Annotated in this window: 48 protein-coding genes, 3 tRNA genes and 2 pseudogenes (1 of these 53 running past the window's edge); 25 read left to right on the top strand and 28 right to left on the bottom strand. The window is 70.9% G+C overall.

Translation table 11 applies throughout. The features are described 5' to 3' along the window. The 7 genes and pseudogenes from rplJ to VHU88_07820 all read right to left on the bottom strand — a co-directional run. A pseudogene (gene rplJ / locus VHU88_07850) lies at positions 1-240 on the bottom strand (50S ribosomal protein L10) (it extends 261 nt beyond the left edge of the window). A gap of 243 nt (positions 241-483) precedes the next feature. Beyond that, positions 484-1353 carry an LppX_LprAFG lipoprotein gene (locus VHU88_07845; GenBank protein HEX3611583.1) on the bottom strand — a complete coding sequence of 290 codons (870 nt, stop codon included), beginning with the start codon at positions 1351-1353 and terminating at the stop codon, positions 484-486. A 62-nt stretch (positions 1354-1415) separates the two neighbouring features. Next, a complete protein-coding gene (rplA, locus tag VHU88_07840; protein ID HEX3611582.1) occupies positions 1416-2141 on the bottom strand; it encodes a 50S ribosomal protein L1 in 726 nt (241 codons plus the stop codon). Positions 2142-2217: 76 nt separating this feature from the next. Continuing rightward, a complete protein-coding gene (gene rplK / locus VHU88_07835; protein ID HEX3611581.1) occupies positions 2218-2652 on the bottom strand; it encodes a 50S ribosomal protein L11 in 435 nt (144 codons plus the stop codon). Positions 2653-2665: 13 nt separating this feature from the next. Next, positions 2666-3226 (bottom strand): transcription termination/antitermination protein NusG, encoded by a 561-nt coding sequence (gene nusG, locus VHU88_07830; GenBank protein HEX3611580.1) that lies wholly within the window; start codon positions 3224-3226, stop codon positions 2666-2668. Positions 3227-3499: 273 nt separating this feature from the next. Continuing rightward, the gene (secE, locus tag VHU88_07825) at positions 3500-3772 is read right to left on the bottom strand and encodes a preprotein translocase subunit SecE (protein HEX3611579.1); all 273 of its coding nucleotides are present in this window, start codon (positions 3770-3772) and stop codon (positions 3500-3502) included. A 19-nt stretch (positions 3773-3791) separates the two neighbouring features. Further along, positions 3792-3864, bottom strand: a tRNA-Trp gene (locus VHU88_07820). A gap of 110 nt (positions 3865-3974) precedes the next feature. Here VHU88_07820 and VHU88_07815 point away from each other — a divergent pair. Further along, positions 3975-5198, top strand: a pseudogene (locus tag VHU88_07815) (pyridoxal phosphate-dependent aminotransferase). An 8-nt stretch (positions 5199-5206) separates the two neighbouring features. After that, positions 5207-6220 carry an adenosine deaminase gene (locus VHU88_07810; protein ID HEX3611578.1) on the top strand — a complete coding sequence of 338 codons (1014 nt, stop codon included), beginning with the start codon at positions 5207-5209 and terminating at the stop codon, positions 6218-6220. 89 nt (positions 6221-6309) lie between these two features. On the opposite strand, the gene VHU88_07805 is transcribed toward VHU88_07810, so the two are convergent. From VHU88_07805 to VHU88_07780, 6 genes are all read right to left on the bottom strand, one after another. Continuing rightward, positions 6310-7347, bottom strand: coding sequence for a UDP-N-acetylmuramate dehydrogenase (locus VHU88_07805; protein ID HEX3611577.1), 1038 nt, complete (start codon positions 7345-7347; stop codon positions 6310-6312). Between the two features lie 110 nt (positions 7348-7457). After that, on the bottom strand, positions 7458-7895 hold the full coding sequence (locus VHU88_07800; protein HEX3611576.1) for a MaoC family dehydratase: 438 nt from the start codon (positions 7893-7895) through the stop codon (positions 7458-7460). Between the two features lie 20 nt (positions 7896-7915). Next, positions 7916-8371, bottom strand: a complete 456-nt coding sequence (locus tag VHU88_07795) for a MaoC family dehydratase N-terminal domain-containing protein (GenBank protein HEX3611575.1) — start codon at positions 8369-8371, stop codon at positions 7916-7918. A gap of 14 nt (positions 8372-8385) precedes the next feature. Next, a complete protein-coding gene (rpmG, locus tag VHU88_07790; GenBank protein HEX3611574.1) occupies positions 8386-8535 on the bottom strand; it encodes a 50S ribosomal protein L33 in 150 nt (49 codons plus the stop codon). 397 nt (positions 8536-8932) lie between these two features. Next, positions 8933-9005 (bottom strand) — tRNA-Met (locus VHU88_07785). Between the two features lie 44 nt (positions 9006-9049). Then, positions 9050-9122, bottom strand: a tRNA-Thr gene (locus VHU88_07780). Between the two features lie 474 nt (positions 9123-9596). Here VHU88_07780 and VHU88_07775 point away from each other — a divergent pair. The 11 genes from VHU88_07775 to VHU88_07725 all read left to right on the top strand — a co-directional run bounded on the left by VHU88_07775 (position 9597) and on the right by VHU88_07725 (position 30277). Continuing rightward, entirely contained in the window at positions 9597-17072 is a 7476-nt protein-coding gene (locus VHU88_07775; GenBank protein HEX3611573.1) for an SDR family NAD(P)-dependent oxidoreductase, read from the top strand. Between the two features lie 22 nt (positions 17073-17094). Beyond that, entirely contained in the window at positions 17095-21603 is a 4509-nt protein-coding gene (locus VHU88_07770; protein ID HEX3611572.1) for a beta-ketoacyl synthase N-terminal-like domain-containing protein, read from the top strand. 32 nt (positions 21604-21635) lie between these two features. Next, entirely contained in the window at positions 21636-21932 is a 297-nt protein-coding gene (locus VHU88_07765; protein HEX3611571.1) for a phosphopantetheine-binding protein, read from the top strand. Positions 21933-21962: 30 nt separating this feature from the next. Next, on the top strand, positions 21963-22775 hold the full coding sequence (locus VHU88_07760) for an alpha/beta hydrolase (protein HEX3611570.1): 813 nt from the start codon (positions 21963-21965) through the stop codon (positions 22773-22775). Between the two features lie 90 nt (positions 22776-22865). Further along, positions 22866-24038: a glycosyltransferase gene (locus VHU88_07755; protein ID HEX3611569.1), complete on the top strand. Its 1173-nt coding sequence runs from the start codon at positions 22866-22868 to the stop codon at positions 24036-24038. After that, positions 24035-25111: a class I SAM-dependent methyltransferase gene (locus VHU88_07750; protein ID HEX3611568.1), complete on the top strand. Its 1077-nt coding sequence runs from the start codon at positions 24035-24037 to the stop codon at positions 25109-25111. Before VHU88_07755 ends, VHU88_07750 begins: the two co-directional genes overlap by 4 nt. Continuing rightward, positions 25108-26184 (top strand): class I SAM-dependent methyltransferase, encoded by a 1077-nt coding sequence (locus VHU88_07745; protein ID HEX3611567.1) that lies wholly within the window; start codon positions 25108-25110, stop codon positions 26182-26184. The genes VHU88_07750 and VHU88_07745 overlap by 4 nt, the downstream gene beginning before the upstream one ends. Then, positions 26181-27266: a class I SAM-dependent methyltransferase gene (locus VHU88_07740; GenBank protein ID HEX3611566.1), complete on the top strand. Its 1086-nt coding sequence runs from the start codon at positions 26181-26183 to the stop codon at positions 27264-27266. Before VHU88_07745 ends, VHU88_07740 begins: the two co-directional genes overlap by 4 nt. Beyond that, positions 27263-28372 carry a class I SAM-dependent methyltransferase gene (locus VHU88_07735; GenBank protein HEX3611565.1) on the top strand — a complete coding sequence of 370 codons (1110 nt, stop codon included), beginning with the start codon at positions 27263-27265 and terminating at the stop codon, positions 28370-28372. The genes VHU88_07740 and VHU88_07735 overlap by 4 nt, the downstream gene beginning before the upstream one ends. An 82-nt stretch (positions 28373-28454) precedes the next feature. Then, positions 28455-28739, top strand: a complete 285-nt coding sequence (locus VHU88_07730; GenBank protein HEX3611564.1) for a hypothetical protein — start codon at positions 28455-28457, stop codon at positions 28737-28739. A 224-nt stretch (positions 28740-28963) separates the two neighbouring features. Next, positions 28964-30277 (top strand): hypothetical protein, encoded by a 1314-nt coding sequence (locus VHU88_07725; GenBank protein ID HEX3611563.1) that lies wholly within the window; start codon positions 28964-28966, stop codon positions 30275-30277. A gap of 12 nt (positions 30278-30289) precedes the next feature. Here VHU88_07725 and VHU88_07720 read toward each other — a convergent pair whose 3' ends face one another. Beyond that, positions 30290-31399 carry a glycosyltransferase family 2 protein gene (locus VHU88_07720; protein HEX3611562.1) on the bottom strand — a complete coding sequence of 370 codons (1110 nt, stop codon included), beginning with the start codon at positions 31397-31399 and terminating at the stop codon, positions 30290-30292. Between the two features lie 82 nt (positions 31400-31481). Between VHU88_07720 and VHU88_07715 the strand changes: the two genes are divergently transcribed. After that, entirely contained in the window at positions 31482-32465 is a 984-nt protein-coding gene (locus tag VHU88_07715; GenBank protein HEX3611561.1) for an alpha/beta hydrolase, read from the top strand. Further along, on the top strand, positions 32462-33511 hold the full coding sequence (locus tag VHU88_07710) for a class I SAM-dependent methyltransferase (protein ID HEX3611560.1): 1050 nt from the start codon (positions 32462-32464) through the stop codon (positions 33509-33511). The genes VHU88_07715 and VHU88_07710 overlap by 4 nt, the downstream gene beginning before the upstream one ends. On the opposite strand, the gene hisS is transcribed toward VHU88_07710, so the two are convergent. From hisS to VHU88_07695, 3 genes are read right to left on the bottom strand one after another with little or no spacing between them, the layout of a single operon-like run. Then, complete coding sequence (gene hisS / locus VHU88_07705; GenBank protein ID HEX3611559.1) at positions 33508-34887, bottom strand: histidine--tRNA ligase; 1380 nt, start codon at positions 34885-34887, stop codon at positions 33508-33510. The two genes, VHU88_07710 and hisS, sit on opposite strands and share 4 nt — an antisense overlap. Before the next feature lie 48 nt (positions 34888-34935). Continuing rightward, positions 34936-35433, bottom strand: coding sequence for a GNAT family N-acetyltransferase (locus tag VHU88_07700; GenBank protein HEX3611558.1), 498 nt, complete (start codon positions 35431-35433; stop codon positions 34936-34938). Beyond that, on the bottom strand, positions 35430-36311 hold the full coding sequence (locus VHU88_07695; GenBank protein HEX3611557.1) for a class I SAM-dependent methyltransferase: 882 nt from the start codon (positions 36309-36311) through the stop codon (positions 35430-35432). The genes VHU88_07700 and VHU88_07695 overlap by 4 nt, the downstream gene beginning before the upstream one ends. Before the next feature lie 167 nt (positions 36312-36478). Here VHU88_07695 and VHU88_07690 point away from each other — a divergent pair, with 167 nt between their 5' ends. Then, entirely contained in the window at positions 36479-37249 is a 771-nt protein-coding gene (locus tag VHU88_07690; GenBank protein HEX3611556.1) for an SDR family NAD(P)-dependent oxidoreductase, read from the top strand. Positions 37250-37398: 149 nt separating this feature from the next. After that, complete coding sequence (locus VHU88_07685; protein ID HEX3611555.1) at positions 37399-38322, top strand: SGNH/GDSL hydrolase family protein; 924 nt, start codon at positions 37399-37401, stop codon at positions 38320-38322. An 11-nt stretch (positions 38323-38333) separates the two neighbouring features. On the opposite strand, the gene VHU88_07680 is transcribed toward VHU88_07685, so the two are convergent. Together VHU88_07680 and VHU88_07675 are read right to left on the bottom strand one after the other, a co-directional pair. Then, positions 38334-39116, bottom strand: coding sequence for a YcnI family protein (locus VHU88_07680; GenBank protein ID HEX3611554.1), 783 nt, complete (start codon positions 39114-39116; stop codon positions 38334-38336). A 67-nt stretch (positions 39117-39183) separates the two neighbouring features. Further along, a complete protein-coding gene (locus VHU88_07675) occupies positions 39184-39855 on the bottom strand; it encodes a response regulator transcription factor (GenBank protein HEX3611553.1) in 672 nt (223 codons plus the stop codon). 466 nt (positions 39856-40321) lie between these two features. Between VHU88_07675 and VHU88_07670 the strand changes: the two genes are divergently transcribed. After that, entirely contained in the window at positions 40322-41629 is a 1308-nt protein-coding gene (locus VHU88_07670; protein HEX3611552.1) for an AI-2E family transporter, read from the top strand. A gap of 7 nt (positions 41630-41636) precedes the next feature. On the opposite strand, the gene VHU88_07665 is transcribed toward VHU88_07670, so the two are convergent. Together VHU88_07665 and VHU88_07660 are read right to left on the bottom strand one after the other, a co-directional pair. Next, a complete protein-coding gene (locus VHU88_07665; protein HEX3611551.1) occupies positions 41637-43256 on the bottom strand; it encodes a HAMP domain-containing sensor histidine kinase in 1620 nt (539 codons plus the stop codon). Beyond that, positions 43253-43960, bottom strand: a complete 708-nt coding sequence (locus tag VHU88_07660; protein HEX3611550.1) for a response regulator transcription factor — start codon at positions 43958-43960, stop codon at positions 43253-43255. The genes VHU88_07665 and VHU88_07660 overlap by 4 nt, the downstream gene beginning before the upstream one ends. A gap of 245 nt (positions 43961-44205) precedes the next feature. Between VHU88_07660 and VHU88_07655 the strand changes: the two genes are divergently transcribed. After that, a complete protein-coding gene (locus VHU88_07655) occupies positions 44206-45225 on the top strand; it encodes a hypothetical protein (GenBank protein HEX3611549.1) in 1020 nt (339 codons plus the stop codon). A gap of 61 nt (positions 45226-45286) precedes the next feature. On the opposite strand, the gene def is transcribed toward VHU88_07655, so the two are convergent. Then, positions 45287-45841, bottom strand: coding sequence for a peptide deformylase (gene def / locus VHU88_07650; GenBank protein HEX3611548.1), 555 nt, complete (start codon positions 45839-45841; stop codon positions 45287-45289). Between the two features lie 119 nt (positions 45842-45960). On the opposite strand from def, the gene VHU88_07645 reads away from it, so the two are divergent. Beyond that, the gene (locus VHU88_07645; GenBank protein HEX3611547.1) at positions 45961-47148 is read left to right on the top strand and encodes a cysteine--tRNA ligase; all 1188 of its coding nucleotides are present in this window, start codon (positions 45961-45963) and stop codon (positions 47146-47148) included. Between the two features lie 13 nt (positions 47149-47161). On the opposite strand, the gene VHU88_07640 is transcribed toward VHU88_07645, so the two are convergent. Both VHU88_07640 and VHU88_07635 read right to left on the bottom strand, forming a co-directional pair. Beyond that, complete coding sequence (locus tag VHU88_07640) at positions 47162-47761, bottom strand: helix-turn-helix domain-containing protein (protein HEX3611546.1); 600 nt, start codon at positions 47759-47761, stop codon at positions 47162-47164. A gap of 229 nt (positions 47762-47990) precedes the next feature. Then, positions 47991-48722 (bottom strand): transcriptional regulator, encoded by a 732-nt coding sequence (locus tag VHU88_07635; protein ID HEX3611545.1) that lies wholly within the window; start codon positions 48720-48722, stop codon positions 47991-47993. Between the two features lie 184 nt (positions 48723-48906). Here VHU88_07635 and VHU88_07630 point away from each other — a divergent pair, with 184 nt between their 5' ends. The 3 genes from VHU88_07630 to VHU88_07620 are packed head-to-tail and all read left to right on the top strand — an operon-like array spanning position 48907 to position 52762. Beyond that, complete coding sequence (locus VHU88_07630; protein ID HEX3611544.1) at positions 48907-49908, top strand: branched-chain amino acid ABC transporter permease; 1002 nt, start codon at positions 48907-48909, stop codon at positions 49906-49908. After that, positions 49905-50618, top strand: a complete 714-nt coding sequence (locus tag VHU88_07625; GenBank protein ID HEX3611543.1) for an ABC transporter ATP-binding protein — start codon at positions 49905-49907, stop codon at positions 50616-50618. Before VHU88_07630 ends, VHU88_07625 begins: the two co-directional genes overlap by 4 nt. Beyond that, positions 50615-52762 (top strand): ATP-binding cassette domain-containing protein, encoded by a 2148-nt coding sequence (locus VHU88_07620; protein HEX3611542.1) that lies wholly within the window; start codon positions 50615-50617, stop codon positions 52760-52762. Before VHU88_07625 ends, VHU88_07620 begins: the two co-directional genes overlap by 4 nt. A 12-nt stretch (positions 52763-52774) precedes the next feature. Here VHU88_07620 and VHU88_07615 read toward each other — a convergent pair whose 3' ends face one another. Continuing rightward, positions 52775-53599, bottom strand: coding sequence for a trypsin-like peptidase domain-containing protein (locus VHU88_07615; GenBank protein HEX3611541.1), 825 nt, complete (start codon positions 53597-53599; stop codon positions 52775-52777). A 232-nt stretch (positions 53600-53831) separates the two neighbouring features. Between VHU88_07615 and VHU88_07610 the strand changes: the two genes are divergently transcribed. Together VHU88_07610 and VHU88_07605 are read left to right on the top strand one after the other, a co-directional pair. Then, the gene (locus tag VHU88_07610) at positions 53832-54053 is read left to right on the top strand and encodes a hypothetical protein (protein ID HEX3611540.1); all 222 of its coding nucleotides are present in this window, start codon (positions 53832-53834) and stop codon (positions 54051-54053) included. Positions 54054-54324: 271 nt separating this feature from the next. After that, positions 54325-55236, top strand: coding sequence for a hypothetical protein (locus tag VHU88_07605; GenBank protein HEX3611539.1), 912 nt, complete (start codon positions 54325-54327; stop codon positions 55234-55236). Positions 55237-55332: 96 nt separating this feature from the next. On the opposite strand, the gene VHU88_07600 is transcribed toward VHU88_07605, so the two are convergent. From VHU88_07600 to VHU88_07590, 3 genes are all read right to left on the bottom strand, one after another. Beyond that, entirely contained in the window at positions 55333-56340 is a 1008-nt protein-coding gene (locus VHU88_07600; protein ID HEX3611538.1) for an NAD(P)H-dependent glycerol-3-phosphate dehydrogenase, read from the bottom strand. Positions 56341-56371: 31 nt separating this feature from the next. After that, complete coding sequence (locus VHU88_07595; GenBank protein ID HEX3611537.1) at positions 56372-57046, bottom strand: response regulator transcription factor; 675 nt, start codon at positions 57044-57046, stop codon at positions 56372-56374. A 162-nt stretch (positions 57047-57208) separates the two neighbouring features. Next, on the bottom strand, positions 57209-57671 hold a 463-nt coding region (locus tag VHU88_07590), incomplete at its 5' end, for an ABC transporter substrate-binding protein (GenBank protein HEX3611536.1).

Below are 57671 nucleotides of genomic sequence, written 5' to 3'. Positions count from 1 at the left end.
GGCGATGGCCGAGGGGCCGGCGAGCATGGAGTCGAACGCGTCGACACCTGCCTGCTTGGCCGCGATCTTGGTGAGGGTGTTCTTGACGACGTAGTACTCGGCGTTGCCCTGGATCGAGCGACGCAGCGCCTTGAGCTGCGCGACCGTCAGGCCGCGGTACTCGGTCAGCACGGCGGCATTCGACTCACGGAACGCGTCGGTCAGTGTTGCGACCGCCGCTGCCTTGTCGGGCCGGGCCATCGAGCCTCCTTCCGGTGTGGAGCTTTCGCACCGCAGGAGGCTTTCGAAAACACGAGCGCCCCGGCGCAGGCCGGGGCGTCTGGGAGACGCGCGAGACGGGCGAACCCGTAACGCTCAGGCGAGGTGCGCCTGACCACCACCTGCGCGGGCCGCCCGCGGATGCGGGGCCTTCAGTCGCCCTGGTCGGGAGACAGCCTGCGGTCTTTGGCTGAGCCGAAGGGTACTGACCGCAGGTGGCGCAGGTCAAAACGCTGCCGTCGCCGGGGCGCCGGGGGCGTGCGGAATCAGGTTCGAACCGATCGATCCGGACAGGTCGGCGACGTCGCCCGGGGCCGGCGCCACCACCGAGACCGCCTTGCCGTAGTCGCTGAACGTCATCGTCACGGTCGCCGCGCCCACCGGGGTGGGCGTGGTCGCGGAGAACTTGCGGGCCCGGTAGTCCGAGTCGACCCACACGTCGAGATGGGTGACCCGTCCGCCGGAGTTCGCGTACAGCTTGGCGAGTGAGGCCTTGGTCGCGGCGTCGTAGCCGGAGTGCTTCTCGATGTCGGCCACCGTCACGTCGCCGGCGTAGTGCGTGGTCGGCACGCCGTCGATCGTCTCAGCACCCACCTGGTGGACGTTCGGCGCGGACAGCAGCGCCTGCAACTGCTGACCCGGGTCGGTCGCCGAGGACTGCTGGAAAATGCTGCCGAGGTCCAGGCCGGACGAGGTCCCGGCCTTGCTCAGGGACAGCTTGAACCACTTGCCGCCGGTCAAGCTGCTCAGCATCGGCAGCTTCAGGTAGACGGTGTCGCCGACGAGGCGCTCCTCCATGCCCTTCATCTGCCCGAGGCCGGCAACAGACGCCGAGTCGAAGACCATGTCCATCGCGGTCGGCGTGGTGCTGTACGAGCCATGACCGCTCATCGCCATGCCCGAGGGGCCGCTGACCGTCAGCGTGTACGACGCGGAGCGCGTGGTCCGCGCCGACTCGGCCACCTTGGTCACCGCGGCAAGCGGGGACAGGTTCGCCGCGGACACGGTGGGCGGCGCCGCGCTGGTGACCGAGCCGCAGACCGAGACCAGGGCGAGGCCGCCCAGTCCCGCGACGATCGTGACCGTGCGGTGCATGCGCCACCTCCGACGATCCGCCCGGCCCAGGACGGAGCGGCGCGGTGCGACGTTCCCGGCGATCAGACGACCGGCTCCTCGGCCGTCTCCTCGGTGAGCTGCCGGATCCGGTTCGGGTCGACGGGGACGGCCGGGCCCATCGTGGTGGAGAAGCTGGCCTTGCGCAGGTACCGGCCCTTGGCGGCCGACGGCTTGAGCCGCATCACCTCGTCGAGCGCGGCCGCGTAGTTCTCGACCAGCGCGATGTCGGAGAACGACACCTTGCCGATGATGAAGTGCAGGTTCGAGTGCTTGTCGACGCGGAACTCGATCTTTCCGCCCTTGATCTCGGTGACGGCCTTGCCGACGTCGTTGGTGACGGTGCCGGTCTTCGGGTTCGGCATCAGGCCACGCGGGCCGAGAACCCGACCGAGCCGGCCGACCTTGCCCATCAGGTCCGGGGTGGCGACCACGGCGTCGAAGTCCAGCCAGCCGCCCTGGATGCGCTCGATCATGTCGTCCGAGCCCACGTAGTCGGCGCCGGCCGCAGTGGCCTCCGCGGCGCGGTCACCGGTGGCCAGCACGAGCACCCGGGCGGTCTTGCCGGTGCCGTGCGGCAGGTTCACGGTGCCGCGGACCATCTGGTCGGCCTTGCGGGGGTCGACGCCGAGCCGGAAGGCGACCTCGACGGTGGCGTCGAACTTGGTCTTCGACGTCGTCTTGGCGACCCGCACCGCATCCAGCGGGGCGTAGAGCTTGGCGGCGTCGATCTCGCTCGCGACGGAGCGGTAGTTCTTGCTGCGCTTCATCTGCTGATCTCCGGTTTCGAGAGCGTGGTCAACGGGCGCGCGGCCCTCCCACACATGCTGGGTGGTGTTGGGTACGTCAGCTGTCGACGGTGATGCCCATCGACCGGGCGGTGCCGGCGATGATCTTCTCGGCGGCGTCGATGTCGTTCGCGTTCAGGTCGACCATCTTGACCTGGGCGATCTCCCTGACCTGCGCCCGGGTCAGCTTGGCGACCTTGGTCTTGTGCGGCTCGCCGCTGCCCTTTTCGACGCCGGCCTTCTTGAGGATCAAGCGGGCCGCGGGCGGGGTCTTGGTGACGAAAGTGAACGTGCGGTCCTCGTAGATGGAGATCTCGACCGGCACGATGTCGCCACGCTGCGACTCGGTCGCGGCGTTGTAGGCCTTGCAGAACTCCATGATGTTCACGCCGTGCTGACCCAGTGCGGGGCCGACCGGCGGAGCCGGGGTCGCCACGCCTGCCTTGATCTGCAGCTTGACGATCGCCGTGAGCTTCTTCTGCTTCGGAGGCATGCGCTGATTCCTGTCAGTTCTTCTGGATCTGGTTGAACGAGAGCTCGACGGAGGTCTCGCGGCCGAAGATCTCGACCAGGCACTTGACCTTCTGCGCCTCTGCGTTGATCTCGTGGATGGTGGCCTGCAGCGTGGCGAAGGGGCCGTCGATCACGGTCACCGAGTCGCCGATGGCGAAGTCTAGGACCTTGATCTCGGCCGGGGCCGCGCCCTTACCGCCGTCCTTGCGGGCCGGTTCGGGGGCCAGGATCTTCATGACCTCGTCGAGGGTCAGCGGCGAGGGTTCGTGTGTATGCCCCACGAAGCCGGTGACGCCCGGGGTGTGCCGGACGGCCGACCAGGACTCGTCGGTCAGATCCATCCGCACCAGGACGTAGCCGGGGAACTTGTTGCGGCGAACGTTCTTGCGCTGGCCGTTCTTGAACTCGACGGTGTCTTCCATCGGCACCTCGACCTGGAAGATGTAATCCTCCATGTTCAGCGACGCGGTGCGGTTCTCCAGGTTGGCCTTCACGCGGTTCTCGTAACCGGCGTAGGAGTGCACGACGTACCAGTTGCCCGGCGCGCGCTGCAGCGCGGTACGGAACTCCTCGACCGGGTCCTCCGGATCAGCCTCCGGTTCAACCGGTTCGGTCAGCTCGTCGACCGCATCGGGTGCCCCCGCGCTCTGGTCGGCCGGCTCCGTGCTCTCGGGCTCCGGCCCGGGCTCGGACACCTCGGCCGCCTGCGCCTCGACGTCGCCGGCGACGTCGCCGTACAGGGGTTCCTCGGACACGGTGATGCAGCCTTCCTTCCAAGAACTTGCGATTGCCGGGCGGGCCGGATCAGGCCCTCGGGTCGAGCCGGCCTACCCGAAGATCTTCAGGACCGCCTTGCTGAATCCCCAGTCGCACAGGGACACGAAGCCGATCATGAACGCGACGAAGATCAGAACTATCCAGGTGTAACTGACCAGCTCCTTGCGGGTGGGCCAGATGACCTTCCGCAGCTCCGCGACCACCTGGCGGTAGTACAGGCCGATCCGGGCGAACAACCCGGTCAGGCGTCCCAGGCCGCCGGAGCGACCACCGCCCGCGGCGCCGCCACGCTCGGGTGTCGCCACGGAGTGCGTGTCGGTCACTGTCCTCACCTACGTGTTGCAGGGCCGGAGGGACTTGAACCCCCAACCGCCGGTTTTGGAGACCGGAACTCTACCAATTGAGCTACGACCCTTGGCTGCGCACCGCCCACGGACGCGAGCGTCGCACAGCGAGTCTAAGGCATCGGGCCACCGCCCATTACCTACGCGACCGCCGGCCGTGTCGGATGACAAACTCGGATCCATGACCGCGAACCCGAACTCCCCCGCCCGCGTATCGGCCCGGATCGGCGGAATCGCCGAGTCGGCGACCCTGGCGGTCGACGCCAAGGCGAAGGCGTTGCAGGCGGCCGGCCGGCCGGTGATCGGCTTCGGCGCGGGCGAGCCCGACTTCCCGACCCCGGACTACATCGTCGAGGCGGCCGTCGCGGCGTGTCGCGAGCCCCGCAACCACCGGTACACCCCGGCCGCGGGCCTGCCGGAGCTGCGCGAGGCCGTCGCCGCCAAGACCGCGCGCGACTCCGGCCTCGCAGTCACCGCCTCCCAGGTGCTGATCACCAACGGCGGCAAGCAGGCGGTGTACGCGGCGTTCGCGACCCTGCTCGACCCGGGCGACGAGGCGCTGCTGCCGACCCCGTACTGGACGACGTACCCGGAGGCGATCCGGCTCTCCGGCGGCGTGCCGGTCTAGGTCCTCGCCGACGAGACGCAGGGCTACCTGGTCACGGTCGAGCAGTTGGAGGCAGCGCGGACCCCCCGGACGAAGGTGCTGCTGTTCTGCTCGCCGTCCAACCCGACCGGCGCGGTGTACAGCCCGGAGCAGGTCCGCGAGATCGGCCGGTGGGCGTACGAGAACGGCCTGTGGGTGATCACCGACGAGATCTACGAGCACCTGGTCTACGGCGGTGCGGAGTTCTCCTCGATGCCGGTCCAGGTCCCGGAGCTGGCCGACCGCTGCATCGTCGTCAACGGCGTGGCGAAGACGTACGCGATGACCGGTTGGCGGGTGGGCTGGCTGATCGGCCCGGCCGACGTGGTCAAGGGCGCGACGAACTGGCAGTCCCACGCGACCTCGAACGTGGCCAACGTGTCGCAGCGCGCCGCCCTGGCCGCCGTCTCCGGCGACCTCTCGGCGGTGGCGACGATGCGATCGGCGTTCGACCGGCGCCGCCGGACGATGGTGCGGATGCTGTCGGAGATTCCGGGCGTGAGCTGCCCGGAGCCGTTCGGGGCCTTCTACGCCTACCCGTCGGTTGCCGGGGTGCTGGGCAAGGAGATCCGCGGGACCCGGCCGAAGACGTCGGCCGAGCTCGCCGGGCTGATCCTGGCCGAGGCCGAGGTGGCGGTCGTGCCTGGCGAGGCGTTCGGGCCCTCTGGCTATCTGCGGCTGTCCTACGCGGTGGGCGACGACGACCTGGTCGAGGGCGTCTCGCGGATCGCGAAGCTGTTGGGTGAGGCGACCCCTTAATACAGACGATGCCCCGGGACCTCGCCGCGCTGCCCAAGGCCCACCTGCACCTGCACTTCACCGGTTCGATGCGGCACTCGACGCTGCACGACTTGGCGCGCGCGAACCGGGTCCGGCTGCCGGAGACGCTGCGCGACAGTCGACCGCTGGATCTCGAGGCCACCGACGAGCGGGGCTGGTTCCGGTTCCAGCGGCTGTACGACACCGCGCGCGGAGTGGTGCAGACCGAGTCCGACGTGCGCCGACTGCTGCTCGAGGCCGCGCAGGACGACGCTGCCGAGGGGTCTGGCTGGCTGGAGCTGCAGGTCGACCCGTCGACCTACGCCCGGTACCTGGGTGGGCTGACCCCGACCGTCGAGCTGATCCTGGACGCGGCGGCCGACGCCGCGGGCGCCACCGGGATCGGCGTCGGGATCGTGATCGCCGCCAACCGCACCCGGCACCCGATGGACGCGCGGACCCTGGCCCGCCTGGCCGCCCGCTACGCCGACGCCGGGGTCGTGGGATTCGGGTTGTCGAACGACGAGCGGCGTGGCCGGGCCCGGGACTTCGAGCGGGCCTTCGACATCGCCCGAAACGCCGGGCTGGCCGCGGTGCCGCACGGCGGTGAGCTGGGCGGGCCGGCCGAGGTGCGGGACTGCCTGCGCAGCCTGCGGGCGCATCGGATCGGGCACGGCGTCCGGTCGGTGGAGGACCCGGCGCTGGTCGAGGAACTGGCCAACGCGCGGGTGGCCCTGGAGGTGTGCCCGTCGTCGAACGTGGCGATGGGGGTGGCCGCCGACGAGCGGGCCGTCCCCTTGACGAAGCTGCGCGAGGCCGGGGTGCCGATCGCCCTGGGCGCCGACGACCCGCTGCTGTTCGGGGCCCGGCTGGTGGAGCAGTACCGGATCGCCCGCGAGGCCCACGGCTGTACCGACTCCGACCTGGCCGGGCTGGCCCGCGACTCCGTCGAGGCCTCCCTTGCCCCGGAGGACGTCAAGGCCCGCCTGCGCGCCGGCATCACCGCCTGGCTGGCGTCCTGACTCCCGCACTTACTCCCCCCACTTCTGCTGCCTGTCCCACCTATCAGGGCGGCCCGATACGTGGGACAGGCAGCAGAAGTGGGGGGTGGTTAGAGCGTGAGGCCGACCAGGACCGGCTCGGGTTCCAGCCGGATGCCGAACTTCGCCTCGACCCCGGCGCGGATCTCGCGGGCCAACTCGACCAGGTCGGTCGCGGTGGCCGAGCCTCGGTTGGTCAGCGCGAGCGTGTGCTTGGTCGACAGCCGCGCCGGGCCACTGCCGTGGCCTTTGGCGAACCCGGCGTTCTCGATCAGCCAGGCCGCGGAGGTCTTGATCGTGCCGCCCGGGGCGTCGTAGCGGGGGGCCTTCTCGGGGAGTTCGGCCGCCGCTGCGACAGACAGGACCGGGTTGGTGAAGAACGAGCCGGCGCTCCAGGTGTCGTGGTCGGCCGCGTCGAGCACCATCCCCTTGGACCGACGCAACCCCAGCACGGCCTCGCGGACGGCGGCAGCCGGGGCCGACTCCCCGACCGTCACATCCAGTGCCCGGGCGAGTTCGGCGTAGGCGACCGGGCAGCCCAGCCGCGCACGCCGCAACCGGAACTCGACGGCCGTGACCACGAAGCGTCCGGTCCGCTTGAACAGGCTGTCGCGGTAGGAGAAGCCACAGTGCTCGGCACCCAATGAATAAGAACTGCCCAGCAGCCGGTCCCAGACGTGGACGGCGGCCACAACCGAGGCAACCTCCTGGCCGTAGGCCCCGACGTTCTGGATCGGCGTGGCCCCGGCCGAGCCCGGGATCCCGGACAGCGCCTCGATCCCGATCAAGCCCTCGGCGACGGCCCACGCCACGAACTCGTCCCACGGCTCGCCCGCGCCAACCCGGACCCGAACCGCGTCCTCGTCGCCGGCGGCGGTGATCCCGCGCAGGCCGACCCGCAGCACCGTGCCGCCGAAACCGGCGTCGGAGATCAGCAGGTTCGAGCCGCCGGCCAGCACCAGGACCGGTTCCCCCTCCCGATCGCAGGAGCGCACCTCGTCGATCAATCGCTCGGCGTCGCCCACCTCGAGCAGCCGCGCGGCGGGACCGCCGACTCGGAATGTCGTGAACTGCGCCAGCGGCTCGCCCACGCGCACCGGCGCCGCCACGGCGCTGTTTGTTCGCTTGCGCTCTTCGCTCGTTCCTCGCTCATCGCAGTCGCTCACGGTGCTGTTTGTTCGCTTGCGCTCTTCGCTCGTTCCTCGCTCATCGCAGTCGCTCACGGCAAGCGAACGGTAGCGATGGCTTTGCCGAGCACCGTCTGCCCGTCGTGCACGGCCTTGATCGTCACCTTGACCCGGCCGTCGTCGAGCTTCTCGGTGACACTCGCGGTGACCTCGACGGACGCACCGGCCTCGTCGTCCGGGACCGCCACCGGGCGGGTGAAGCGCACGCCGTAGTCGACGATCGATCCGGGGTCGCCGGTCCAGTCGGTGACGACGCGGGCGACCGTGCCCATCGTGAGCATCCCGTGGGCGACGACGTTCGGCAGGCCGACCGACCTCGCGACCCGCTCGTTCCAGTGGATGACGTTGAAGTCGCCGGACGCCCCGGCGTAGCGCACCAGATCGGCGCGCTGGAAAAAGAACGTGCGGGCCGGGAGCTCGGTGCCCTTCTCGACGGTGTCCCAGGTGGGACGAGCAGTCGCAGTGCTCATCGGTTCGCTCGCAAGATCGCTCACGCGCTGTCCCCTGGCGCCCGGCCGACCACCATGCACGTGGCGGTGACCACGTGCTCGCCCTCCTCCGTCGCCGACGAGCAGGCCAAGGTCAACATGTCGCTACCGGCCATGGTCCGCGCGGCGACGATCTCGACGGAAGTCAGCAGACGGTCGCCTGGACGCAGCGGCCGCGAGTACTCGAAGCGCTGCTCCCCGTGCACGACTCGGGTGTAGTCGACGCCGACCGCAGGATCGGAAGCCGCGGCCAGCGCGGCCTCGAGGCTGAACACGATCGGGAAAGTCGGCGGGGCGATCACGTCCGGGTAGCCGAGCGCCTTGGCGGCCTCGGGGTCGCGATACGCCGGGTGGTCGTCGCCGATCGCGTCGGCGAACTCCCTGATCTTCTCCCGCGACACCTCGTAGACCCGTCCGGGCGGATAGCTCCGGCCGATCAGCGACCCGTCGAGGGCCATGTTCCCCCCGTGGACTATCGGGTCTCGCGGTGCACCGTGTGCTTGCGCTCCCGCGGGCAGTACTTCTTCATCTCTAACCGGTCGGGGTCGTTCCGCCGGTTCTTCTTGGTGATGTAGTTGCGCTCCTTGCAGTCGGTGCAGGCAAGGGTGATCTTCGGACGGATGTCCTGCGATTTGCTGGCCACTGCCTTGCCTTCCTGGAACAACGACTACGACTGCTGGACAACCACTACGGCTGAGCCGGGAGAGCCTAGCCGACGGGCCCTGGCCGCGTCGAACTGCACGCGGCGCCTTCGGCGCGCGCCTGCTTGTGATCCTCGCGGCGCCTTCGGCGCGCGCCTGCTTGTGATCCTCGCGGCGCCTGGCGGCGCCGCTCGTCAACAAGCCGCAGTCGCCTCGGGAGTGGACGCCGCTCGTACCTCGCGGCTGTGGCTCGTCGCCCTGCGCTTCCGGCGCCCGAGAGGGCTCGCAAGCTCGCTCTCTCAGCTCCGTCCGCTCCGTGCGACGAGCCGTCCACTCCGCCGAATGGGCGGCGGCCGCTCCACTCGGCTCAATTGCTTGTAGCGGTGACCGGACTTGAACCGGTGACACAGCGATTATGAGCCGCTTGCTCTACCAACTGAGCTACACCGCCGCTACCGGTCGAGGTCCCGGGGACCGCGGACGCACCGGCTTCAGAGCCCCTTTACGGAATCGAACCGTAGACCTTCTCCTTACCATGGAGACGCTCTGCCGACTGAGCTAAAGGGGCGAGGCAGGGAGAGGTTACACGCTCCGGGATGGTGGCGTGCGCGGGGTTTCCCCCAGCTGAGTCCGGTGCACGGACTCGGCGATGAATCGTCCACGAGACTTCCATCTCGTGCCAAACCGCACCGATCTCGCCGTCAAGATCCTTAACGTAACCTGAGAGCTGCGCCTGTCGGGAAGGTCACACCGGCATGGGTGAACCCCGCGACGGGAAGCAGCGCAGGTGAAACGTTGGCGCCTGTCGCGACGATTCACCCCCAAGTGAGTTGATTAGTCCGCCCGTCGACAAGCCGCCCGGAGCGCGGTGCACGCCCCTCAAGCCCCACCGATCCGTCCAGCAGTGGCACGAAACCGGACCGGTGCACGACCCGCCGTCGGGCACCAGATGTCATATGCCACGCAGTCGGGCGACCTGTGGTCACCGAATTCGGACGGAATCGCCCCGCCAAGCGAACCGGTACGGAGGACAGCGCAGCGCATGGGCAAACAGCACGAGCACCAGCGGGTTCTGGCGATCACTCCGTTCGCCGAACCATGCGCGCGGCTGGCCGCGGCCGCGGCCCGGGCCGGCGCCCGCAGCGTGCTCGACCTGGGCAGCGACGCCGCGCTCGCGACCGCCGCGCTGGACGAACTGGTGGGCTGGTGGGCCGGGCCGTTCGGCGTCCGGGTCGGTGCGCGTTGCCCGTTGACCCCGCAGGAGCTTCCCGAGTCGGTACGCACTGTCCTGCTGGCCGGCGACGCGAACTGGTCGGTCGAGCAGGCCGCGACCGGGGGCCGTGCGGTGCTGGCCGAGGTCAGCTCCGCCGACGCGGCGCGAGCGGCCGTGGCCGCCGGTGCGGGCGGGCTGGTGCTGCGCGGTGTCGAGTCCGGCGGCCTGGTCGGTTCGGTGAGCACGTTCGTCCTGCTGCAGGAGGTCGTCGCGGCCGACCTGCGCGACGGCGAGGGCCACCCGCTGCCGGTCTGGGCCGCCGGTGGCATCGGGCCGCACACCGCCGCCGCTGCCGTCGCAGGCGGGGCGGTCGGCGTCGTGCTGGACAGCCAACTCGGACTGGTCGAGGAGGCCGAGTTGCCCGCCGAGGTGGCGGCCGTGCTGCGGCGCACCGACGGCACCGAGACCGCGGTCATCGGTGGGCACCGGATCCACGTCCGCCCGGATCTGCCGCGCCCGGTCGCCCACGAGATCGCGAACCTGATCGGCGGGCAGGATCTGACCGCGTTGCCACTCGGCGAGGACGGGGCACTCGCTCGGCCGCTGGCCGAACGACACCGCACCGCCGGGGGCGTGATCGCAGCCGTGGCCGAGGGCATCACCGGCGGCGTCCGCACCGGCGTGGCCAATCTCGCGCACGGCAAGCAGCGGATCGCGCAGGGGCCGATGACCCGGGTCAGCGACCAGGCCGCCTTCGCCGCAGCGGTCGCCGCCGAGGGCGGGTTGCCGTTCATCGCGTTGGCGCTGATGGGTGGCGAGGACGCCCGGGCGCTGCTGGTCGAGACCGCCGAACTCCTCGGGGACAAACCGTGGGGCGTCGGCATCCTCGGCTTCGTCCCGGACGACCTGCGCGAGGCGCAGCTCGGGGCGGTCCTCGAGATCAAGCCGCCCTACGCGCTGATTGCCGGCGGCCGTCCGGCGCAGGCCCGGCCGCTGGAGGCCGCGGGCATCGCCACGTTCCTGCATGCCCCGTCGCCCGCGCTGCTCGACCGCTTCCTGGCCGAGGGCGCCCGCCGGTTCGTGTTCGAGGGCTCCGAGTGCGGCGGCCACGTCGGCCCCCGGGCCTCGTTCCCGCTGTGGGAGCAGCAGATCCAGCGCCTGGTCGACTTCGGCGCCAAGCACGACTGTGCCGCCCAGATCGACGTGCTGTTCGCCGGCGGCATCCACGACGAGCGTTCGGCAGCCATGGTCGCCGCCGCCGCGGCCCCGGTCGTGGCGGCCGGCGGCGCGGCCGGTGTGCTGATGGGCACCGCATACCTGTTCACCCGCGAGGCGGTCACCAGCGGCGCGATCGTCCCGGCGTTCCAGCGCGCCGCGATTGCCTGCGACCGGACGGTGCTGCTCGAGACCGCACCGGGTCACACGACCCGCTGCGCCGACGGCGCGTTCGTCACCACGTTCAACTCCCGGCGCGAGAGCCGCCTGGCCGCCGGGGTCGCGACCGAGCAGGTCTGGGCCGAGCTGGAGCAGCTGAACATCGGCCGGCTACGGATCGCCAGCAAGGGCATCCGCCGGGAGGGCTCGGCGCTGATCCCCGTCGACGAGCGCACGCAGGCCAGCGACGGCATGGTGATGATCGGCGACGTCGCCCGGCTGTGCAGCGCGGTCACGACGATCGCCGACCTGCACGCCGCCGTGACCGACGGCGCCGGGCAGTTCCTGACCGAGCGGGCCGCGCAGCTCGCGGCCGAAGCCGGTCCGGGCCAGGCGCAGGCGCCCTTGGACGTCGCAATCGTCGGCATGGCCGGGGTGTTCCCGCAGGCCGGCGACCTGGCCGAGTTCTGGTCGAACATCCTGCGCAACCACGACGCGATCACCGAGGTACCGACCGGCCGTTGGGACCCGGCCACCTACTTCACCGGCGACGGCGCCAACTCGCTCAACGGGCGCAGTGGAACCCCGTCGAAGTGGGGCGGCTTCCTGCCGGAGATCCCCTTCGACGCGTTGCGCTACGGCATCCCGCCGGCCGCACTGGCCAGCATCGAGCCGGTCCAACTGCTCTCGCTGGAGGTCGCCGCGCGGGCGCTGCGCGACGCCGGTTACGCAGGCCCGGCCGGGCCCGCAGCCGGTGACCGCGCCTTCGACCGGGAGCGGACCGCCGTGGTGTTCGGCGCCGAGCCCGGCACCGACCTGTCGGCCGCGTACGGCTTCCGGGCGCTGTACCCGCAACTGCACGGCGAGATGCCGGAGGCGCTGGACAGTCAGCTGCCCGACCTGACCGCGGACTCCTTCCCCGGCGTGCTGGCCAACGTGATCTCCGGGCGCATCGCCAATCGGCTCGACCTCGGCGGCGCGAACTACACCGTCGACGCCGCCTGCGCCTCGGCTCTGGCCGCCCTCGAGGTCGCCTGCCTGCAGTTGCGCGCCGGCGCGGCGGACATGGTGCTGGCCGGTGGTGCGGACATCCACAACGGCATCCAGGACTACCTGCTGTTCGCCTCCGTCGGCGCGCTGTCTCCGTCCGGGCACTGCAAGCCGTTCGACGCCTCGGCCGACGGTATTTCGCTGGGCGAAGGTGTCGCTTGTCTGGTGCTCAAGCGCCTGGCCGACGCCGAACGCGACGGCGACCGGATCTACGCGGTCGTCGCCGGCGTCGGGTCGGCCAGCGACGGCAAGTCCCTCGGCTTGACCGCGCCGCGGCCGGAGGGCCAGCGTCGGGCCCTGGACCGGGCCTACGCGCAGGCCGGGGTCAGCCCCGCCGACGTCGGGCTGATCGAGGCCCACGGCACCGGCACCGTCGTCGGCGACCGGACCGAGCTCACCGTGCTCACCGAACTGTTCCGGGACGCCGGTGCGGGCGTCGGTGGCTGCGCACTCGGGTCGGTGAAGAGCCAGATCGGGCACACCAAGTGCACTGCCGGTCTGGCCGGGCTGATCAAGGCCGCGCTCGCCGTCCACAACGGCGTGCTGCCTCCGACCGCGAAGATCACCAGGCCGAACCCGGCGTGGACGGCCGCGCAAAGCCCGTTCGCATTCTGCGACACGCCCCGGCCGTGGCCGACGGGTCGGCGCGTGGCCGGGATCAGCGCGTTCGGCTTCGGCGGCACGAACTTCCACGCCGTACTCACCGACTGGCCCGGCGCCCCGGCGCCGCGGCACGGGCTGGACCACTGGCCGGCGGAGCTGTTCCTGTTCGGCGGGCCCACAGACTCCGACGCGCTGGCGCAGGTCGACCGGCTGCGCACGCTGTGCGAGACCAACGACGGCGCCGGGCGCCCCTGGCGGCTGCGCGACCTGGCCGCGACCACGGCCGAGCGCAACACCGGTCGCACCCGGTTCGCGCTCGTCGCCGTCGACCTCGATGACCTGGCCGAGAACCTGACCATGCTGCGCGAGGGCCGGACCGCCGACGGCGTGCTGAGCGCCGCCGCGGTGCCGGACGGCGTCGCGCTGGACGCGGGCGGGGAGTTGGCCGTGCTGTTCCCCGGGCAGGGCTCGCAGCGCCCGGGCATGCTCGCCGAGCTGTTCGCCGCGTTCCCCCGGCTGGCCGACCTGCTCTCCCTCGGCGCGGAGTGGACGTCGCGGATCTACCCACCGAGCTCGTTCGACGCCGACGGCACGGCGGCCGCGGTTGCGGCGCTGAAGGACACCCGGGTGGCCCAGCCGGCGCTGGGCATGGCCGGCCTGGCGATGCACCGCACGCTGACGGAGCTGGGCCTGCGCCCGGCGCACCTGGGCGGGCACAGCTACGGCGAGCTCGTCGCGCTGACCGTGGCCGGGGCGCTGAGCGCCGACGAACTGCTCGACCTGTCCGCTGCGCGCGGCCGGGCGATCCTGGCCGCGGCCGGCGACGACCCCGGCACGATGGCTGCGGTGGCCGCCTCGGCCGCGCAGGTGCGCTCCGCGCTCAACGGCACCCCGGTAGTCATCGCCAACATCAACTCCCCGGAGCAGACGGTGATCTCCGGAGCGACGCCGGCGATCGAGGAAGCCGTAGCGGTGCTGAAGAAGGCCGGTCTCCGGGCGGTGCCGATCCCGGTGGCCTGCGCGTTCCACTCCCCCGTGGTCGCCGACGCCGTCCGGACCCTGGAGACCGAACTGGCGACCCGCAGCGTCGGCTCGCCGCACCTGCCCGTCTGGTCGAATGCGACCGCGACGCCGTACCCGCTCGGCGCCGGCCGGGTCCGGGAGATGATCGCCGAGCAGGTCGTCTCGCCGGTACGGTTCGCCGAGCAGATCGAGGCCATGTACGCCGCCGGCGCGCGAGTCTTCGTCGAGTGCGGGCCGGGTGGGGTGCTGACCGGACTGGTCCGCAGCATCCTGGGCGACAAGCCCCACCTGGCGGTGGCCACCGACGCCGAGGGCCGGCACAGCGTGCACACGCTGCTGACCGCTCTCGGGCGGCTCGCGGTGGCCGGGTTCGCCCTCGAGCAGGCCCCGCTCTACGCCGGCCGCGACGCCGCGGTGGTCTCACCGACGGATGTGCCGCGGCGGGCCGGCTGGACCGTGGACGGGCACCTGGTGCGCACCGCCGACGGCGTCCCGGTAGCAGGCGGGCTGCGCCCGGCCGAGCGGGTGACCGCGGCGGCCACGCCGGTTGCGACCCCGGAACCGGCCGCCGGCAAGTCCTCGGGCGCCGATGCAGTCGTGCTGGAGTTCCTGCGCAACAGCCGGGAACTGCTGGCCGCGCAGCGCGACGTCGTCCTCGGGTTCCTGACCGGCACGCCGGGTACGGCAAGCCCGGTACCGGCGCCGACCCCGGCGAGTTCCCCGGCCGCTGTGGTCCCGGCGGCTGTTGTCCCGGCCCAGGCCGGGCCGCGCGAGCCGATGGTCGAGCAGCCTCCCGAGCCGACCCGAGCCCCGGCCGCGCCCGTGGTCGACGTGCTGTCGATCCTGACCGAACTGATCAGCGAGCGCACCGGCTACCCGATCGCCATGCTGGACGCCGATCTCGACCTCGAGGCCGACCTGTCCATCGGATCGCTCAAGCGCACCGAGATCGTCGGCCTGCTCGCCGACAAGTTGCGCGACGCCGGCGTCGAGAACGCCCCCGACGAGTCGCGGCAGGCGACGCTGACCCGAATCCGCACGATGCGCGGCATCGTCGAGGCGCTGGCCGCCGGCCCGGCACCGGAAGCCGCACCCGCCCCGGCGCACCACTCCTCACCGGAGGGTGCCGCGGCCGTGGCGAGGATGCTGACCGAGCTGATCAGCGAGCGGACCGGCTACCCGATCGCCATGCTGGACGCCGACCTCGACCTCGAGGCCGACCTGTCCATCGGCTCGCTCAAGCGCACCGAGATCATCGCGCTGCTCGCCGACAAGCTGCGCGAGGCCGGCCTGGACTGCGCGCCGGACGAGGCTGAACAGTCCGAGCTGACCCGCGTCCGCACCATGCGCGGCATCGTGGCCGCACTGTGCGGCGAACGGGCCGCCGACGCCCCCGTTCAGTCCTTCGCGCCGGCCCCGAGCCCCCCGGCCGAATCCCTTCCGGCGCCCCGGAAAGCCTTGCCTGCAGGGCAACTGACACCGGATCAGATCTCAGCCGCACTCGTCGAGCTCATCGGCGAGCGCACCGGCTACCCGGCGGCGATGATCGACGTCGATCTCGACCTCGAGGCCGACCTGTCGATCGGCTCGCTCAAACGCACCGAGATCATCGGCCTGCTCGCCGACCGACTGGCCGGCTCGGTCACGCTCGACGAGGCCCTGCAGGCGGAGCTGACCCGGCTGCGCACGGTCGCAGCGGTCGTGTCCCGGATCGGGGCGGGCAACTCCCGGCCGACGGCTGCGGCGACCGAGGCGGAGCCCGCGGTTGCGCACGGCACCAGCCCGGTGCGCCGGTACCTGCTCGAGGCTGTGGCCGCGCCGCAGGCCCCGGCCAACGCCGATCTGACGGGCCGTCACGTCACCCTGGTGGCCGGCTCGACCGGCGTCGCACTCGACCTGGGCGCGGCCCTGGAGGCCCGCGGCGCGACTATCCGCACGGTCTCCACCGACCCGGCGACCGAGCTGGGCGACGTCGACATCCTGGTCCACCTCGGCGCGGTCGGCCCCAGCGAGCCGCCGTCGTTGCCGGACTGCTTCGCAGTGATCCGGCGGGCTGTGCTCGGTGGGGCCCGACAGTTGCTGGTGGCCACCGGGCACGGCGGTCGGTTCACCCACCGCGTCGACGGCGAACCGGTGACCCGCAACGACCTGCCGGCCGGCCTCGGACTGGCCGGCCTGGTCCGCACCATCGCCCGGGAGTACCCGGAGATCGCCTGCCGCACCGTCGATCTGGATCCGAAGGAGTCCCCGGTCGTGCTGGCCGGGCAGGTGCTGGCCGAGCTCGCCAGCCCCAACGGCCCGGAGCTGATCGGCTACAGCGACGCGACCAGGTGGTCGCTGAGGCTGGTCGACCGCCCGCTGGAGCAGACCTCGACGCCGACCGCGGAGTCCCTGGGCCTGACCACCGACTCGGTGGTCCTGCTGACCGGCGGCGCGCGCGGCATCACCGCTCGGGTGGCCCACGGGCTGGCCCGGACCGCCGCCTGCCACGTGGTGCTGTGGGGTCGCACCCCGCTGCCCGACGGCCCGGAGGACCCGAGCACGGCGGCCGCGTCCGAGGCCACCGACCTGCGCCGGGTGTTGATCGCGGCCGGCGCCGGCACCCCTGCCCAGATCGAGCGGCGGGTCCGGACGATCCAGGCCGACCGGGAGATCCGCGCGACCCTCGAGCGGCTCGGCGAGGTCGCCGCGTCGGTGGAGTACCGCTCGGTCGATGTCCGCGACGCGCACGCCGTCGCCGAGGCACTCGGCGACCTGCGCGCCCGGCGGGGTCGCGTCGACGGCGTGGTGCACGGCGCCGGGGTGCTCGACGACCGACTGATCGCCGACAAGTCCGCCGACGGCTTCGCCCGAGTCTGGGAGACCAAGGTCGACGGCGCCCGGGCGCTGGCCGCGAACCTCGACCCGAACCTGCGCTTCCTCGTGCTGTTCGGCAGCGTCTCCGGGGTGTTCGGCAACCGCGGACAGTGCGACTACGCCGCGGCCAACGACGCGCTGGACACCTTGGCCCGGGCCTGGGAGGACCGCTTCACCGGCCGGGTGCTCAGCGTCGACTGGGGCCCCTGGATGCCTTCGGCGGACGGCATGGTCTCGCCGGAACTGCTGCGCAGCTACGCCAAGCAGGGCGTCGCCGCACTGGACCCGGACGACGGCGTGGCCGCACTGCTGACCGAACTGGCGCACGGCAGCGCGCCCCAGGTCGTCTACGTGTGCGCCGAGCCGTCGGCCTTCGAGGCCGCCTTCTCCGCAGGCTGAGCCCCGTCGTGATCGGCACATCGTGAGCGAGTCGGCGGACATCGCCGTCGTCGGGATGGCCGCGGTCTTCCCCGGGGCTTCGGACCTCGCGACGTTCGCGGCCAACATCCGCAACGGCGTCGACGCGATCACCGAGGCCCCGGCCGACCGGTGGGACCCGGAGTTCTTCTCTCCCGAAGGGGCCAAGGAACGGCCCGGCGACCGCCTCTACACCCGCCGTGGCGGATTCGTCACCGCACCGCCGTTCGACCCGCTGCGCTTCGGAATCATGCCGATGGCGGTCGGCGACATCGAGGCCGAGCAGTTGATCGCGCTGGCGACCGCGGCCAACGCCATCGACGACGCCGGCGGGCCGGATCGCCTCGGCGACCGCCGTCGGGTCGGGGTGATCCTCGGCCGGGGCGGTTATTTCAACGCCGGGATGGCCTCCTTCGTCGACCGGGTACGAACCAGCAACCAGCTGGTGACCTCGCTGCGCGAACTGCTGCCGGATCTGACGGATGATCAGGCCGAGGAGGTTCGGGCGAGGTTCACGCAACGCCTCGGGCCGCTGCGCGAGGAGTCCGGGATCGATCTGATGGTCCCGAACCTGGTTGCGTCCCGGACCGCGAACCGGCTCGACCTCGGCGGCCCGGCCTACACCCTCGACGCCGCCTGCGCCTCGTCGCTGATCGCCGTCGACCACGCCGTGCGGGAACTACGCGCCGGACGCTGCGACGCGGTCCTGGCCGGCGGGGTGCACCACTGCCACGACATCACGTTCTGGAGCGGATTCAACCTGCTCGGCGCACTGTCCGCGTCCGGGCGCATCCGCCCGTTCCACCGCGAGGCCGACGGGATCCTGATCGGCGAGGGCACCGGGATCCTCGTACTGAAGAGACTGGCCGACGCCGACAGTGCTGGTGACCGCGTCTACGCCGTGATCCGCGGGGTCGGGGTGGCCGGCGACGGACGCGCCGCCAGCCTCATGGCGCCGCAGTCCTCGGGTCAGGTGACCGCGATGCGCCAGGCCTGGACGATCGCCGGGCTCGACCCGACGCAGCACGGCGTGGTCGGCCTGATCGAGGCGCACGGCACCGCGACCGTCGCCGGCGACGCCACCGAGTTGGCCTCGCTGGCCACGGTTTTCGGCCCGGCCGGCGACGCCGGGCCGGACATCGGGATCGGCTCGGTCAAGTCGATGATCGGCCACGCGATGCCCGCGGCCGGCGCGGCCGGGCTGATCAAGGCCGTGCTGGCGCTGCACGACCGCGTGCTGCCCCCGACCCTGCACTGCGAGCAGGCGCACCCGGCGTTGGCGGGGTCGCGGTTCGCGCCGGTGACCCAGGCCCGGGACTGGGACAGCGACGGTCCACGGCGGGCCGCGGTGAACGCGTTCGGCTTCGGCGGCATCAACGCCCACGTGGTGCTCTCGGAGCGGCCGGAACAGCGGGCCAAACGCTCCCGTCGGCGCGGCGCGAGCTCCACGGACGACGAGCGCGAGGCCGTGCTGCTGCTGGCCGGGCTGGACCTGGCCGACCTGGCGGCGCAACTGCAGGCACCGGACGCCGAACTGCTGGCCCGCGACGACTCCGCGGAAGCGCCGACCGGCGGCCCGGTCCGGTTGGCGATCGTGGCCCCCGATGCCCGGCGCCTGGAACTGGCCCGCAAGATCGTGGCCCAGGGCAAGCCGTGGAGCGGACGCAGCGACCTGTGGCTGGCCACCGAACCCTTGCTGGGAAACGGTCCTGACGGTGCATCAGTCGGCGGTCTGGCGTTCCTGTTCCCCGGGCTGGAGGAGTCCTTCGAGCCGCGGGTCAACGACGTCGCCGCGCACTTCGGCCTGCCGCCGGTACGTGCCGCGGCCGCCGCCGGGCTGGGCCGGCGCGGGCTGGAACTGGCCGCCGTGGGCCGGGTGCTCGACTCCGCGCTGCGCGCCCTCGAGCTCACCCCGGACGTCGTGGCCGGGCACAGCATCGGCGAGTGGAGCGCCCTGATCGCCTCCGGCGCCGCCCCGTTCGAGGAGTTCGCCGACTCGACCCGGGCGTTCGACTCCGGCCCCGGGGTGCCTGACCTGGTGTTCGCGGCGTTGGGCTGCGGCGCGTCGGTGGCCGAGGCCGCGATCGGCGACCTGCCCGACGTCGTGCTCTCCCACGACAACTGCCCGCACCAGTCGATCGTGTGCGGCGAGGCGGCGGCGGTGGCGCAGGTCCTCGAGCGGCTGCGGGCCGACGGCGTCACCGGCTCGGTGCTGCCGTTCCGGTCCGGCTTCCACACCCCCTACCTGGAACCGTTCCTCGGCCCGACCCGCGAGTTCGTCGGTGGGCTGACGCTGCGCGCGGTGCAGGTGCCGTTGTGGTCGGCGACCACCGTCGGCCAGTACCCGGACGAGCCGGACGCGGTCCGCGAACTGCTGCTGCGCAACCTGGTGGAGCCGGTGCGGTTCGGGCCGCTGATCCAGCGGCTGCACGCCTCCGGGATCCGGGCCTTCGTCCAGGTCGGCACCGGCAGCCTGCCCGGGTTCGTCGAGGACACGTTGGAGTCCATGGACGTGCCCTACCTGTCGCTGAGCGCGAACGTCCCCCGGCGGACCGGCTTGCAGCAACTGCGGCGGGTGGCCGCGGCGCTGTGGACAGTGGGCGCCGCGCCCGCGTTCGGCCGGCTGTCCGGTTCACCGGCCGAGCCGGAGCCCGAGAAGAAGCCGCAGCCCCGCCGGTCCGGCCCGGATGCCGCGCACCTGCTGCGTCTGGGCGCCCCGTTGGTTCGCGACATCGGGATGCACCTCGACCGTCCCGCGCGCCCCGCCGCGCCCGCTGCCCTGGAACCGGCCTCCTGGCCCGGCGGCGACCCGGTGCTGGACCAGTACTCCGCACTGCTCTCGGACATCGCCGGCGCGGCCGCGGACGTCGTGTCCGTGTCGCGACCGCACGCCCGGTCGGCTGCCCCGGTCGCCGCACCGGCACCGGAGCCCGTGGCTCCGGAGCTGGTCGCGCCGCCGCAGCCGACCGGGCCGCGCTCGCGGACCAGCACCCGCACCTTGACGTTGGCGACCGACCCGTACCTGCTGGACCACTGCCTGCTGCAGGCGCCGGAAGGCAGCCCGGACGCGGACCGGTTCCCGCTGATGCCGCTGACCGCGACCGTGGCGATGCTGATGGACGCCGCCGCGGAACTCGTCCCGGAGTTGACGGTGATCGGCGTGCGGGGCGTGCGGGCGCTGCGGCCGGTGGTCGTCGACCAGCACGTGGAACTGGTGGTCGAGGCGGCAGAGCGCTCGGCCGGCGACTCCGATCCGGACGTGGTCACCGTGACGATCGACGGCGTCGCCGCCGACGGCACCCGCGAGGCGCTTGCCCGGGGCACGGTCCTGCTGGCCGCGGAATACCCGCCGCCACCGGCGTTGCGCGAGACCGCCCTGACCGGCGAACGCCCGTGCCCGATCGACGCCACCGCCCTGTACGAGCAGCGCTGGATGTTCCACGGCCCGGCCTACCAGGGCGTGACACGGATGGGCGCCCTGGCCGAGGACGGCGTGCGGGGCACGGTCGCCGCGCTCCCGGCGCCCGGGGCGTTGCTCGACGCCGCCGGGCAACTGCTCGGCTACTGGGTCGCGACCCAACCCGAGAACGGCCTGGTGCTGCCCGCGACGATCGGCTCGATCAGTTTCTACGCGCCCCCACCGGTGCAGGACGCGCAGTTCGAGACCGTCGTCCAGGTGCGGTCGGTCGCCCCGGACGAGGTCGTCGCCGATCTGGACCTGCGCGATCGCGCGGGCCACCTGTGGTGCCACATCACCGGCTGGACCGACCGGCGCCTGCAGGGCGACGCCGGCACCGTCGAGGCCTTCCGGCGCCCCGCGACCTCGACACTGGCGCAGCGGCAGGACGGCGGCTGGTGGCTGCTCGCCGAGCCCTGGACCGACCCGGTCGCCCGGGATCTGACCTGCCGTCAGTACCTCACGACGGCCGAACGCGCCGAGCACGACTCGCGCAACCCGCGCGCCGCGCGGCGGTGGCTGCTCGGCCGGATCGCCGCGAAGGACGCGCTGCGGTCCTGGCGCTGGGCCGATGGCGCCGGGCCGCTGTTCCCGGCGCAGCTCGAGATCGGCAACGAACCGGCGGGCAAGCCGTTCGCCACCGGCGCAGGCACGGACGACCTGGCCCTCTCACTCGCCCACGCCGGCGGGCTGGCCGCTGCGCTGGTCGGTCCGGCCGGGGCGCGGGTCGGCATCGACCTGGAGCTCGTCGAGGACGCCCCCGCCGAGTCCGCGCTGCTCACCCCGGCCGAACGGGCGCTGCTGGACACGATCGCCCCGGCGGGGCAGGAGGACCGCGCCCGGTGGGTCACCCGCTTCTGGACGGCCAAGGAAGCAGTCGCCAAGGCCGGCGGCACGGGCCTGGGCGGAAGACCTGCCCGGTTCGTGGTCACCGCGGTCGATTCGGACCGGTTACTGGTGGTCGTGGACGGCGTAGAACACTGGGTGACGACCCGCACCGGCGACGTTCCTGTGCCGTTCGCCGTGGGCTGGACCCGAACTTCGGACATGCTTTGAACGAGCACAACGCCAGTTGAGGAGCTACGAACGTGTCGACACAGGCCCGAAGTGACGTCGAGGCCCAGGTCCTGGAGGTCGTGCGGAACCTCATCGGCGAGATCATCGGTGAGGAGTACCTGCTCGACCTGACCATCGACCTGGAGACCTCGTTCGAGGACGACCTGGAGATGGAGAGCATCGAATTCGTGAAGCTCGGCGCGAAGCTGACCGAGTACTACGGCGGCAAGGTCGACTTCGCCGGTTTCCTCTCCGAGCTGGACCTCGATGAGATCATCAGCATGCGCGTCGGCACCGTGGTGAACTACGTCGTCGACGCCACGACCTGACGCACCCTCACGCCCCCGGGACGACCGCAGATGTCCGAGATCGTCGCCAACGGCATCCGGCTGCACGTGCAGCACCTGAATGCGGTGCCGACTGCGCAGCGGAACGAGCCACCCGTGGTGTTCCTGCACGGCCTGGGCATGGACAACATGGCGAGCTTCTACTACACGGTCGCGGGCGCGGTCGCGAAGACCGGCGCCGAGGCCGTGCTCTACGACCTGCGCGGCCACGGCGACTCCGAGCGCACCCGCACCGGGTACGCCATGGAGGACTCGGTCGCCGACCTCACCGGCCTGCTCGACGCGCTCGAGATCCGCGTCCCGGTGCATCTGATCGGCAACAGCTACGGCGGCACGATTGCGCTGGACTTCGCGGTGGTGAACCCGGCGCGGGTCGCGAGCATGGTGCTGATCGAGGCCCATTTCAACGTCGACGGTTGGGCCGCGCAGATCGCCGCGGAACGTGAGCGGGTGGCCGGGGTCGTCGCCGAGATGGGCGAGGAGAACCTGCAGGCCTGGATCCGGCGGTTCGGCCGCAAGGTCGTCAAGATGATGGACGCGCTGACCGACCTGGCCAACCACACCAGCTTCTACCCCGACCTGACCCAGGCGCGGCCGATCCCGGTCGACCGGCTGCGGGCATTGACCTGCCCGATCCGGGCCGTCTACGGGGAGAGCTCCGACGTCCCGGACTACGCGCGCCAACTCGCCGACCTGCTGCCGACCGCGTCCCTGACCGTGGTCCCCGGGGTCGGGCACTCGGTGCTGATGGACGCTACGCCGGTGGTGCGCCGGATCGTGGTCGACTGGCTGGCCGCGCAGCGCAGGTCGAGCTGCCCGAGCTGAAGCGGGCTGACAGGTTCGGCACCCTCGCACCGGCCGGGTTTGGGATGATCGAACGGTGGGCCGCGCGATCGAACGAAGTGAGGGCGCAATATGCGCTGTCTGATCGTCGTCCCACCGCTGACCGGGCACATCCTGCCGACCGTCGCGGTGGCCGCCGCGCTGGCCGAGCGCGGGCATGACGTCGCCTGGGCGGGCAACTCCGGCTACCTGGCCGGTGTGCTCCCGTCCGGCAAGCAGGTGTTCGGCGTCGACGCGGAGTTCGCGGGCGAACCGCTGGCCGAGCGCCTGGTGCGCTGGCGTGGGCTGCGCGCCGCGACGGCGTTCCGGTTCTTCTGGGAGGACTTCCTGATCCCGTTGGCGGAGTCGATGGTGCCCGGGGTACGGCGCGCGGTCGAGACGTTCGGACCGGACGTGGTGCTGGCCGACCAGCAGGCGCTGGCCGGGGCACTGGTCGCCCGGGAACGGAAGCTCGCCTGGGCCACCTCGGCCACCACTACCGCGGAGCTGACCGGGCAGTACGAGACCATGCCGAAGCTGGGGGTGTGGGCGCAGGACCGGATGACGGACTTTCAGATCGCGCACGGGGTTGCCGATCCGGTCGATCTGCGGTTCTCCGACCAGCTGGTGATCGCGTTCTCCTCCCTCGAGCTGCTCGCCCCGCCCCAGGCGCCCGGCGCCCACATCGCGTTCGTCGGCCCGGCTTTCGGGGGCCGCGGGACCCCGGTGTCGTTCGACTGGGACTGGTTGGACCCGGCGAAGCGGCACGTCCTGATCTCGTTGGGCACGGTCAACCAGGACAACGGCGACCGGTTCTTCCGAGTGGCGCTGGAGGCCGTGGCGGCGATGCCCGACGTGCAGGCCGTGGTCATCGCCCAGGCGGCCGGGCTCGATCCGCCGCCGAATGTCCTGCTCGCCGCACGGGTGCCGCAGTTGGAGCTGCTGCCGCACCTGCACGCCGTGGTCGGCCACGGCGGGCACAACACCACGTGTGAGGCGCTCGCGCACGGGGTGCCGCTGGTGGTCGCGCCGATCCGCGACGACCAACCGGCGGTCGCCTCGCAGGTGACCGAGGCCGGCGCCGGGATCCGGGTGAAGTTCGGCCGGGTCAACGCCGATGAGCTGCGCGCGGCACTGCGCGCCGTGCTCGACGACCCGACGTACACGGCCGGGGCCGCACGGATCCGCAAGTCGTTCCAGGCCGCAGGCGGCGCGGCCGCCGCGGCCGTGCGGCTCGAGGAACTTCTGCCCGGTGGTGGGACATGACCGGTTCGGCGGTGGTCGACACCGATGCGGCACTGGCGGAAGCCCGGGCGTTCTACACCCCGGTGCTGGAGCGCGGCGTGGGCACGCTGTTCGAGCCCCGGCGCTCCACCTGCCCGTGGTGCCACTCGCCGGTGCTCCGGATCCGCTTGCAGAGCAAGGATCTGATCCAGCGTAAGCCTGGGCAGTTCGTGGTCGAGGAGTGCGGCAGCTGCGGCCACCTGTTCCAGAACCCGCGGCTGAACATCGACGGCCTGGACTTCTACTACCGCGACTTCTACGACGGCCTGGGCGCCGAGGTCGCCGAGTACGTGTTCGCCCTCGGCCGCGAGGGCAACCTGTCCCGGGCACGTTCGGTGCTGCGATGCACCGAGCCGGGCAACTGGCTCGACGTCGGCACCGGCCGGGGCCACTTCCCCTTGCACGCCGCGGAGATCCTGCCCCACACCCGTTTCGACGGGCTGGACCTCTCCGCGGGCGTCGAGGAGGCCGCCCGCCTCGGCCGCGTCGTGACCGGACACCGCGGCCTGTTCCCCGAACTGGCGCCGCGGATCGCCGAGCGCTACGACGTGGTGAGCATGCACCACTACCTCGAGCACACCCGCGATCCGCGGATCGAACTCGACGCGTTGGCGGTCGTGGTCCGCCCCGGCGGGTTGGCCGAGATCGAGATGCCGGACGTGTCCGCCCCGTTCGGGCGGGTGTTGCGGTCCTGGTGGGCGCCGTGGTTCCAGCCGCAGCACCAGCACTTCATCCCGCTGGCGAACCTGCTGGGTGCCCTGCGCGAACGGGGTTTCACGATCGTCGACATCGAGCGGCACCGGGCCCACACCGCGGTCGACCTGACCTACGTGGCGATGTTCCTGACCACCTTGCTGGCCCCGGACCCGCAGAGCCCTTGGGCCCCGCCGCGCGACTGCTCCTGGCGGCGGCGGCGCCATCACCTGGCCTGGTCGAAGGCGTTCCCGGCGTTGGCGAAGGTCGCCCACGTCGTCGACGTCGGGATCAGCCGGGTCCTGCGCAGCCTGGACCAGGGCAACGCGTACCGGATCGTGGCCCGCAAGGACACTGCATGACCACCGTGGCCCCGCCGACCGACGCGGACTTCGCCGCGCTGCGCCCGTTCTACCGGGCCGAGATAGCCGCCGGCATCGACCGGTTCGTCGGCCCGCGCCGGTCGACCTGTCCGTGGTGCGGTTCCGGCCGGCTGCACACCCGGACCCGACTTCCGGACCTGGTGCAGCGCAAGCCGGGTCGGTTCGCGTTCGACGAGTGCCGAACCTGCGGCCACGTCTTCCAGAATCCGAGCCTGACCCCGGAAGGCCTGGCCTTCTACTACCGCGATTTCTACGACGGCCTCGGCGCCTCGACCACCGAGACGTTCTTCTCCTGGCAGACCGAGATCTATCGCAGCCGCGCCCGGTCGGTCGCGCCGTTCTGCACCCCGCGCCGGTGGTTGGACATCGGCACCGGCTACGGCCACTTCTGCAAGGACGCCAAGGAAGTCCTGCCGGGCACGATCTTCGCCGGCCTCGACCAGGGTGCGGCGGTCGAGGAGGGCCATCGCCGCGGCTGGTTGGACCAGGCCCACCGGGGCGAACTTGCCGAGCTGGCAACGGAACTGACTGGGCGTTACGACGTCATCAGCATGTTCCACTACCTCGAGCACCTGTCCGACCCGCGCGCCGAACTCGATCTGGTCGCCCGGATTCTGGCACCCGGCTCGTACCTGCTGCTGGAGCTGCCCGACCCGGCGTGCCTGATCGGTCGCGCGTTGGGCCCGTTGTGGACGCCGTGCCATACGCTGCAGCACCTGCACCTGATGCCGCTGCGGAACCTGCTGTCGGCGTTGACGGCGCGCGGCCTGACTCCGGTCCGGGTGCAGCGACGCGAGGCTCACATGCCGATCGACATCACCTGCGCGGTACTGGCGCTGGGTCAGTGGGCCGGCCCGGACCCGCGGCTGCCCTGGCTGGCCGAACCCAATGCCCTGGCCCGCTTCCGGCACCGCACCGTGACCCGGGCACTGCCCCGCGCGGTGCGGGTCGCCTACGCCGTCGATCAGAAACTGGCCCCGGTGCTTCGGGCCACCGGAACCGGGAATGTCTACCGCGTACTGGCGCGGCGCAGCGAGAAAGGCTCCGGATGACGATCACCGAACCTGCACACCAGACCCCGCCGCCACGCGACGCTGATTTCGCCGCGGCCCGGCCCTGGTACGCCGAGCAGATCGCCAAGGGCATCGAGCGCTTCCTCGAGGACCCGCGGCCGGACTGCCCCTGGTGCGGGTCGCGCCGCCTCAAGCGTCGGGTGCGCACCACCGATCTGCTGCAGCACAAGCCCGGCCGGTTCACCATGGACGAGTGCCGCACCTGCAAGCACGTGTTCCAGAACCCGCGGTTGAACGGCGACGGCCTGACCTTCTACTACCGCGACTTCTACGACGGCCTGGGCTCCTGGACAACCGAGCAGATCTTCGCCGCGCACACCGAGGTCTACCTGTCGCGCGCCCGGATGGTCGCCCCGTTCCTGTCCCCGCGCAACTGGCTGGACATCGGCACCGGGTACGGCCACTTCTGCAAGGACGCCAAGCAGGTCTGGCCGGAGACGACCTTCGACGGCCTGGACATGGGCGCCGGGGTCGAGGAGGGCCGCAACCGCGGGTGGCTGAACCACACCTACCGCGGGGAACTGCCCGAACTGGCGGATCAGATCGCCGGCAAGTACGACGTCCTGAGCATGCACCACTACCTGGAGCACGTCCGCGACCCGCGCGCCGAACTCGACGTGGTCGCCCGGGTGATGCGGCCCGGGTCGTACCTGTTGATCGAGGTCCCGGACCCGACGTCGTTCACCGCGAAGATCTACGGCCGGTTGTGGACGCCGTACTTCCAGCCCCAGCATCAGAACCTGATCCCCTGCCGCAACCTGCTGCAGGCGCTGAGCGAGCGCGACATCACCCCGGTGCGGGTGGCGCGCAAGGAGGCTCACATCCCGGTGGACCTGACCTGCGCGGTGCTGTCGCTCGTCAACATGATCACCCCGGATCCGCGCTTCCCGTGGTTCCCCGAGCCGACCCCGACGAAGTTGGACAACCAGCAGAAGATGTGGCGGGTGGCCCCCAAGTTGCTCAAGTACGCCTGGTATCTCGACCAGTGGATGGCACCGCTGATCAAGGCCTTCGACGGCGGCAACGCCTACCGGGTCCTGGCGCGTCGGGACGGATCGTGAGCATCGAGGAGGACTTGGCGGCCCCGGTCGACCCGACCGACGCGGTCGCGCTCGAGGCGGCCTTCGCGATCCGCCGGTCCAAGTACCAGGCTGAGATCGCCGATGGGATCGAGAGCTTCTTCAACCCGCGCCGGGACACCTGCCCGTGGTGCTCGTCGCCGAACCTGACCACGATCCTGCGCACCGGCGACCGCAACCAGCGCAAGCCCGGGCGCTTCGTGCTGGACCGCTGCCGGACCTGCCGGCACGTGTTCCAGAACCCGATGCTGAACCCCACCGGCCTGGACTTCTACTACCGCGACTTCTACGACGGGCTGGGTCGGTCGATGATCGAGACGGTCTTCGATCAGCGCACCGACGTCTACCAGACCCGGGCGCGGCAACTGCTCCCGTGCTTCCCCGACGGTTCCGGGCCGAAGAACTGGCTGGACATCGGGGCAGGCTTCGGCCATTTCTGCCGCGACGCCAAGACCGTGTTCCCGGACACCGTCTTCGACGGGTTGGACCAGGGCCTCGGGGTCGTCGAGGCGGCCGAGAAGGGCTGGATCGACACTGCCCACCGAGGCTGGTTCCCCGACCTGGCCGAAGAACTGACTGGGCGTTACGACGTCATCAGCATGTTCCACTACCTCGAGCACGTCCTGGACATCCGCGCCGAGTTGGACCTCGCGGCCGCGGTGCTGCCGTCCGGCGGCCTGCTGCAGATCGAGGTGCCGAACCCGGAGTCGCGGCTACGTGCCCTGCGCGGTTGGTGGGTGCAGTGGTTCCAACCGCAGCACCTGCACTTCGCGCCGCTGCCGAACCTGCTCGCGGCGTTGAACGAACGCGGGCTGCGGCCGGTGTCGGTGCAGTTCGCGGAGTCGCACATCCCGGTCGACGTCACCTGCGCGATGCTGTCGATGTTCGCGGTGGCCTCCCCCGAGCCGCGCCTGCCCTGGCTGACGATCCGTCAGAACAAGGCGCGGTGGGCGTACCACCAGTTCATGTGGGCGAAGCTGTGCCCGAAGGTGCTGCCCTGGGCCTACAAGGCCGACGCCGCGTTGACCCCGGTGGTGAAGCGCACGGGCGACGCGAACCTCTACCGGGTGCTGGCGCGCAAGGTCTGACACCGGCGGAGGAGTTCCGGTCGAAGGATCTTGCGTGGGACGATCCCGGGGACGGGACCCGCGCAGTCCGGCGGAGGTGGCGATGGTTGCTCTGCGGGTCGACTACGCCAAGCTCGACACCCTCTCGGAGTCCCTGCGCCGGGTGGCCGAGGGCCTCGAGCACATCCGCGCGGACTGCGAGGTCACCGGGCGGGGTTGGGGCGGAACGACCGTCCGCGGTTCGATGGACGACTTCACCGGCAACTGGGACGCCCACCGCGAGAAGGTGACCGCGGCAGTCCAAGAACTCGCGCGCCTGTCACGGTGGCCGACGAGAGCATCGTCGACCCGGCGCCGGAATGGGTCGCGCTCTTCGACGCCGTCATGACCACGTTCCGCTGGGTGGCACGGAGAAGTGACTGACCGTCAGGTATCGCGTCGGTTGCTGCTCGATTCCCGGAATCTCACATTCCCGTCGACACTATGTGAGCAGTTCTTAACGGATCCGATACGTATTTAATCGGCGATCGCGGAAGTACGATTTGTACACCCTCGGCAAAGATGCGAGGGCTTGCCGATGAATTCCCGCCAGCCCCAGGAGGTACCGGGCCGATGGTCCAGGGCAAATGCCGTATCAGGAGCGCAGGCGGCCGACTCCTCGCCACGATGGCGCTGGGCGCCGGTTGTCTGGTCGGCCCGGCGCACGCAGCGCACGCGACTGACTGCACCGTCTCCACGTGGACCGGCCTGGTCTCGGCATTCCGCACCGGCGGCACAGCCAAGTTGTGCAATCCGATCGACGACGCAGGCCAGCACTCGTATCAACCACTGATGATCCCGCCCGGCGGACGTGCTGAACTCGATCTGGCCGGTTGGCCGGTGAACATCAAGAACGCCCCCGCCGGGTCGCCCGGCATCTCGGTCCCGCCCGACGCGATGCTCACCATCGGCGACAGCACCCCGCTGCATCTCGGCCGGTTGACAGCCACCGGCGGCGGGGGGCGGCTCGGTGGTGGCGGCGGAGCAGGCATCGGCGGCCGCGGGGGAATCGGGGCGATCCAACCGCTGCAGGGCACCGACGGGGCCGGGGCCGGCGCCGTCCACATCCTCGGCGGCAGCGTCATCGCCACCGGCGGCGACGGCAGCAACAACGACGTCTACTACGCCGGCGGCGGTGGCGGTGGCGCAGGCATCGGGGGCGGTGGCGCAGGCGCGGGCGACGGCCCCAACCACAGCCGGTACGTCACGGGCGGCAACGCCGGGACGCTGATCCTCAACGGCGGGCGGCTGACCGCCCTCGGCGGATCAGCGGGCAACGCCGGGAACTACGGCGAACCAGGCGCCGGGGGCGGCGCCGGGCTCGGCGGTGGTGGCGGCGGCGGAACCGGCCACGCCAAGTTCCGCAGCGGGTTCGGCGGCAACGGCGGAGTGGTCAGCCTGCTGCGTGGCGGCCTGCGAACCGTCGGCGGCAGCAGCGCGCAGTACCCGCACGTCCAGGGCGGCGGCGGCGCCGGGATCGGCTCCGGCGGCGGCGGTCTGGTCCGGCAGCGGCCGACGGGCACGGGCGGCCGGATCACCGTCGTCCCGGACGAGGTGCAGATCCTCGACTCCGGGCCGGGGCTCGGCGGCGACGCGCAGTCCGGCAACGGCCAGGAACCCCAACAGGTCATGGTGACCTCCACCCCGCCGACCGATCCCGCGCTCGGCGGCAGCTACCGTGTGACGGTGGTCAGCACATTCGGCACCTCCGGGCAGCCGGTCGTGCTCAGCACCCCGGGGCCGGACAACGCCTGCACGCTGGGCAGCGACGGCCGGACGGTGACTTTCGTCGCGGCCGGGATCTGCACGGTGGTGGCGAACCAACGCGGGTTCGGCAACGGCTACGACAGTGCTCCCACCCAGACTCAGCGCTTCCCGGTGCGCTAGTCGATCCCAGCCTCAGACCGTCCGGCCCTTCCACGTGCGCGCCCCGCGCCGGTTGCGGCGCCGCGACTCGAGGATCAACGCCAACGACATGACGCCGGTCGCCGGGTGGGCGGCGGCCCACGGCAGCGCCGGCTCACCGAATCGGCGCGCAACGACCACCCGGGCCACCACCGGCGCGAGATAGCCCAACAGACCGACCTTCGAGCCGCGCAGCGCGGCCGCGACCGGGAGCACGTCGATCAGACCTACCATCCCGGCAGTCCAGGCGACCTTGCGCGGGGAGTCGACCCAGTCGCACATCCATTTCGTGTAGCCCTCGATCAGCTCCTGGGCCCCGGAGTACATCCGGCAGGACGCCAACGCGGTCCCGTCGACCGCGGCAGCCTTCGCGCCGGTCCCGACGATCGCGTGCAGCATCGCGAGGTCGTCGAGGACCGCGAGGCGGATCGCGCCGTGGCCGCCGGCCCGGCCGTAGGCCGCCGCGTCGATGACGAGGAACTGCCCGTTGGCGACGACGGTCTTCGGCAGACCGGTCGCCGGGTCCGGGTCGCGCGGCAGGTTCGCCATCCAGGTCCAGTTGATCATCGGCTGGTAGAGCCGTTCGATCGTCGAGCCCATCACCTGACGCGGGAACGGGGAGAGCAGGCCCAGCCCGGACTCTCGCAACGTCGCGACCGCGGCGGCGATCGCGAGCGGGGCGAACTCGACGTCGGCATCGACGAACACCAGCACGGTGCCGGTCGCCGCCTCGGCGAGTTGCATGCAGGCGTGCGGTTTGCCCTTCCACCCCTGGGCCAACGGCCGGCCGGACAGCACCCGCAGCCGTAGGTCGCCCGCGGCGAGCTTCTCGACGAGTTCCCGGGTGCCGTCGGTGGAGTTGTCGTCCAGCACCAGGATCTCCAGGTCCGGCACGCCCTGCTGAGCCAGCATCGTCAGGATCGTCGGGGCGATCCGGTGCGCCTCGTTGCGGGCCGGGATCAGCGCCGAGACCCGCTCGGTCACCACGGGCGGGTCGGCCGGTGGCCGCGGAACCCGCCCGACGGCGTTGCGACACTTGCGAGCGGTGAGGATCGCGAGGGCCGAACCGACTACGACCGGGACGGTCGACGGACGCACTCGCACGCCCCGAACCTATCCATGCGCCGGCCGCGCCGCACGGCGACCTGGTTGGGTTGGGGCCCGACCGTAACGCTCAGGAGGTTCAGTGACCGTGACACGAGGCGGCGGCGTCCGGCTGAGGAGTCGTCAGATCTTCGTCGCGGTGGGGATCGTGGCCGCCCTGACAGTGCTGTCCCTCGGCGGCGGGGGCCTGTACTTCGCCGGCCAGATCTACTCCGATGCATTCGCTGTGGACCACCCGAAGCCCGGCGTCGTGCCGGCCCGCGACGTGTACGCCGACCCCGGCGCGTTCGGGGCATCCTTCACCGAGGAGTCGTTGCCGTGCGCCGGCGGATCGTGCCCGGCCTGGTTCGTCCCGGCGAACGGCACCCCGAACGACACCTGGGCGATCGCGGTCCACGGCCGCGGCGCCACCCGGACCGAACCGCTGCGGGCCCTGTCCGTGCTGCACGGCGCCGGCATCCCCGCTCTCGACATCAGCTACCGCAACGACAACGCGGCCCCGGAGGACCCGAGCCACCGCTACGAGTACGGCCGCACGGAGTGGCGCGACCTGGCCGCCGCGGTCGACCATGCGCACGCCGCCGGCGCCAAGCACGTCGTGCTGTTCGGCTCCTCGATGGGCGGGTCGATCGTCGCCGCGTTCCTGGCCGACGCACCACCCGAGGAGACCGAGCTGATATCCGGGATCATCCTCGACGCGCCCGCACTCGACCTGGCCGCCACGATCGACTGGCAAGCCGGCGAACGCAGCCTCCCGCTCGTGCACCTGCCGATCCCCGATGTGCTGACCGCCACCGCGAAGTGGATGGCCGACCACCGGTACCACCTGGGCCTGGGCGGGCTGGACTACCTGCCTGGCTCGTGGCTGCACGTGCCCGCGCTGGTGTTCCACGGCACTGAGGACCCGACCGTGCCGATCTCGACCAGCCAACGGTTCGCCGGCGCGTACCCGGACCTCGTCAGCGAGGTGCGGGTTTCCGGGGCCGGGCACGTCGCGTCCTGGAACGCCGACCCGAAGGCGTACGCCAACGCGGTCCGGCAGTTCCTGGGCAAACTGGTCCCGTGAGCGAGCTCCGGACGCAGCTGCGTGCCTGGTACGCCGAGCAACTGGCCACCGGCGTGGAGCGGTTCCTCGAGGAACCCCGACGGACCTGCCCGTGGTGCGGCTCACCGGACCTGGCTGTGCGGATTCGTACGCCGGAGCTGATCCAGGGCAAGCCGGGGATGTTCCGGCTGTCGCGCTGCCGGACCTGCCGGCACTTGTTCCAGAACCCGCGGCTGAACCTCGACGGGCTGAGCTTCTACTACCGCGACTTCTACGACGGCCTCGGCGCAAGCGTGATGGAGCCGGTGTTCGACGGCGCGACCGCGGTCAACACCGCCCGGGCGCGCGATGTGCTCTCGGTGACCCAGCCCGGGACCTGGCTGGACGTCGGCACCGGCTACGGCTACTTCGCCAAACACGCTCGCGCGGTCCTGCCGGACACCGTGTTCGAGGGTCTGGATCTGGGCGAAGGCGTCGAACTCGGTGAGCGCCGCGGCTGGTTGGCTCGCGGCCACCGGGGGTTGTTCGGCGACCTCGTCGAGGAACTGTCCGGCCGCTTCGACGTGGTGAGCATGCATCACTACCTGGAGCACACCCGCGACCCGCGCGCCGAGCTCGACGCCGCCGCGAGGGTGCTGCGGCCGGGCAACCACCTGCTGGTCGAGATGCCCGACCCGGACTACGGCCTGGCCCCGGCGTTCGGGCGGTGGTGGTTCCCGTTGCTGCAGCCGCAGCATCAGCACATGATCCCGCTGCCCAACCTGCTCGGGGCGTTGCGCGAACGCGGCTTCGAGATCCTGCGGATCACCCGCGGCCCCGCCCACATCGGCATCGACGCGACGTGGGCGCTGGTGCAACTGTTCGCGGTCGTCGCCCGCGACCCGAGCCTGCCGTGGTTGACCGAGCCGGAGACCCCGGCCCGGCGCCGTCGCCACGAGTTGGTCTGGAAGCGCGTGGCGCCCAAGGCCTTCCAGGCGATGCACCACGTGGACGCGGCCCTGACCAAGCTGGCAAAGGCCACCGACGACGCCAACACCTACCGCGTCCTGGCCCGTCGCAGTGCTTAGGAACCGGCTGCCGGTTGCCAGGTGGCCGGGTCGACGGGGCCCTGCTCGCCGGAGGTCATGTCCTTGACCTCGTGCGGCTTGCCGTCCTCGAAGGGCGGGAACCACACGTACGGGATGAGCTTTCGGGACGCGTAACGGATCTGCTTCCCGAGCTTGTCCGCCTCGTGGTACGTCTCCACCTTCAGGCCCCGTGAGCGCAGTTCGGCCGCCGTCCGCAAGGCATCGCGCCGCCGGTCCTCCGACGGGATCACCACGAGCACCTGGGCCGGCGACTTGGGAGCTTGTGTGAACCGGCCCTCGGCCACGAACTTGGCGAACAACCGGCTCAGCCCGATCGACATACCCACGCCGGGCAGATCGCGCCGGATGAACTCCCCAGCCAGGTTGTCGTAGCGGCCGCCGGAGCAGATGCTGCCGAACCCGGGGGCGTCGAGCAGTTGGCCCTCGTAGACGGTGCCGGTGTAGTAGTCCAGGCCGCGGGCGATCGACAGGTCGGCGATCACGCTGCCGGCCGGCAGGTCGGCCAGTTCGCCGAGAACGTAGGACAGTTCGGCCAGGCCCACCTCCAGCAACTCCCCCGACGAACCGAGCCCGGCGATCACGTCGACCACCGAGGCGTCCGACCCGCGCACCTGCGCCAGCTCCAGACAAGCCGTCACCTGAGCGGGCGTCAGATCCAGCTCGGTCTCGAGCATCTTGCCGACCGCCTCGGCCCCGATCTTGTCGAGCTTGTCGGCGATTCGGATCACCCCGAGCGGGTCGGCGATGCCGAGCCCGGCGTAGAAACCCTGCAGCACCTTGCGGTTGTTCACGCCGATGCGGAACCCGCCGACCTCCAGGTCGGTCAGCACCTCGTGCACGATCCGCGGCAGTTCGGCGTCGAAGTGCAGCGGCACGTGGTCGACGTTGATCACGTCGATGTCGCACTGGGTGAACTCGCGGAACCGGCCCTCCTGCGGCCGTTCCCCGCGCCAGACCCGGCCGATCGCATACCGCTTGAACGGGAACACCAACTCGTTGAAGTGCTGCGCGACGTAGCGGGCCAGCGGCACGGTCAGATCGAAGTGCAGGCCCAGCCGGGCGTCATTAGCTGTGCTCGATGCTCGCTGGTCTCCCTCGCTCGTCCCTCGCTCGGTCGAGTCACTCGCGCCACCGCCCTGCAGTCGGGAGAGCGTGTAGACCTCCTGCGAGGTCTCCCCCTTGGCGGTCAGCACCTCCAGTGCCTCGACCGACGGGGTCTCCACCGAGCAGAACCCGTAGCGCTCGTAGGTGGCCCGGATCAGGTCCAGCCACTGCTGCTCGACCCGCCTGACCTCGGGCAACCACTCCGGGAACCCGCTGATCGGGGCGGGTTTGACGATTTGGGCCTCGGACATGGCGACGCAACTTCCCTTCGGATGGCGGCGCCCCAGTCTAGGAACCGATCACCCCTCCAGCCGCCGATGCATGACGTGCAGGCCCACGAGACCGTGTCGCGGGTGGTCGAACGCCTCCGGAACGGTGGTCAGGATCGCGAAGCCCAGCGACGTCCACAGCCGCACCGCGGCGGCGTTGGTCTCGACGACCGCGTTGAACTGCATCGCCCGGAACCCCTCGGCCCGGGCGGCGGCCAGCACGTGCTCCCCCAGCGCCCGCCCGACGCCCCGCCCCGACGCTGCCGGGTCGACCAGGAAGCTCGCGTTGGCCACGTGCGACCCGCCGCCGCCCTGGTTGCGCACCAGTCTCGCCGAGCCGACCACCCGGTCGTCGAGCACGGCCACGAAGTTGCACCCCGGCGGCTCGACCATCCACCAGTCGCGCGCGGCACCGAGGGAGATCGCGCGGTCGACCGTGTACGTCTCCCCTGCGGCCAGGATCGGTCGCGCGAACGCCCAGATGTCCGGCCAGTCCCACGCGACCGCGTCGCGGACGGCCAGGCTCACAGCGGCACCCGGGCGATCGCGTAGCGGGCGATCGAGCGGTGGACCAGGCTCCCGTCCGGGGCCTGATGCCCCGTCAGCATCGTGTCGATCTCGACCCGCGCCGCGGGCAACCGCTCCGGGCCCACCGCGTCGATCAGGATCCGACCACCGTGCGAGGCGACCCAGGCCCAGTACTGGTCGCGGTCGGCCAGCACGATCTCGTGCTCGGCCTCGCCAACGGCGACGTCGACGAAACCGGCCTGGGTCAGCATCGCGGCGATCGAGTCGCAGTCGTCGAACGGCTTGTCGGTGGCCTCCTCCCACGGCGGCCCGGCCCGGTGCCGGTAGAGGATCGCCATCGTCTGCGCGAACTTCGGGTCCGAGGGCCCGAACGAGCTCATCCCGAACACCCCGCCCGGACGCAGCAGACCGGCGACGCGGTGGACCGCCTCGCGCGGCGCCGGCACGAAGAACATCACCATCCCGGCGGTGACCACGTCGAAGCTCGCGGCGGGGAAGTCCGGCGTCCCGGCGTCGCCCTCGACCACCCGCACGTGGTCCAGCCCCCGCGCCGCGGCCTCGGCGGCGCACAGCTCGACCATCCGCGTGGACAGGTCGACCCCGGTCACCCGGCCGGTCGGGCCGACCGCCTGGGCCAACGGGAACAGCACGTGCCCACGCCCGCAGCCGAGGTCCAGAGCCGTCGAGCCGGGACGCGGGTCCGCGCGGCGCACGAGTTCGGCGCCCAACGGCCCGAAATAGGCCACCCCGACCTGCTCGTAGCTGTCCGCGGAGTTGTCGAAGGCCGCCGCGACAGCGGCCCGTTGCTCCGCCGCGACAGCGGCCCGTTGCTCTGCCGCGACAGCGGCGCGTGCGTCGTCGGCTGCCTCAGCCGTCACGGTCCACCCCTCTCGTCCCGCCGAACGCTAGTCAGTACGGCTCCGAGCCGCGCTGCGGCAGTTCCGGCGATCGGGGGACAAGTGCGACGAATCCACCTATCTTCGACAAACGGGATTCATCGCACATTCATGACGGAAGACTTTCCTCGAGGCTGGGAGGCGCGACTGTGACGGACCTGCGCACCGGGTCCGGCGCGTTCGCCGGGAAGTTCGCGTTCGTCTCCGGCGCGGGTTCGGGCATCGGCGCCGCGGTGGCGATCGCGCTGGCCCGGGCGGGCGCAACAGTCGCGCTGGCCGATCGGGACCTCGACGCGATCGGCCGGACCGCCTCCACTGTGCAGGCCGGCAGCGGGACGGCGCTGCCGGTCCTGGTGGACGTCGCCGAACCTGCCTCGGTCGACGCCGCCTTCGAGACCGTGCTCGAGGAGTTCGGCACTTTGCACCTGGCGGTCAACAGCGCTGGTGTGGGCGGGCCGCCGGGGCTGCTGACCGACTGCAGCATCAAGGACTGGCAGTACGTGCTGGACATCAACGTCAACGGCGTCTTCCACTGCCTGCGGCGAGAGATCCCGCCGATGGTCGCCGCCGGCGGCGGGTCGATCGTGAACGTCTCGTCGCTGGCCGGGGAGCGCGGTTGCGCCGGCATGGCGCCGTACACCGCGGCCAAGCACGCGGTCGTCGGACTGACCCGGACCGCGGCGTTGGAATTCGCCCCGTCCGGGGTCCGGGTCAACGCGGTCGCCCCGGGGCCGGTCGACACCCCGCTGCTGGCCGAACTACCGGCGGACGCCCGGGCGGGGTGGGGCGCCATGCACCCGTTGGGCCGGATCGCGCACACCGACGACGTGACCGCGATGTGCCTGTTCCTGCTCTCCGACCGCGCAGCGATGATCACCGGCGGGCACCATCGGGTAGACGGCGGCCTCAGCCTCGTTTGATCAATTCACGGTGATTGCAAAGATCAACGATGATCACCGAAAGGTGGACCGTTTTCCGTGCGCCGTCATAAAGTGCGCGTAGCGGGTAATTGCGTCAGCACGGGCAATCACCCCCACGGAAGGTGACCCTCCTCACAGGGAGTCGCGAAATGGCGCTGCTGGGCGGTCGGGTTGCGGCCGGCGCGGTCACCGCGATGCTCGCGGTAGCACTCTGTGTGCCCGGAACGGCCTCGGCCACCACCCCGGCACCCGATGCGAACGAGATCTCCCACCGCTACGTCGCCCTGGGCGACTCCTACACCGCCTCCCCGCTCACCGGCATGCCGATCGGCGAGCCGGTCGGCTGCGGTCGGACCCAGAACAACTATCCGCGGCTGGTCGCCGCGGCCCTGCAGGTCACCGAGTTCGCCGACGTCAGCTGCGGCAGCGCGACGATCAACAACCTGACCGCCCTGCAGACCGTGATCGGCGGCAACAACCCGGCACAGCTCGACGCGCTCAAGCCGGAGACCACGCTGGTCACCTTGGGCATCGGCGGCAACGACCTCGGCCTGGTCGGCTGGATGCAACGCTGCGTGACCCTCGACCTGAGGCAGAGCAGCTGCGTCGACCAGTGGTCGCCCGGCGATGCCGACGTGATGGTGCAGCGGATCGACAAGATCGCCATCAAGGTCGACGAGGCGCTGAAAGCCATCCACGCCCGCTCGCCGCATGCGCTGGTGATGGTGGTGGGGTATCCGGTTGTCGCGCCCTCGGAGGGCATCGGGTGCATCCCGGAGCTGCCGATCGACAACTCCGACGTGGCCTACCTGCGCGACCTGCAGCAGCGGCTGAACACCGCGCTGTCGTGGGACTCCTACCTGGACAACGCCACCTACGTCGACACCTACACCACCTCGATCGGCCACGGGCCGTGTGAGCCCGACGGGGTCAAGTGGATCGAGGGCGTGGTCCCCGACGTCCCGGCGGCCGCCCTGCACCCGAACGCGCTAGGTCAGATGGCGATGGCCGCCGACGTGCTGACCGCGCTGGCCAAGCACCTGAACGGCAGCGCCGCCGAGCCCATTCACTGAGGTCAGGTCGCTCAACGCCGGCGCAGCGCCGACGCGCCGGCGGCGCCGCCGAGCAGACCGATCACCAGTCCGGCGATGCCCAGGCCCAACGCCAGGTTCGTACGGTTCTTGTCCGCCTTGTTCGCAAGCTGCGCGTTCACGGCTTGGAGCTCCGAGTTGTTCGGAACCCCGCCGGTCGGCGGGGCGGCCGCCGACGGGATCTGGGGCGTCACCGGGCTCGGTAGCGAGGTCGGCGGTGACGCGGTCGACCCGGACACGGCCCCACCGGGCGCGGCCGCGGGCAGCGCGAGGGTGGGCGCGGGGTGGTCCGGCTCCGGGCCGCCGGGGGCGGCCTGGTCGATCCAGCGCACGACCGTGCCGTCGCTGTAGGTCTGGATCGCCTTGAACACGATCTGCGGCGCGCTGGGCAACTGGTCGGCGCTGATCGGGAAGTCCAGGTAGTCGTCCGGAGCGATCTTCCCGCCGCTGAACACGACCTTGGTGACCGCGGTGGTCTCGTCGCCGTCGTCGGTGTGGACCGGCTTCGGCAAGTTCGACTCGGTGATCGCCGCGGTCCAGCCGGGCGGCGGCTCGACGGCGACGCCGATGACCGGGGTGTCCAAGGGCAGGTCGATCTCGACCTTGGTGGTGTTGGCCTTGTCCTCCTCGTTCGGGACGCGGAAGACGATCTCGGCGTCGGTGGCGCCCTGGAAGGCCTCGACGCTGTGCACGGTCACGTGCGCGCTCACCGGGCCCGCGACGGCGACCAGCAGTGCGGCCGCGCCGGCCGTCCCGAAGATTTTTCTGTGTCTCACGGTCGGTTAAGTCGTCGCGCGCAGACGTCCGGTTCCCCACCGAACAGACATACCCGGATTCGGGAGGTCAGAGCCAGCCGGAGTCGCGGACCATGCGGATCGCGTCGATCCGGTTGCGGGCGCCGAGCTTGCCGATGATCTTCGAGAGGTAGTTGCGCACGGTCCCGTCGGACAGACAGAGCCGGGACGCGATCTCGCGGACCGACTCGCCCTCGGCGGCGCGGCGCAGCACCTCGAGCTCGCGCTCGGTCAGTGCATGGGCGTCGGTCTCCAGTGCGGCGATCGCCAGCTTCGGGTCCACCACGCGCTCGCCGCCGGCCACCCGCCGGATGCTCTCGGCCAGCCACGGCGCCGGGGCGTCCTTGTCGACCAGGCCCTGGGCGTGCGACTCCAGCGCCCGGCGCAGGGCGCCCGGGGTGACCCCGGCGGTCAGGACCAGCGCCTTGCAGCGGGGAGCGTGCTCGTGCAGGCGGCGGCAGAGCGCGTAGCCGTCGCGGGTCGAGGAGTCGACGTCGATCACGGCGACGTCGGACCGGGTGCGCAGCACCGCGTTGACCACGTCGGCGTCGCTGCGCAGGGCGGCGGCGACCTGGATGTCACGCTCGTAGGACAACAGCGCGGTCAAGGCACCGCCGTAGAGCGCGAGGCTCTCGGCCAGCACGACCCGGATCACCCCGGTCGGCCGGGGATCCAGCGAGCGCAGGCCGACCACGGTCCGGTCGTCCGGGACCGAGGACATCGGGCGCGGCCCCGCCGGCGCCACGTGCGAACGAGCGGCCGGCACTGCCGGAACCGTCGGAGTGTGTGTGGAGTCCACCGTCTCCCCCTCTGACGTCGCGCGGCGACGTCGGCCCCCATGTACCGCCGCCCGACGCCCGCGAATGCACTGTCGCGAGTCGCTGACCAGCAGCAATCCCTCGGACAGTGTGAATGGATCTTCCGCGGGAAAACCAGGGGGTGCGGCTGGACCGGGTACGCCCGGACACGCCCGGCGGCGGATCGGACAAACTCCGCGAGCTGGTGATGATCGGGATGTGTCGACCAGCACGAAACAGTCCAAAACGCCCGTTCGAACCACCAAAACGGGTGCGTAACGTGTTCACATAGACACGTAGAGGCAGAACCTTTTCGCCCGAACGGCCCAGTTCGAGTCCCGGGCTGCCTAGAATTTCGGTACGGCGACGCCGCGGAGAGGGTGAGCGCCAATGTCGAACAGCCCCGACCGGCCACCCGCGCCGCGCGCCGCCCCGCTGCGCCCGGTGACCCCCGGCAACGAGCCCGCGGCAGAGTCCGCCGGCGGCCTGAACCTCGGCGACGAGCCCCGGATGAGCCAGGACATCGCCGGCAACCTGCCGCGGATCATGCGCGTCGGCGCCGCCGTGTCCTGGCGATTCGTCGCGATTGCGCTGGCGTTGTACGTCCTGGGCCGGGTCATCGCGATGATGATCGACTTGGTGGTCCCGGTGGCGCTCGCGCTGCTGCTGGCGGCACTGCTCTCGCCGGCCGTCGCCAGGCTGAAGTCCTGGGGCTGCCCCCGGGCGTTGGCCACCGCCATCGTCGTGATCACCGGCCTGGCAGTGGTCGGCGGGCTGCTCACGTTCGTGATCACGCAGTTCGCCGACAACTTGCCGGACCTGCGCACCCAGTTGTCCTCGGCGATCGCCCAGATCGACCACTGGCTGTCGACCGGGCCGTTCCACCTGTCCGGCTCCCAGGTCCAGAAGTGGCTGCAGAAGGCTCAGAACAGCATCGCGGGCAACCAGAGCGCGGTTGCCTCGCACGTCGTGGACACCGCCGTGGCAGTCGGGCGCGTGGCCGGCGGCGCCGCACTGACGATCTTCACCCTGATCTTCTTCCTGCACGACGGCGACCGGATCTGGCGCTTCCTGTGCCGGGTGGTCCCCCGGCAGCAACGCGACCGGGTCGACGTGGCCGGCCGGCGCGGCTTCACGGCACTGGGCCACTACGTGCGGGCGACGGTGATCGTCGCCTCGATCGACGCGATCAGCATCGGCATCGGCCTGGCCATCATGGGGATCCCGCTGGCAATGCCGCTGGCCACGCTGATCTTCCTGGGCGCGTTCGTGCCGATCCTGGGCGCGTTCGTGGCCGGCACGATCGCGGTCCTGGTCGCGCTGGTCGCCAAGAGCGCCGTGACGGCGCTGATCGTGCTCGGCCTGTTGGTGGCGGTCATGAACATCGAGGGCCATGTCCTGCAACCGCTGCTGCTGGGCCGGGCGGTGGCGCTGCACCCGTTGGCGGTGGTGCTCGGGATCGGCACCGGCCTGACGCTGGCGGGGATCCCCGGGGCGCTGCTGGCCGTGCCACTGCTGGCGATCGCGAACGCCAGCATCCGCTCGCTGTTGTCGCCGGCCGACGCCGGCACCGATCCACAGTCGGTCGACGTCAACGACGCGGAGGAGGCCGATCCGCCCGGGGAGTCCTCGCACTCCCCGACGACGCCGCTGAAGGAACTCCCGATGCTGCGCAAGTCGGACCGCCCGCGGACCTGACGGCCCGTCACTGGACCGGCGCGGCCTGGGCTCCCGGCTCGAGCCGCTGCATCGGCAGCGAGACGGTGAAGATCGTGCGACCTGGGACGCTGGAGACCTGCACAGTGCCGTGGTGCGCCGCGACGACGGCGGCCACGATCGACAACCCCAGGCCGGTACTGCCCGCCGCGCGCGAGCGTGAGGAGTCGCCGCGGGCGAAGCGCTCGAACACCTCCGGCTGCAGGGCGCTCGGGATGCCCGGCCCGTCGTCGACCACGGTGATCACCGCGTCCGGGCCTTGGGTGGCCAGCCCGGCGGTGACCGTCGTCCCCGCCGGTGTGTGCGTGCGGGCGTTGCCCAACAGGTTGACCACGACCTGGGTGAGCCGGGCGCCCTCGCCCGGCACGATCACCGAGTCCTCGGGCAGGTCCAGACGCCAGCGGTGGTCCGGGCCGGCCGCGTGTGCGTCGGACAGCGCCCCCACCAGCAGCACCGAGAGGTCGACCGGCTCGACCAGGATCGGCCGTCCGGAGTCGAGGCTGGCCAGCAGCAGGAGGTCCTCCACCAGGCCGGTCATCCGGATGGTCTGCGACTCGACGCGGTCCAGCGCGTGCGCCACGTCGGCCGGGATCGGCTCCTGGCTGCGCCGGCTCAGCTCGGCGTAGCCGCGGATCGCGGCCAGCGGCGTGCGCAGCTCGTGGCTGGCGTCGGCGACGAACCGTCGTACCCGAGTCTCGCTGGCCTGCCGGGCCGTCAGCGCTTGGGCGACGTGGCCGAGCATCGCGTTCAGCGCCGCGCCGACCTGGCCGACCTCGGTCCGCCGGTCGGTGTATGAATCCGGCACCCGGACGCCCAGGGCCACCTCACCGCGGTCCAACTGCAACTCGGAGACCTGTTGCGCGGTGGCCGCGACCCGACGCAACGGACGCAGCGTCAGCCGCACGACGACCGCGCCGATAGCGGCGCCGACGGCGACGAACACCAGCGTCACCAACGTGATGATCGCGGCCAGCCGGAACGTGGCGTCGGTGACGCTCTTCATCGGCAGGCCGGTGACCAGCAGCGTCCCGCTGCCGACGGGCACAGCCCGCAGCCGGTACTTGCCGAGGTCGCCGCCCAGGTCGCGGGTGTGCTCGTGGGTGTCGGCCGGGACCGAGGCCAACGCGGAGGTGTTCCCGGCGACTGTGCCGGTCTGGTAGGTCTTCGTGAGCACGTCGACGTCGCCGGTCAGCTTGCCGTTCTGGATCTTGGCGATGACCGTGCCCTCGACGGTACCCGGGCCGAACCCGAAGCCGTTGTGCTGATCCGGCGGGTTCTGCAGGTCCTGGTAGACCCGCAACGTGCGGGCGGCGGCGTTGTCGACCTTGTCGTCGAGTTGGCCGATCAGGTAGTGCTGCAGGGCCAGGGTGCTGATCACGCCGATGGTCAGGCTGACCCCGATCAGCAGGGCCACGAGCAGGACGACCAACCGGCTGCGCAGAGTCCAGCCCGGCGGACCCACGCGGTCCCAGATCCGGCGCAGGCGGGCCGGACCGGCGTCGGTCGGCGTGGCTTCGTCGGTCGGGTCCGTTCCGGGTGCGTCAGTGTCCGGCGCCGCAGTTGTCGGCCCGACCTCGGTCGAGGAGTCCGCGATCGGCGGAAGACTCACCGGTCCGCGGGCTTGATCACGTAGCCCGCCCCGCGCAACGTGTGGATCATCGGCTCCCGGCCGGCGTCGATCTTCTTGCGCAGGTAGGAGATGTAGAGCTCGACGACGTTGGCCTGGCCGCCGAAGTCGTAGTTCCACACCCGGTCGAGTATCTGCGCCTTCGACAGCACGCGCCGCGGATTCCGCATCAGATACCGGAGCAACTCGTACTCGGTGGCGGTCAGCGTGATCTCGGTGTCGGCCCGGCGCACCTCGTGACTGTCCTCGTCGAGGGTCAGGTCGCCGACCACCAGCAGCGCCTCGGACGCCGGCGAGGCGGCGCGGGTCCGGCGGATCAGGCCGCGCAGCCGGGCGACGACCTCCTCGAGGCTGAACGGCTTGGTGACGTAGTCGTCGCCACCGGCGGTCAACCCCGCGATGCGGTCGGCGACGTCGTCCTTGGCGGTCAGGAACAGCACCGGGATGTCCGGGGTGTCCGCGCGCAGCTTGCGCAGCACCTCGAGGCCGTCGATGTCCGGCAGCATCACGTCGAGCACCACCGCGTCCGGGCGGAAATCGCGCGCGATACGCAGCGCGTCCGTGCCGTCCGCGGCGGTGCGGATGTCCCAGCCCTCGTAGCGCAGGGCCATCGCCAGCAACTCGGTGAGGCTCGGTTCGTCGTCGACGACGAGCACACGGACCGAACCGCCGTCGGGTCGGCGCATCCCCGAACGTTCTCCAGCCTCCGGGCTCACGACAGCCATAGTTCCATTGTTGATCCGGCGCTGTCTGCCTGATGTGGGTCGACTGTGGGGTGGCTTTGCCAATTGCGCCAGTTCCTGACGTCTCGACCGAGGCTTTGTCTGATCGAAAGGGTCAGCACAGATTGCTGCCGATCCTTGAAGGTGAACCGAGTACCGCCGCCGGAATCCCCCGCACCGGCGGGCTTGGGCCCCCCCGAGGAGTCCCTATGGAACCGTTCGACCACTACGGCATGCCGCAGGAGCGGCCCGCCGAAGAGTCCCCGATGAACGGCCAGAGCAGTCTGCCGTTCTACTCGGCGCTGCCGTCCGTCGATCCGGCCGGGCCCGCTCCCGCCAAGCGCGGGTTCGCCCGCTTGGGCAAGCCGCGCCGCACGGTGGTCGCCGGCGTCACCGTGGCCGCGCTGGCCGCCACCGGCGGCGTCGCCCTGGCTGCCGCAAACAGCAACCCCACCCCGACGCCGGGCACCCCGGGTGCCGCGGCGATGATGCACGGCCGCGGCGGCCCGGTCCACGGCACGTTCACCGTCTCCGACGGCAAGGGCGGCTACGAGACCGAGCTGATGCAGCGCGGCACCGTGGCGTCGTTCTCCGGCGGCACCCTGACCGTGAAGAGCGCCGACGGCTACACCCACAGCTACAGCACCGACTCGACGACGATGTTCGGCCGCGGCGGTCACGGCGGCCACGGCATGCGCGGCGGCAACTGGGGCCGCGGCCCGATGCACGGCCGGTTCGGCACCATGCCCAACGGCACCGCCATGCCGAACGGGGCTGCCATGCCGAACACCGCCATGCCGAACACCGCCGTGCCGAACAGCGCCACCGCGACCACGCCGAACCTGACCGTCGGCGAGAACGTCATGGTGATCGCGATCCAGTCCGGCGGGACCGACCACGCCCAGCGGGTCATGCCGATGCGCACGCCGAACCAGAACGGCCAACAGAACAACGGCCAGAACGGCAATGGCGGCTTCTTCGGTCGGCACCGCGGCTCCGGCGGTATGACCGGTGGCCAGATGGGCGGCGCTCCGATGGGCAACGCTCCGATGGGCAACGGTCAGCCGGGGAACGGCCCGACGGGCATGGGCCCCGGCCGGCTGGGCAACGGCCCGGTGAACCTGCCGAACGGCGCCCCGGCGACCTCGAGCAGCCCGGCCACGACCCCGCAGAGCAGCGCGGGCGCCACGGCGCAGTCCACGGGTCCGGCCGCCACCACCAACGGCTGAGCCGGTTCGAAACCGATCGTGCCCCGGGAGCGCGGCTCCCGGGGCACGTCCGTCTCGGTGCTCAGGCCGGGCCGGCTCCGGCCAGGTTGGCCACAGCCAGCGCCTCCTTGCGAGCGCGGCGGCCCAACCGGTCGACGTAGACGGTGCCGTCGAGGTGGTCGCACTCGTGCTGCAGGCAGCGGGCCAGCAGTCCGGTCCCGGTGATCTGCACCGGCTCCCCGCGCAGCCCCGTCCCGGTCACCCGGGCCGCGCCCGGCCGGGACAGCATGCTGTGCGCGCCGGGCACGGACAGGCAGCCCTCGTTGGCCTCGACCAGGTCGCGGTCGTCGGGCAGTTCCAGCACCGGGTTGACCACGACGGCGACGGTCTCGCGCTCGTCGGCGTCCGGGCAGTCGAGCACGAAGACTCGCAGGCTCACGCCGATCTGGTTCGCCGCCAGGCCGACCCCGTTGGCCGCGTACATGCTGGCGAACATGTCGGCGACCAACTGCACGAGGTCGGCGTGGTCGGCCGGCACCGAGGCGCACGGCCGGTGCAGCACCGGGTCGCCGTAGAGGGTGATGGGGCGGGGCGTCCCGCCGGCGGCCATGCCACCGCCAGTGCGCTCTTCCGACATCCGGCCCTCCCGAGATCGGCCCAGCAAGACCGAGGCTGGACCGCAGGGATCGTAGCTCCCACCCGCCAGGGGTCGACGCGCGTCGGCACGGATCGGGGCGGGTCAGGCATGATGACGACATGCCCGGACTGGGAAATCTCGGCTCAGGCGTGGTCGGCCTGTCCGGCCGCGTTCCACTCACGATCACGCACGGCACCCGCCAGTTGCGGCTGGGCAGCGTACGGCTGCCGCTGCTGTCGCCCGGGCGCATCTACACCTGCGGCATCACCCCGTACGACGTCACCCACCTCGGGCATGCGGCCACGTTCCTGTGGTCCGACGTGTGCGCCACCGCGATGCGGCTGACCGGGGTCGACGTCGTCACCTGCCGCAACGTCACCGACGTCGACGATGTGCTGACCACCGCGGCCGCGGCGAAGGGGCGGCACTACGACGAGTTCGCGCTCTCCCAGGAGTTCCTGTTCGAGCAGGACATGACCGCGTTGCAGGTGCGCCGGCCGGACCACGAGCCGCGCGCCCGGCACCACGTCGCCCATGTGGTGGCCCTGGCCGCGGCGCTGCTGGCGTACAAGAAGGCCTACGTCCGCGAGGGCCACGTGTTCTTCCGCGGCTCGGCGGTGCCGGACGAGTTCGGCGTCGGGCGCGACGAGGCCCTGCGCCTGTCCCGGGAGTTCGGCGACAACCCCGACGACCCGCTGCGCGACGACCCGTTCGACGTCCCGGTGTGGCGGCCGTCGGACGAGAAGAACCCGGCCTGGCCGAGCCCGTGGGGCTGGGGGCGGCCCGGCTGGCACGCCGAATGCGCGGCGATGGCCCATGCCCACCTCGGTCCGGGCTTCGACGTCCTGGCCGGCGGCGCGGACCTGGTTTTCCCGCACCACGCCTATCAACTCGCCCTCGGCGAGGCCGCCTCCCGGATCGCGCACCTGGCTCGGGGCCGATTGGCCGTCGGGACCGTCGCCGTCAACGGCGCCAAGATGGCCAAGTCCACCGGAAACCTGGTGCTGGTCAGCGACCTGCTGCAGAAGTACCGACCGGCCGCGATCCGCCTGATGGTGCTCGACCGGCGGTGGGCCGACCCGTGGGAGTACGAGCCCGGGATGCTGGTGGCGGCCGAGGACCGACTGGAGAACCTCTACTCGGCGGCCGGCCGCAGCGGCGGCGAGGGCGGGGCGCCGGACGCCGTGGTCGAGGCGCTGCTCGCCGACCTGAACGTGCCGGCCGCGCTGAACTTGGCCGAGGAGGCCGGCGGCGACGCCGCTCGCCTGCTGCTGCGCACCCTGCGCCTGGACGGCGTGGTGATCTGACCGGACCCGACGCTCAGCGCGAGCCGAAGTCCATGGCCCGGGCGGTGTCCCGGGGCTTGCCGGCCACCAGGTGCCCGTCGGACAAGCGGGCATTCGGTCCCGGCGCCAGATACAGCTCGTCCGACCCGATCGCGGCGCCGTTGATCTCGCAGTAGCTGGCGATGTGGGCCAGGCACCCGCACCCGGCGTGCCGGACGCTGAACGCCGAGCCCTCGGGGTCGGCCAGGAACTCGTCGCCCCACTGCATGATCGCGGCCAGCGCGTGGAACAGCGCCGAACCCTTGGCGGTCAGCCGGTACTCAAGCCGGGTCCGCTGCCCCGGGTCGCGGTAGGGCACCGGCTCGAGGATCTGCTCCTGGACCAGCCGACGCAGCCGGTTGGACAGCACCGGCGCCGAGCAGCCCAGCCGGGTGCGCAGCTCGTCGAAGCGGGTCACGCCGATCATCGCGTCGCGGACGATCATCATGACCCACTTGTCGCCGACGATCTCGGCCGCGCGGCGCAGCGAACCGTTGGCCAGGTCGATGTCCCGGCACTGCGGGGTCGCCGTCGACTGCCCCTCGCCCGCCGCGGCCCGTCGGTCCGTGCCGAACCGCTCGCCAGACAAACTCACAGCGCACCTTCTGCCTGCTGCCGGTGACCCGGACAGCCGTGGATGAAGGCGCATCGGGGAGCACGACGCGCATCGGTGGTACCAGCTGGGTCAAATATTGACATCCAGGGGCGCGCGTGACAATCCTTGAACGAAGGCCAGGCCTGTGGCCGCCGGGGGGCGAAGGCACGATCTGCCCGACTCGCCGGAAGCTGGAGGTGCGGTGCTGCGAACCGGACCTCCCACCGGGTCAGCCCGCTGCTTGGGGCTCCTCCGTGCGCGCCCGCGGTACCACGGTAACGCAGCAGTGTTCCGGACGCGGGATCAGTCGAGCCTCGAGCACCTCAGCCCCGAGGCCGCTGAGCATGCCCCCGACCAGCTCGCAGTTCAGCGCGCAAACCAACCCCTGGTCGGCCTCGAGCAGCGCGTGGAACGGACAGTTGCGCAGCAGGATCTGGGTCCCGTCCGTGCGGTGCACCTCGGGCTCGTACCCGTTGTCCTCGAGCACCGGACGAACCAGGCCCAACGCGCGCTCCACCCCGAGCCGACCGACCCGCGCACCCTCGAGGGTCGCCGCGCCGATCTGCCGACCGCAGGACGCGGCGGCGTCCAGCGCCGTCGCTCGCGCGGCGTCGCCACCCTGCTGCACGGACTCGATGAACACCGAGGCGATCGTGCGGTAGCGCCGCGGCGGCAGGCTGAGCTCGATCTGCTCGTCGGCCACCGCGTAGAGCTTGGGCACCCGGCCGGGGCGGCGCAGCCGCGGCAGCCGCGGCAGCGACACGGTCAGCAGACCGGCCACCACCAACTTCTCGAGGTGGAAGGCCGCCAGGTTGCGGGAGATCCCCACCAGTTCGGCGGCCTGGTCCCTACTAATGGGTGTAGCGGCTTCCCGCACGTGGAAGTAGAGATCACGTCGAACGTCGTCCGCGAGTACGGACAGCGAACCGACGGCTGCATCCGTCTCGTCCCGGAGCGTCACTCGAGGCAAGATATCACCAACCAACGTTTGTGCAATAGGTTCGGATCTACGCAGGCAAACATTGACATTTGGCCATGCGTATCGTTAATTACCTTTGTCCCAATTTGTGGCCGCGCCAGCCTCCCAGCGCCTCGGCCACACTCGCCGGCTCGGTCCGCCCGGGTACCGTGCCTCGGAGGTAGCGGTGCATTTTAATTTATTCTTCACCGTGCTTGTCGCGGGCACCGTTGCCGCCGGCCTGTACGGATTCCTCCCCATCTCCCTCATCCTGACCTACCGGATCTCGCGGACCATCGCCTTCGTCCACGGTGGCATCGCCTCGGCGGCCGCGATCGGCTACTGGCTGATCGCGCTGCACAACAACCTGATCCCGAACTACATAATCTCCTTCGGCGACGACCCGAACGACCCCGTGACGTTCGGCCATCGACCCGCTCTGCCACAGTTCTCGGCGATGATCATCGTGATGATCGTCGGCGGAATCATCGGCGCCGGCTACGGCTTCATCGTCATGTCCCGCCAGTTCGCAGCCCTGTCGGTGCTGACGCTGACGATCGTCTCGCTCGGCGCGATGATGGGCCTGGTCGGCGTCGCCGGACTGATGAACGTCCAGTCGAACGTGCTGCCGTCCAGCCCCTTCGGCGAGGGCCACCACAAGATCCTTCCCGAGGCGATGACCGACGGTCAGCCGCTGATCGTCACGAACAACCAGATCTGGACGTTCTTCACGGTCATCGGCCTGTCGATCGTGCTGGCCGTCTTCCTCACCCGCACCCACACCGGCCTGCAGATCCGTGCCCTGGCCGACGACCAGGAGGCCGGCGTCTGGTGCGGCATCAAGCTGCGCGCGCTGGGCACTCTGGTCTACGGCACCTCAGGGGCGATCGCGGCCCTGGCCGGTGTGCTGGTCAGCGTGACCACCGGCGCCGACCCCAGCGACATGCTGGTGTTCGTGCTCGACGGCCTGGCACTGGCGATCGTCGGGGGTCTGCGGTCGCTGCCGCTGGCCTTCGTCGGGGCGCTGCTCTACGGCATCACCGACACCGCCCTGCGGATCGGCTTCTTCGGCGTGGTGAGCCTGCCCGAGACCGCGGTCGTCGAGTACGGCCTGCTGCTGGCGGTCATCGTCGGGATCGCCCGACTGAGGCGGGAAAGCTTCTTCCTCCTGGAGAGGCAGTCGCTGTGAGCGCCACCGAGAGGAAGATCGTCCTGGACATCCCGGAGTTGGTCGCCGGGTACGCCGGGCAGGCCGTCCTGCACCGGGTCGAAATCCAGCTGGTCGGCGGCGAGATCGTCTCGCTGCTCGGCGCGAACGGCGCGGGCAAGTCGACGCTGCTCAAGACGATCATCGGCACGGTCCCGGTGATCCGCGGCAAGATCACGTTGCTGGGCAAGGACATCTCGCACTGGGCTCCCTACCAGCGGGTGGGGGCCGGGATCGGCTTCTCCCCCGAGGGTCGGCGGATCTTCGCGAACCTCAGCGTCGAGGAGAACCTGCTCATCGGGGCGACCGCGCTGGGTCGCGGCCACCGCCGCGACCAGTTGGAAGCGGCCGGGGAGTTGTTCCCGGTCCTCGCCGAGCGCCTGCGGCAGAAGGCCGGGACGCTGTCCGGCGGCGAGCAGCAGATGCTCGCCATCGCCCGGGCGATGATGACCCGACCCAAGCTGCTGATGGTCGAGGAGCCGTCGCAGGGCCTCGCGCCGGTCGTCGTCGAACGCATCTACGCCACCCTGCGCGAGCTCGTCGACAACACCGGCATCGCGGTGCTGGTGGCCGAGCAGTTCCAGCAGGTCAACGAGGAAGCCAGCGATCGCATCCTGGTGATCGACAAGGGTGAAGTCATCCCGGACTCCGAACTCACCCGCGTCGGTTCGGGAAGCGAGGTGGACGCATGAGCAGGCTCGAAGCAATCGGCCAGTCCCTGGCCGCGAGAATCCCCACGATGAACCGGGTCGAGGGCGCGCACACCACGTCCCGACCGGTCCTGAACTCTATGCGCTCCCCCGGCGCCATGCTGTTGGCACTGGCCCTGGTCACGTTCCCGATGTGGCGCCCGCCATACCTGGTGTTCACCGCGAACGCCGGTATCCCGGTCGCGATCGTCGGCCTCGGCCTGCTGGTGCTGGTCGGCTGGACCCGCGAGATCTCGCTCGTCGCGGCGGGCATCTTCGCGTCGTCGGCCTACTACGACGGGTACTTGAACCGCCCGCACCCGGGTGGCCACAACTTCCCGTGGGGCATCGCGGCGATCATCACGATCGCCGGCGCCGGGATCACGATGGCCCTGATCGCGCTGTCCTCGGCCCGGCTGCCCGGCATCTACCTGGTCGTGCTCACATACGGCGTCCAGGTGATCCTCGAGAAGACCGTGTTCACCTACGGCTACCTCTCCGGTGGTCTGGGCGGTGGTGACGAGAACGGCAACATCGTCGTGAACCGGCGACCGTGGTTCTTCGGCCTGAATCTCAACACCCAGGCCACGCACCGTTGGTTCGGGCACGACATCACTCAGGAGACGATCTTCTACTTCTTCTCCCTCGGCTGGCTGGCCATCGTCCTGGTGCTGATGGTGCGCCTGCGTCGTTCTCCTATGGGCCTGGGGTTCCTGCTGGTCGGGGCCGACCGGCAGGCCGCGGCCGCCGTGGGTGTGAGCCCGCTGAAGTTCCGGGTGCTCGCGTTCACCACCTCCGGTCTGCTGGCCGGTGTAGCCGGCGTGCTGGTCAACTGGCTCTACGTCAACCCGCCGGCCTCGGTGAACTACTACTCCCCCTACTCGCTGGTGCTGCTGGCGATCCCGGTCGTCGCCGGCCTGGACTCGATCGCGTTCGTGGTGATCTTCGGCATCAACTTCGAACTCATCCCGGTCGTGCTCGAGTCGTTCCGGATCTCCCCGTTCATCCTCGCCGCCTTCGGGTTACTGCCGGTCGCCCTCTTCGGCACCCGCGGCATCGGCGGCCGACTGGCCGACCTGTGGCGCTACATCCAGTTCGGCGACCGGCGCAGCCGGACCCTGCGCGAGCGGGTCGACACCGCCCGGATGCGGACCAGCACGGGCCTGGCCGGGGACGCCTCGGACAACCTGTCGCCGAGACAGCGCCAGGAGGCGTTGGCGATCCTCGAGGCGTGGCTACCGCCACGTCCAGAGTCAACCAACGCGATCAAGGCCGACGGCATCAAGGTTCGCTTCGGCAACGTCAAGGCGCTGGACGGCGCCTCGATCGTGGTGCCCAACCACGCGATGGTGGGTCTGCTCGGCCCGAACGGTGCCGGTAAGACCACGCTGTTCGACGTGATCTCCGGCGTGCGGGCACCCAACGGCGGCACCGTGAACATGTTCGACAAGAACGTGACCGGGCTGTCGGCCTGGGACCGTTCCAAGCTCGGGATGGCGCGGACGTTCCAGAACACCCGGGTCATGCCGGACCTCACCGTCGCCGACAATCTGGTGGCCGGGGCCTACCAGCGGATCAAGTCGAACCCGGCGCTGTTCCTGGCCGGCGTGCCCTCGGCCTGGGCCGAGATGCGCGCCGCCGAGGAAGCCGCGTTCGCCGCGGCCCGACTGCTGGACATCGACCGGTACTGGAACGAGCGCTGCGGGTCGCTGGAGTTCTCGGCCCGCCGGCGTACCGAGATCGGGCGCTGCCTGCTCTCGGGTCCGCGTCTGCTGCTGCTCGACGAACCGGCCGCCGGTCTCGACCCGGCCTCGTCGGTCGCGCTGTTCACGCTGATCAAAAAGTTGCACGAGGACCTCGGTCTGACCGTCCTGCTCGTCGAGCACTACGTGAAGGCCGTGCTGGACTCCTGCGACCTGGTCTACGTGCTGGCCGAGGGCAAGGTCCTCGCCCAGGGCACGCCGAGCGAGGTCGCCGCCAACCCCGACGTGCGCTCGCGGTACCTGGGTACCCGGATGTCCTTCGCCCCGTCCGCGGTCACGGCGCTCAACGAGAGCGTCGGGAGCGAGAACGGATCGGGTCGGCATGCCGGTGCGGCAGCCGAGGAGACCCCCGCCGAGGCCGCGGAGACGACCGTCGGGACCTGATCGTGGGGCGGTTCAACCGCCTGAGGTGAAGGGCTGCGCCCCGTCGACGAGGCGCAGCCCTTTTATGCCCGAGAGGTCGTGGGCATAGCTGAACATCCGCCAGATGTCGGCGACCCCGTTCGCGCCGGGGGTCGGGGTGGTGATCAGGCTGGACATCACCCCGAGGGCGTGGCCGTCGGAGTCGAGCACCGCGCTGCCGGAGTCGCCCGGGATCCCCGGGGTCGCGAAGTAGGTCAGGTACGACCAGCCGTCGTCGATGGTCGAGAGCGCCACGCCGCGCTTGGGCGACAACACCCCGACCCCGCCCCGCAGCGGCGAGTTGCCGTAGGCATAGACCATCCCGCCCTGTTCGACGCCGGTGGTGTTGATGCCGTGCGGGCCGCCGAAGTACGGCACGTCGGGGCTAACCGAGGAACGCGCCGCATCGGGCAGGCGCACCAGCGCGAAGTCGTTGTCCGAGCAGGCGGAGGCGTTGGTCTCGTGGCGGGCCTGCATGGTCCGCCAGGAGTTGTAGGCCAGGGTCCCGGAGACGTCGGCCCCGACCACGGTCACCTGGGTGCCCAAGGGCATGGACTGCTCCTTGCAGCCGTCGAAGTTGACGTCCTGACCCTGGCTGGAGCAGTGCGCGGCCTGGCCGATGTACAGATGGTTCTCGGCGTCGGCGAACACGAAGTTGCTCGTGCAGTCGGACCCGGCGGTGTCGAGCACGACGCCGGGGTGCACCTTCGGCTCGCCCAGGGCCGTCCGGACAGCCGACGCAGGTTGGGTTGCCACCGCCGCGGCCAGCACCGTCGCCCCGAGCAACCAGGCGCCCCTGGTCCGGAACTGTCGCGCCACTACGACTCCCCGCGGCCGGGCCGATTCTCGGTCGCACCTGCGGCGCCGACACCTGGTCCAACGTCGGGCAGGTCCGGTTCGTTACACCTCGCCGCCTGGCCTGCGACACGCCGGGCAGCTCACAGGGCGACGATCAGTGTTACGAATGGCAACTTCTGAGACATTTGGTACGTACTTGAACGTCGCTGGGGGGATTGATGAGCATTTCCTGGGCCGTGGCTGGGGAGCCGCGGTGATCAGCCCCGACCTGCTGCGGCGGCGCAACGGTCCGTTGATCGTACGCCGCGAGGACGCGCTGCGCCCTGGACGCCGCACGCGGTCGCGGCGGGCCCGCCGACGCGTCACGCTCGGTTCCCCGACGCGGACCGGCGCGATCGCGGTCGGCGTGCTGCTGCTGGCCGCCGTGGCCTGGTTGCTGGTGTTCGCGTACCTGGTGACCCTGGTGCACTACTGAGCCAGCGCTCGCCCGCGGCAGCGGCCAGGGCACGCCCGGAGGTGAGCTTTCCCATGCCGGTCTGCTCGGGCAAGATACCCCCACCGGGTAATGAAGTCGGGGCTTCCGGCGGTGTTCATTGTTCGGACTACTGGCCATGGCAATGAAAGGAACCCGAGTCGTCATGGCTCAGTTCGTCCGAAAGTGTACCGACGTAGCCTGACTCCGTACTCCGCTGACCCGGCGTCAAGCGACTGGCGCGCCTGCACCTGGGACGATTGGCACGGACGAGATGACACTTAGGATCACGCGCACCGTTCTCGCGCTGGCTCTGGCGACCCCCGGGTTGGCAGGCTGCGGCGGCGGCTCCCACGACTCTGCGACCACCGCGAGCAGCACCACCTCAATGGGCTCCACGCCCGGCACGAGCCGCGGCGCCGGGAGCATGGCCGGGATGAACATGGGGGCGATGGACGGCGACGGCACGTCGGCGACCGTCTCCGGGTACTCGCTGGTGAAGGTGACCAACCCGGCCAAGGCCGGGAAGGCCGGGCAGATCTCGTTCGTGATCGACGGTCCGAGCGGCAAACCGCAGACCGACTTCACGCTCCAGCAGACCAAGCTGCTGCACCTCTACGTCGTGCGGAATGACCTCACCGGCTTCCAGCACATCCACCCGAACCTCGACGTGAAGACCGGCCTGTGGACCGTCCCGGTCACCTTCGCCAAGCCGGGGCCGTACCGGATGGTGATCGAGTTCGAGGCGCTCACGGCCGACGGCACCTTCGACGACCGGATCCTCGGCACGAACTTCACCGTCGGCGGCGCCAAGTACGTCCCGGCCCCCTACACCCCGGTCACCGGAAAGACCTCGGTCGACGGCTACGACGTCTCACTGGACGAGACCAGCACGATCAACGGCCCGCCGCTGCACCTGAACATCACCAAGGGCGGCGTCCCGGTCACCGACCTGCAGCCGTACCTGGAGTCGTTCGCCCATGTCACCGGCTTCCGCGAGGGCGACCTCAAGGCCGTGCACGTCCACCCGACCGAGGGTCCGAAGAAGGGCGACCTCTCCGCCAGGGGCGGCCCCCTGCTGACCCTGGCCTCGGTGTTCACCGCTGTCGGCAAGTACCGGATGTTCATCGAGTTCCAGGACGCCGGACAGGTGCACCTGACCTCGCTGGACGTCCAGGTCAGCTGACCCCCTCCCCCCGGAACCCGACTTCTGCTGCCTGTCCCACGTATCGGAGGCCTCCGATACGTGGGACAGGCAGCACAAGTGCGATGGGTTTGGGCGTCAGACGGAGTCGTCGAGCTCCGAGCCGGCGGCGCTGCGGCGTAGGCCGCGGTAGGCGTCCAGCGCACTGCGGCCCTGGTGCAGCACCGCGTAGACCTCCTCGCAGATCGGGACCGGCACCTCCCGTTCGGCGGCCAGTTCGACGACCACGGCCGAGGTCTTGATGCCCTCGGCCACCATGTTCATCTCCTTGACGATCTGGTCGGTGGTCATCCCGCGAGCGAGCTTCTCCCCCACCGCCCGGTTGCGGGAGAGCGGGCTCATGCAGGTGGCCATCAGGTCGCCCAGCCCGGTGAGGCCGGCGAACGTGCGCGGGTCGCCGCCCATCGCGGTGCCCAGGCGGGTCAGCTCGGCCAGGCCGCGGGTGATGACCATCGCTCGGGTGTTGTCGCCGACCCCGAGCCCGGTGCCCATCCCGGCGGCCACGGCGATCACGTTCTTCAGCGCCCCGCCGATCTCGGCGCCGACGACGTCGTGGTTGGTGTAGACGCGGAAGCGCGGGCTGTGGAACACCCGCTGCAGGGACCGGGCCACGTGCTCGTCGGCCATCGCGACGACGGCGGCCGCCGCGTAGCCGGCCATGATCTCCGGGGCCAGGTTCGGGCCGGCCAGCAGACCGGTCGGGTGCCCCGGCAGCAGTTCGTCGATCACCTCGGTCATCCGCAGCCGGGTGCCCTGCTCCAGACCCTTGGTCAGGCTCACGATCGGGATCCACGGCCGGACGTACGGAGCCGCCTCGGTCAGCACGCCCCGCATTCCGTGGGACGGGATCCCGGTGACCACCACATCGGCCTGCGCGACGGCCTCCTCCAACGAGGCGGTGGCGCGCAGCGCCTCCGGCAGCGTGAAGTCGGCCAGGTAGCGGGTGTTGACCCGTCGAGTGTTGATGTCCTCGACCACGACGGGATCCCGAGCCCACAACAGCGTCGAGACGTTGCGGGCGGCCAGCGCCGCGACCGTCGTGCCCCACGAACCGGCGCCCAGGACAGCGACCTTCACCTCGCGCACGACGCGCCTCCTCGGCTTCGCCCGACGGTCCTCATCCTTGCGGGTCCAACCGGTATCCGACAGCGCGTACGGTCTGGATGCTGGCCCTCCCGAAGGGCCGGTCGACCTTGTCGCGAAGGTATCGGACATACACGTCGACCACGTTCGACGCTCCGTCGTAGGCGAAGTCCCAGACGTGCTCGATCAGGTAGGACCGCGACAGCGCGTCGCCGGGATGACGCAGGAACTCCTCGAGCAGCGCGAACTCCTTCGCCGACAAGTCGATCGGCACACCACCGCGACAGACCCGCCGGGTGGCCGGATCCATCGACAGGTCACCCGCCTGGAGCATCACCGGTCGGGGGTTGGAGTCGCGGCGCATCAGCGCCCGTAGCCGGGCCAGCAGTTCGATGGCGGCGAACGGCTTGCGCAGGTAGTCGTCCGCGCCCGCGTCCAGGGCCCGTGCGGCCGCGGCCGGGTCGGGGTCGTCGGCCAGGATCAGGATCGGCGCCCAGCACTTCCGGTCGCGCAGGTAGGCGCACAGACCGATGCCGTCGGCACCGCGGGCCGACTTCTCCAGCACAATCAAGTCGTAGGTGAACTCGGCGACCCGGAACAGCGCCTCGTCCTCGGTGGGCACCGAGTCGACCGCGTATCCCTGTTGGCGCAGCAACGACCCGGTCTCGGCCGCGACCTTCCGGTCGCGCGCCACTATCAGCAGACGCATCGAAGGTGCTCGATCCTTGTCACATCATCCCGGGTGCGGAATGAGAATGCCCAATCCGGGAACGCAAGAACCCACCGGGGGTCCGGCCGAGCCGGACGCCCCGGTGGGCGAGATCTTGTGACGACCGGTCAGATCAACCGATCTTCCTTACGTGGCTGGGACTTACTTCCAGGTGTAGATCACGAACTGGTCCGAGTCCGGGGTGAAGCCGGAGGGCGAACCGTCGGGGTTCGAGACAGTGTTGGTGCTGGTGTACTTGTAGATGAACTCGCGGCCCTGGCCGTAGTTGTGGTTCCAGTTGTCGCCGCTTCGCTCGGACTGGACGTAGCTGAAGCGCTGGTCCAACGAGGCGTCCGACTGCCACACGGTGCCGTTGCCGTAGACGGCCATGATCCGGTCGCGGGTCAGGTTCGGACCGGTGGCCTTGGCAGCCTGGGCGAAGATGTTCACAGCCGCGTAGCCGGCCTGCACGATGTGGTGGTTGGTGCCGCGGTTGAACCGGGCGTACTTGTTCATGGTGGCCATGAACTCCGGGCCCCACAGCTTGTAGGTGGTGTTCGTCCAGTACCGGTTCACCGGCCACTGACCGAAGATCGAACCCAGCACCTCGGCAGCCAGGTGGTTA

Source organism: Sporichthyaceae bacterium (genome assembly GCA_036269075.1).
Lineage (GTDB): Bacteria > Actinomycetota > Actinomycetes > Sporichthyales > Sporichthyaceae > DASQPJ01.
Note: the sequence above shows the minus strand (reverse complement) of the source record. Positions and strands in the feature narration are given on the sequence as shown.

Coding starts and splice junctions, on each gene's coding strand:
- VHU88_07730 (HEX3611564.1), top strand. CDS start 28,455: ATGGTTGCTCTGCGGGTCGACTACGCCAAGCTCGACACCCTCTCGGAG.
- VHU88_07795 (HEX3611575.1), bottom strand. CDS start 8,371: ATGGCCCTCGACGGGTCGCTGATCGGCCGGAGCTATCCGCCCGGACGG.
- VHU88_07745 (HEX3611567.1), top strand. CDS start 25,108: ATGACCACCGTGGCCCCGCCGACCGACGCGGACTTCGCCGCGCTGCGC.
- VHU88_07740 (HEX3611566.1), top strand. CDS start 26,181: ATGACGATCACCGAACCTGCACACCAGACCCCGCCGCCACGCGACGCT.
- rplA (HEX3611582.1), bottom strand. CDS start 2,141: ATGAAGCGCAGCAAGAACTACCGCTCCGTCGCGAGCGAGATCGACGCC.
- VHU88_07595 (HEX3611537.1), bottom strand. CDS start 57,046: ATGCGTCTGCTGATAGTGGCGCGCGACCGGAAGGTCGCGGCCGAGACC.
- VHU88_07620 (HEX3611542.1), top strand. CDS start 50,615: ATGAGCAGGCTCGAAGCAATCGGCCAGTCCCTGGCCGCGAGAATCCCC.
- VHU88_07755 (HEX3611569.1), top strand. CDS start 22,866: ATGCGCTGTCTGATCGTCGTCCCACCGCTGACCGGGCACATCCTGCCG.
- VHU88_07800 (HEX3611576.1), bottom strand. CDS start 7,895: ATGAGCACTGCGACTGCTCGTCCCACCTGGGACACCGTCGAGAAGGGC.
- def (HEX3611548.1), bottom strand. CDS start 45,841: ATGTCGGAAGAGCGCACTGGCGGTGGCATGGCCGCCGGCGGGACGCCC.
- VHU88_07645 (HEX3611547.1), top strand. CDS start 45,961: ATGCCCGGACTGGGAAATCTCGGCTCAGGCGTGGTCGGCCTGTCCGGC.
- VHU88_07725 (HEX3611563.1), top strand. CDS start 28,964: ATGGTCCAGGGCAAATGCCGTATCAGGAGCGCAGGCGGCCGACTCCTC.
- VHU88_07775 (HEX3611573.1), top strand. CDS start 9,597: ATGGGCAAACAGCACGAGCACCAGCGGGTTCTGGCGATCACTCCGTTC.
- rplK (HEX3611581.1), bottom strand. CDS start 2,652: ATGCCTCCGAAGCAGAAGAAGCTCACGGCGATCGTCAAGCTGCAGATC.
- VHU88_07675 (HEX3611553.1), bottom strand. CDS start 39,855: ATGTCCTCGGTCCCGGACGACCGGACCGTGGTCGGCCTGCGCTCGCTG.
- VHU88_07810 (HEX3611578.1), top strand. CDS start 5,207: ATGCCCCGGGACCTCGCCGCGCTGCCCAAGGCCCACCTGCACCTGCAC.
- VHU88_07685 (HEX3611555.1), top strand. CDS start 37,399: ATGGCGCTGCTGGGCGGTCGGGTTGCGGCCGGCGCGGTCACCGCGATG.
- VHU88_07760 (HEX3611570.1), top strand. CDS start 21,963: ATGTCCGAGATCGTCGCCAACGGCATCCGGCTGCACGTGCAGCACCTG.
- hisS (HEX3611559.1), bottom strand. CDS start 34,887: ATGTCCGAGGCCCAAATCGTCAAACCCGCCCCGATCAGCGGGTTCCCG.
- VHU88_07655 (HEX3611549.1), top strand. CDS start 44,206: ATGGAACCGTTCGACCACTACGGCATGCCGCAGGAGCGGCCCGCCGAA.
- VHU88_07605 (HEX3611539.1), top strand. CDS start 54,325: ATGACACTTAGGATCACGCGCACCGTTCTCGCGCTGGCTCTGGCGACC.
- VHU88_07750 (HEX3611568.1), top strand. CDS start 24,035: ATGACCGGTTCGGCGGTGGTCGACACCGATGCGGCACTGGCGGAAGCC.
- VHU88_07660 (HEX3611550.1), bottom strand. CDS start 43,960: ATGCGCCGACCCGACGGCGGTTCGGTCCGTGTGCTCGTCGTCGACGAC.
- VHU88_07670 (HEX3611552.1), top strand. CDS start 40,322: ATGTCGAACAGCCCCGACCGGCCACCCGCGCCGCGCGCCGCCCCGCTG.
- VHU88_07845 (HEX3611583.1), bottom strand. CDS start 1,353: ATGCACCGCACGGTCACGATCGTCGCGGGACTGGGCGGCCTCGCCCTG.